Origin of the sequence: Providencia rustigianii DSM 4541 (assembly GCF_000156395.1) — a bacterium.
GTDB lineage: Bacteria > Pseudomonadota > Gammaproteobacteria > Enterobacterales > Enterobacteriaceae > Providencia > Providencia rustigianii.
In genome coordinates this window covers 291,996-349,666 of record NZ_GG703820.1, presented here as the reverse complement: position 1 = coordinate 349,666, position 57,671 = coordinate 291,996, and the positions used below count along the sequence as shown (strand labels likewise).

Annotated in this window: 52 protein-coding genes, 2 tRNA genes, 1 pseudogene and 1 other annotated feature (2 of these 56 cut by a window edge); of the genes and pseudogenes, 37 read left to right on the top strand and 18 right to left on the bottom strand. The window is 41.5% G+C overall.

The window, feature by feature from the left end; genetic code table 11:
• Together narX and PROVRUST_RS15920 are read right to left on the bottom strand one after the other, a co-directional pair.
• Window positions 1-794: the 5' end (the start) of a nitrate/nitrite two-component system sensor histidine kinase NarX gene (gene narX / locus PROVRUST_RS15925; protein WP_039855652.1), read on the bottom strand. The gene continues 985 nt to the left of window position 1, outside the view; the window shows 794 of its 1,779 coding nt (coding positions 1-794); its start codon is at window positions 792-794; its stop codon lies beyond the left edge, outside the window.
• A 66-nt stretch (window positions 795-860) separates the two neighbouring features.
• Complete coding sequence (locus PROVRUST_RS15920; RefSeq protein ID WP_006815919.1) at window positions 861-1,790, bottom strand: DUF808 domain-containing protein; 930 nt, start codon at window positions 1,788-1,790, stop codon at window positions 861-863.
• Window positions 1,791-2,000: 210 nt separating this feature from the next.
• Here PROVRUST_RS15920 and PROVRUST_RS15915 point away from each other — a divergent pair, with 210 nt between their 5' ends.
• The 5 genes from PROVRUST_RS15915 (at window position 2,001) to PROVRUST_RS15895 (ending at window position 7,502) form a co-directional block, all read left to right on the top strand.
• Window positions 2,001-2,987, top strand: coding sequence for a glycosyltransferase (locus PROVRUST_RS15915; protein WP_006815918.1), 987 nt, complete (start codon window positions 2,001-2,003; stop codon window positions 2,985-2,987).
• A gap of 233 nt (window positions 2,988-3,220) precedes the next feature.
• A complete protein-coding gene (locus PROVRUST_RS15910) occupies window positions 3,221-3,967 on the top strand; it encodes a helix-turn-helix transcriptional regulator (RefSeq protein WP_006815917.1) in 747 nt (248 codons plus the stop codon).
• A 287-nt stretch (window positions 3,968-4,254) separates the two neighbouring features.
• Window positions 4,255-5,556, top strand: coding sequence for an NAD(P)/FAD-dependent oxidoreductase (locus PROVRUST_RS15905; RefSeq protein WP_006815916.1), 1,302 nt, complete (start codon window positions 4,255-4,257; stop codon window positions 5,554-5,556).
• Between the two features lie 54 nt (window positions 5,557-5,610).
• Entirely contained in the window at window positions 5,611-5,979 is a 369-nt protein-coding gene (locus tag PROVRUST_RS15900) for a cupin domain-containing protein (RefSeq protein ID WP_006815915.1), read from the top strand.
• 29 nt (window positions 5,980-6,008) lie between these two features.
• Window positions 6,009-7,502: an aldehyde dehydrogenase family protein gene (locus tag PROVRUST_RS15895; RefSeq protein WP_006815914.1), complete on the top strand. Its 1,494-nt coding sequence runs from the start codon at window positions 6,009-6,011 to the stop codon at window positions 7,500-7,502.
• A 65-nt stretch (window positions 7,503-7,567) separates the two neighbouring features.
• Here the strand turns inward: PROVRUST_RS15895 and PROVRUST_RS15890 are convergent, their stop codons facing one another.
• The gene (locus PROVRUST_RS15890; RefSeq protein ID WP_006815913.1) at window positions 7,568-8,236 is read right to left on the bottom strand and encodes a LuxR C-terminal-related transcriptional regulator; all 669 of its coding nucleotides are present in this window, start codon (window positions 8,234-8,236) and stop codon (window positions 7,568-7,570) included.
• 396 nt (window positions 8,237-8,632) lie between these two features.
• Between PROVRUST_RS15890 and PROVRUST_RS15885 the strand changes: the two genes are divergently transcribed.
• From PROVRUST_RS15885 to PROVRUST_RS15870, 4 genes are all read left to right on the top strand, one after another.
• A complete protein-coding gene (locus PROVRUST_RS15885) occupies window positions 8,633-10,126 on the top strand; it encodes an APC family permease (RefSeq protein ID WP_039855650.1) in 1,494 nt (497 codons plus the stop codon).
• Window positions 10,101-10,715 (top strand): DUF3156 family protein, encoded by a 615-nt coding sequence (locus PROVRUST_RS15880; protein WP_112836129.1) that lies wholly within the window; start codon window positions 10,101-10,103, stop codon window positions 10,713-10,715. Before PROVRUST_RS15885 ends, PROVRUST_RS15880 begins: the two co-directional genes overlap by 26 nt.
• A 140-nt stretch (window positions 10,716-10,855) precedes the next feature.
• Window positions 10,856-12,295 carry an alkaline phosphatase gene (gene phoA / locus PROVRUST_RS15875; RefSeq protein WP_006815909.1) on the top strand — a complete coding sequence of 480 codons (1,440 nt, stop codon included), beginning with the start codon at window positions 10,856-10,858 and terminating at the stop codon, window positions 12,293-12,295.
• Between the two features lie 167 nt (window positions 12,296-12,462).
• A complete protein-coding gene (locus tag PROVRUST_RS15870; protein WP_039855648.1) occupies window positions 12,463-12,717 on the top strand; it encodes a DUF1435 family protein in 255 nt (84 codons plus the stop codon).
• A gap of 50 nt (window positions 12,718-12,767) precedes the next feature.
• Here the strand turns inward: PROVRUST_RS15870 and PROVRUST_RS15865 are convergent.
• The 3 genes from PROVRUST_RS15865 to rsmC form a co-directional block, all read right to left on the bottom strand.
• Window positions 12,768-12,853: transfer RNA gene (locus PROVRUST_RS15865), tRNA-Leu, on the bottom strand.
• A 205-nt stretch (window positions 12,854-13,058) separates the two neighbouring features.
• A tRNA-Leu gene (locus PROVRUST_RS15860) sits at window positions 13,059-13,144 on the bottom strand.
• A gap of 165 nt (window positions 13,145-13,309) precedes the next feature.
• Complete coding sequence (gene rsmC / locus PROVRUST_RS15855) at window positions 13,310-14,323, bottom strand: 16S rRNA (guanine(1207)-N(2))-methyltransferase RsmC (protein WP_006815906.1); 1,014 nt, start codon at window positions 14,321-14,323, stop codon at window positions 13,310-13,312.
• Window positions 14,324-14,458: 135 nt separating this feature from the next.
• Between rsmC and PROVRUST_RS15850 the strand changes: the two genes are divergently transcribed.
• The 16 genes from PROVRUST_RS15850 to PROVRUST_RS15780 all read left to right on the top strand — a co-directional run bounded on the left by PROVRUST_RS15850 (window position 14,459) and on the right by PROVRUST_RS15780 (window position 28,965).
• A complete protein-coding gene (locus PROVRUST_RS15850) occupies window positions 14,459-14,869 on the top strand; it encodes a DNA polymerase III subunit psi (RefSeq protein WP_006815905.1) in 411 nt (136 codons plus the stop codon).
• Window positions 14,838-15,308, top strand: coding sequence for a ribosomal protein S18-alanine N-acetyltransferase (rimI, locus tag PROVRUST_RS15845; protein WP_006815904.1), 471 nt, complete (start codon window positions 14,838-14,840; stop codon window positions 15,306-15,308). The genes PROVRUST_RS15850 and rimI overlap by 32 nt, the downstream gene beginning before the upstream one ends.
• Before the next feature lie 113 nt (window positions 15,309-15,421).
• A complete protein-coding gene (locus PROVRUST_RS15840; protein WP_006815903.1) occupies window positions 15,422-16,492 on the top strand; it encodes a tartrate dehydrogenase in 1,071 nt (356 codons plus the stop codon).
• 186 nt (window positions 16,493-16,678) lie between these two features.
• Entirely contained in the window at window positions 16,679-18,268 is a 1,590-nt protein-coding gene (gene prfC / locus PROVRUST_RS15835) for a peptide chain release factor 3 (RefSeq protein ID WP_006815902.1), read from the top strand.
• A gap of 286 nt (window positions 18,269-18,554) precedes the next feature.
• Entirely contained in the window at window positions 18,555-18,698 is a 144-nt protein-coding gene (locus tag PROVRUST_RS19390) for a Hok/Gef family protein (RefSeq protein WP_006815898.1), read from the top strand.
• 337 nt (window positions 18,699-19,035) lie between these two features.
• Window positions 19,036-19,179, top strand: coding sequence for a Hok/Gef family protein (locus tag PROVRUST_RS19385; RefSeq protein WP_006815898.1), 144 nt, complete (start codon window positions 19,036-19,038; stop codon window positions 19,177-19,179).
• A gap of 216 nt (window positions 19,180-19,395) precedes the next feature.
• Entirely contained in the window at window positions 19,396-19,809 is a 414-nt protein-coding gene (locus tag PROVRUST_RS15825; RefSeq protein ID WP_006815897.1) for a BON domain-containing protein, read from the top strand.
• 136 nt (window positions 19,810-19,945) lie between these two features.
• The gene (locus PROVRUST_RS15820; RefSeq protein ID WP_039855645.1) at window positions 19,946-21,025 is read left to right on the top strand and encodes a patatin-like phospholipase family protein; all 1,080 of its coding nucleotides are present in this window, start codon (window positions 19,946-19,948) and stop codon (window positions 21,023-21,025) included.
• Complete coding sequence (locus PROVRUST_RS15815; RefSeq protein WP_006815895.1) at window positions 21,015-21,800, top strand: TatD family hydrolase; 786 nt, start codon at window positions 21,015-21,017, stop codon at window positions 21,798-21,800. Before PROVRUST_RS15820 ends, PROVRUST_RS15815 begins: the two co-directional genes overlap by 11 nt.
• 295 nt (window positions 21,801-22,095) lie before the next feature.
• Window positions 22,096-23,391 (top strand): NupC/NupG family nucleoside CNT transporter, encoded by a 1,296-nt coding sequence (locus PROVRUST_RS15810; protein WP_006815894.1) that lies wholly within the window; start codon window positions 22,096-22,098, stop codon window positions 23,389-23,391.
• A gap of 460 nt (window positions 23,392-23,851) precedes the next feature.
• A complete protein-coding gene (gene deoC, locus PROVRUST_RS15805) occupies window positions 23,852-24,631 on the top strand; it encodes a deoxyribose-phosphate aldolase (RefSeq protein WP_006815893.1) in 780 nt (259 codons plus the stop codon).
• Window positions 24,632-24,732: 101 nt separating this feature from the next.
• Window positions 24,733-26,055, top strand: a complete 1,323-nt coding sequence (gene deoA, locus PROVRUST_RS15800) for a thymidine phosphorylase (protein ID WP_006815892.1) — start codon at window positions 24,733-24,735, stop codon at window positions 26,053-26,055.
• An 80-nt stretch (window positions 26,056-26,135) separates the two neighbouring features.
• Entirely contained in the window at window positions 26,136-27,359 is a 1,224-nt protein-coding gene (gene deoB, locus PROVRUST_RS15795; protein WP_006815891.1) for a phosphopentomutase, read from the top strand.
• An 83-nt stretch (window positions 27,360-27,442) separates the two neighbouring features.
• Complete coding sequence (gene deoD, locus PROVRUST_RS15790; protein ID WP_006815890.1) at window positions 27,443-28,159, top strand: purine-nucleoside phosphorylase; 717 nt, start codon at window positions 27,443-27,445, stop codon at window positions 28,157-28,159.
• 138 nt (window positions 28,160-28,297) lie between these two features.
• Window positions 28,298-28,603 carry a type II toxin-antitoxin system HigB family toxin gene (locus tag PROVRUST_RS15785; protein ID WP_006815889.1) on the top strand — a complete coding sequence of 102 codons (306 nt, stop codon included), beginning with the start codon at window positions 28,298-28,300 and terminating at the stop codon, window positions 28,601-28,603.
• Window positions 28,604-28,605: 2 nt separating this feature from the next.
• Complete coding sequence (locus tag PROVRUST_RS15780) at window positions 28,606-28,965, top strand: helix-turn-helix domain-containing protein (protein WP_039855678.1); 360 nt, start codon at window positions 28,606-28,608, stop codon at window positions 28,963-28,965.
• Between the two features lie 45 nt (window positions 28,966-29,010).
• Here the strand turns inward: PROVRUST_RS15780 and PROVRUST_RS15775 are convergent, their stop codons facing one another.
• Window positions 29,011-29,511, bottom strand: coding sequence for a GNAT family N-acetyltransferase (locus PROVRUST_RS15775; protein ID WP_006815887.1), 501 nt, complete (start codon window positions 29,509-29,511; stop codon window positions 29,011-29,013).
• 169 nt (window positions 29,512-29,680) lie between these two features.
• On the opposite strand from PROVRUST_RS15775, the gene PROVRUST_RS15770 reads away from it, so the two are divergent.
• Window positions 29,681-30,688, top strand: coding sequence for a hypothetical protein (locus PROVRUST_RS15770; RefSeq protein ID WP_039855642.1), 1,008 nt, complete (start codon window positions 29,681-29,683; stop codon window positions 30,686-30,688).
• Between the two features lie 79 nt (window positions 30,689-30,767).
• Here the strand turns inward: PROVRUST_RS15770 and PROVRUST_RS15765 are convergent, their stop codons facing one another.
• From PROVRUST_RS15765 to PROVRUST_RS15740, 5 genes and pseudogenes are all read right to left on the bottom strand, one after another.
• Window positions 30,768-33,557: a M16 family metallopeptidase gene (locus PROVRUST_RS15765; protein ID WP_006815885.1), complete on the bottom strand. Its 2,790-nt coding sequence runs from the start codon at window positions 33,555-33,557 to the stop codon at window positions 30,768-30,770.
• Window positions 33,547-35,253 (bottom strand): ABC transporter ATP-binding protein/permease, encoded by a 1,707-nt coding sequence (locus PROVRUST_RS15760; protein ID WP_006815884.1) that lies wholly within the window; start codon window positions 35,251-35,253, stop codon window positions 33,547-33,549. The genes PROVRUST_RS15765 and PROVRUST_RS15760 overlap by 11 nt, the downstream gene beginning before the upstream one ends.
• A gap of 47 nt (window positions 35,254-35,300) precedes the next feature.
• Window positions 35,301-38,054: pseudogene (locus tag PROVRUST_RS15755) on the bottom strand (secretin and TonB N-terminal domain-containing protein).
• A 123-nt stretch (window positions 38,055-38,177) separates the two neighbouring features.
• Window positions 38,178-39,161 carry a FecR family protein gene (locus PROVRUST_RS15745; RefSeq protein WP_006815881.1) on the bottom strand — a complete coding sequence of 328 codons (984 nt, stop codon included), beginning with the start codon at window positions 39,159-39,161 and terminating at the stop codon, window positions 38,178-38,180.
• On the bottom strand, window positions 39,161-39,697 hold the full coding sequence (locus PROVRUST_RS15740; RefSeq protein WP_006815880.1) for an RNA polymerase sigma factor: 537 nt from the start codon (window positions 39,695-39,697) through the stop codon (window positions 39,161-39,163). Before PROVRUST_RS15740 ends, PROVRUST_RS15745 begins: the two co-directional genes overlap by 1 nt.
• A gap of 165 nt (window positions 39,698-39,862) precedes the next feature.
• Here PROVRUST_RS15740 and PROVRUST_RS15735 point away from each other — a divergent pair, with 165 nt between their 5' ends.
• Window positions 39,863-40,645 (top strand): energy transducer TonB, encoded by a 783-nt coding sequence (locus tag PROVRUST_RS15735; protein WP_039855640.1) that lies wholly within the window; start codon window positions 39,863-39,865, stop codon window positions 40,643-40,645.
• Window positions 40,646-40,670: 25 nt separating this feature from the next.
• Here PROVRUST_RS15735 and PROVRUST_RS15730 read toward each other — a convergent pair whose 3' ends face one another.
• Entirely contained in the window at window positions 40,671-41,429 is a 759-nt protein-coding gene (locus PROVRUST_RS15730; RefSeq protein ID WP_006815878.1) for an AhpA/YtjB family protein, read from the bottom strand.
• A 159-nt stretch (window positions 41,430-41,588) separates the two neighbouring features.
• Here PROVRUST_RS15730 and serB point away from each other — a divergent pair, with 159 nt between their 5' ends.
• The 3 genes from serB (at window position 41,589) to nadR (ending at window position 45,813) form a co-directional block, all read left to right on the top strand.
• The gene (serB, locus tag PROVRUST_RS15725; protein ID WP_006815877.1) at window positions 41,589-42,566 is read left to right on the top strand and encodes a phosphoserine phosphatase; all 978 of its coding nucleotides are present in this window, start codon (window positions 41,589-41,591) and stop codon (window positions 42,564-42,566) included.
• A 501-nt stretch (window positions 42,567-43,067) separates the two neighbouring features.
• Window positions 43,068-44,450, top strand: coding sequence for a DNA repair protein RadA (gene radA, locus PROVRUST_RS15720; protein WP_006815876.1), 1,383 nt, complete (start codon window positions 43,068-43,070; stop codon window positions 44,448-44,450).
• A 124-nt stretch (window positions 44,451-44,574) separates the two neighbouring features.
• Entirely contained in the window at window positions 44,575-45,813 is a 1,239-nt protein-coding gene (nadR, locus tag PROVRUST_RS15715; RefSeq protein ID WP_006815875.1) for a multifunctional transcriptional regulator/nicotinamide-nucleotide adenylyltransferase/ribosylnicotinamide kinase NadR, read from the top strand.
• A 48-nt stretch (window positions 45,814-45,861) separates the two neighbouring features.
• Here the strand turns inward: nadR and ettA are convergent, their stop codons facing one another.
• The gene (ettA, locus tag PROVRUST_RS15710; protein WP_039855637.1) at window positions 45,862-47,529 is read right to left on the bottom strand and encodes an energy-dependent translational throttle protein EttA; all 1,668 of its coding nucleotides are present in this window, start codon (window positions 47,527-47,529) and stop codon (window positions 45,862-45,864) included.
• Between the two features lie 437 nt (window positions 47,530-47,966).
• On the opposite strand from ettA, the gene PROVRUST_RS15705 reads away from it, so the two are divergent.
• The 3 genes from PROVRUST_RS15705 (at window position 47,967) to trpR (ending at window position 51,150) form a co-directional block, all read left to right on the top strand.
• The gene (locus tag PROVRUST_RS15705; protein ID WP_006815873.1) at window positions 47,967-48,548 is read left to right on the top strand and encodes an NleF caspase inhibitor; all 582 of its coding nucleotides are present in this window, start codon (window positions 47,967-47,969) and stop codon (window positions 48,546-48,548) included.
• A 275-nt stretch (window positions 48,549-48,823) separates the two neighbouring features.
• The gene (gene sltY, locus PROVRUST_RS15700; RefSeq protein ID WP_006815871.1) at window positions 48,824-50,752 is read left to right on the top strand and encodes a murein transglycosylase; all 1,929 of its coding nucleotides are present in this window, start codon (window positions 48,824-48,826) and stop codon (window positions 50,750-50,752) included.
• 80 nt (window positions 50,753-50,832) lie between these two features.
• Window positions 50,833-51,150: a trp operon repressor gene (gene trpR / locus PROVRUST_RS15695; protein ID WP_039855634.1), complete on the top strand. Its 318-nt coding sequence runs from the start codon at window positions 50,833-50,835 to the stop codon at window positions 51,148-51,150.
• A gap of 73 nt (window positions 51,151-51,223) precedes the next feature.
• On the opposite strand, the gene yjjX is transcribed toward trpR, so the two are convergent.
• Window positions 51,224-51,760 carry an inosine/xanthosine triphosphatase gene (yjjX, locus tag PROVRUST_RS15690; protein WP_006815869.1) on the bottom strand — a complete coding sequence of 179 codons (537 nt, stop codon included), beginning with the start codon at window positions 51,758-51,760 and terminating at the stop codon, window positions 51,224-51,226.
• A gap of 52 nt (window positions 51,761-51,812) precedes the next feature.
• Here yjjX and gpmB point away from each other — a divergent pair, with 52 nt between their 5' ends.
• Window positions 51,813-52,460 (top strand): 2,3-diphosphoglycerate-dependent phosphoglycerate mutase GpmB, encoded by a 648-nt coding sequence (gpmB, locus tag PROVRUST_RS15685; protein ID WP_006815868.1) that lies wholly within the window; start codon window positions 51,813-51,815, stop codon window positions 52,458-52,460.
• Between the two features lie 55 nt (window positions 52,461-52,515).
• Here gpmB and robA read toward each other — a convergent pair whose 3' ends face one another.
• Window positions 52,516-53,427: an MDR efflux pump AcrAB transcriptional activator RobA gene (robA, locus tag PROVRUST_RS15680; protein ID WP_006815867.1), complete on the bottom strand. Its 912-nt coding sequence runs from the start codon at window positions 53,425-53,427 to the stop codon at window positions 52,516-52,518.
• Between the two features lie 187 nt (window positions 53,428-53,614).
• Between robA and creA the strand changes: the two genes are divergently transcribed.
• The gene (creA, locus tag PROVRUST_RS15675) at window positions 53,615-54,118 is read left to right on the top strand and encodes a protein CreA (protein WP_006815866.1); all 504 of its coding nucleotides are present in this window, start codon (window positions 53,615-53,617) and stop codon (window positions 54,116-54,118) included.
• 229 nt (window positions 54,119-54,347) lie between these two features.
• Here creA and PROVRUST_RS15670 read toward each other — a convergent pair whose 3' ends face one another.
• Window positions 54,348-55,106: a phosphoribosyltransferase gene (locus PROVRUST_RS15670; RefSeq protein WP_006815865.1), complete on the bottom strand. Its 759-nt coding sequence runs from the start codon at window positions 55,104-55,106 to the stop codon at window positions 54,348-54,350.
• Window positions 55,107-55,289: 183 nt separating this feature from the next.
• Window positions 55,290-56,006 (bottom strand): two-component system response regulator ArcA, encoded by a 717-nt coding sequence (gene arcA / locus PROVRUST_RS15665; RefSeq protein ID WP_006815864.1) that lies wholly within the window; start codon window positions 56,004-56,006, stop codon window positions 55,290-55,292.
• Window positions 56,007-57,099: 1,093 nt separating this feature from the next.
• Between arcA and thrL the strand changes: the two genes are divergently transcribed.
• Together thrL and thrA are read left to right on the top strand one after the other, a co-directional pair.
• A complete protein-coding gene (gene thrL, locus PROVRUST_RS20580; protein WP_071599563.1) occupies window positions 57,100-57,195 on the top strand; it encodes a thr operon leader peptide in 96 nt (31 codons plus the stop codon).
• Window positions 57,134-57,254: a sequence feature (Thr leader region), on the top strand. (Overlaps the previous gene by 62 nt.)
• Before the next feature lie 24 nt (window positions 57,255-57,278).
• Window positions 57,279-57,671, top strand: partial view of a bifunctional aspartate kinase/homoserine dehydrogenase I gene (gene thrA, locus PROVRUST_RS15660; RefSeq protein ID WP_006815861.1) — the beginning only. Its footprint extends 2,067 nt past the window's final position; the window shows 393 of its 2,460 coding nt (coding positions 1-393); the start codon lies at window positions 57,279-57,281; its stop codon lies beyond the right edge, outside the window.

The following is a 57,671-nucleotide window of genomic DNA, read 5'->3' as shown; positions in this document are numbered from 1 at the left end:
AGTGTATCTGAAGAGTGCAAAATTTGATTTGACTGGTACAGATAAGATAAAACACGATTTTTAGCTAATAGGTCAGCTGTTTTTTCTGCAACCCGTTCTTCAAGCTGATGATAGCTTTGTGCTAGTTCATCAGACATGTGGTTTAGTGTTTCGCCAAGGGCATTGAGCTCATCTTGTTTATTATTTTTTAATGGATAACGTTGGCTAAAATCCTTTTGACCAATCGCATTCACCATAGAAAGTAACTTCATCCAAGGGTAGTAAATTTTTCGTCTTAGATGCCATATAGTTCCTGTTAATAATAAGAAAACGAGACTGATAAAAATGAGTTGTGTCATCGCAACATAGGCAATTTTTCTCTCGGTAATATCATCAATATTATGAACGAGCTCATTGAGCATATTAACAAAAGTAATGACTTCGTAGCGGGCGTCATCTGGAGATGAAGCCTGAGTAAGTGCTGGCTTTAGGGTATTTAGCCAAAAGTCATGTATTTTATTAAATTGCGGTGTTAAGTTTTCGATTTTGACAACTTGGGTTAATTCGGGGCTTAATAAGTCGTTTTCTAGCTCATTAAGATAGCTTTGATTTTGTTGATTTAGAGGCGTCAAGGAAAGTAAGCGGTAGCTTTGCATACGTAATGAGCCAGAGGTATTAATTGCATGGGCATTGCCTTGCGCACTGATGATCATGCGATTAGATATAGTCATGCCGATAATACCTAGGATCGCAATTAATAACATCAACCCAATGACTTGATTGATAATTGAGAAACGGCGGTAAAGTGTCGGCATAATTCTTTTTCCTCTGGCGCAACGCTAATTCACGAATTATCACATAAGATTAATGCTATTTATCAACTATTTTAGCGAGGGTTTGGCTTTTTTAACGTGAGCGAAAACACTGAAGATTAGCACAATGATTAAACCAATAACCAACCCGAACACTAAGTTAAGAATAGAAGGCATTAAAAATTGCAAAATAGCACCAATTGCGGGGGTCATCGCCGACATTTCAGCGACTTTTTCTATCCATGAATGCAGGTAAGAAATTCCATGTGTGAGTATACCTCCACCGACCATAAACATTGCTGCGGTTCCAACGACGGAAAGCGTTTTCATGAGATAAGGCGTGGCATAAATTAACCCATTACCGCATTTACGTAAGAGCGCTGATGCTTTTTTCTGTAAATAAAACCCTAAGTCATCGAGTTTTACTATCCCTGCAACTAATCCATACACTCCGATAGTCATGACAATAGCAATGAGTGATAGGACTACAACTTGATTGAGAAAAGTCGTTGAGGAGACAATACCTAGAGTGATAGCGATGATTTCAGCGGATAGCACAAAATCGGTACGAATTGCGCCTTTAATTTTTTGTTTTTCAAATTCAGCAATATCTTCTGGAGATAGCTCAACTTGCTGTGTTTCCGACGGCTCTTGGCTATTTTTATGCAAAAATTTATGCGCTAGCTTTTCTGCCCCTTCAAAACAAAGATATGCACCTCCTACCATTAGAAGTGGAGTCACTGCCCAGGGAATAAATGCACTAATCAATAATGCCAGTGGTACCAAAATTAACTTATTGAGAAAAGAGCCTTTTGCAACGGACCAGACAACAGGCAACTCCCTATCGGCGCGTACCCCAGTCACTTGTTGAGCGTTTAAGGCGAGGTCATCCCCTAAAACTCCCGATGTTTTCTTTGCTGCCATTTTTGTCATGACGGATACGTCATCTAATACTGCGGCAATATCATCTAATAAGGCAAGTAAGCTACTTCCAGCCACGGGAGGATCCTTCTGTTATCGTGAGGTATAATTGATGTTTGTTAGATCAAAGAAGTAAAAATTAGTTCACAACTATTTGGGTATTTGAGTAATAATAGAGCCATATCAGTAACTTCTATCATAACTATATTGATTTAATTATAAAATTTATATGAAATGAACGAATATATTTTTTAATTATAATCTTTTTGATTAGTTTAAGGTTAATACATGTCTTCTCAACCTGTTTTGAGTATCGTTGTAGCCGTATACAACGGTGAAAAATTTTTACCTCATTTTTTTGATAGCCTGATCGCGCAGAAATTGGAAAACTGGGAACTGATCGTTGTTAACGACGGTTCTAAAGATGATAGTGAAGGCGTTATTCGTCAATATGAAGATAAATTTGAGAATATCAAAGTTCTCTTTCAGGAAAACCAAGGTGTTTCTGTTGCTCGCAATACGGGAATGGTAGAGGCTACGGGAAAATATATCACTTTCCCTGATATTGATGATGAAATTAACCCGAAAATGTATGGTCGTTTATTAGAGATCGCACTTGAGGGAGATTTAGATGTTGCAACATGTAATGGTACTTATGTGTATACCAATGGTGATGCGCCTAAAGCAATTTTTCCGCCAAATAAAGTGCCATCAACCGGCGTGATCACTGGGCCACAATGGCTACAAATGGGGTTGAGCTCCCGTAAATTTTTACATGTGACTTGGTTAAATATCTATCGTTTAGAGCTTATTAGGGAATATCACTTTTTCTTTGAGCCAAAGCTGCATCATCAGGATATTCCTTGGACTACAGAAATGTTGTTAGTGGCAAAACGGGTGCAATTTATCAATGAACAGTATTATGAATATTTGATTCATAATCAGTCAGTTTCTCACTCATTAACGGGTGATGAAAGATCTGTACGCAAGATTAATACCTATTTGAAAATCCTTGATATGTTATTGGCTATTTATCAACGCTATCCGGAACACGTTAAGCAAGCACCAGCCTGTTTATGGCAAGTAGGTAAAGAGGGGTTAGGAGTCGTACAAGCGCTATTAGCGATAAAATCCCCTGAAATTCAAAAACAAATGGTACAAATGTTCTTTGATAAAGGTTACTGGGAAATCGTCTGGAAACATGCGACAACCCTGAAATTAAAATGGCGTTTAATTCGCCGCTATTCCAAGTTAAAAGCCATTATTAAACATTAATGCATTAACAGCCTTTCGGGGCTGTTTTTCTGTATATCCTCTCTGAATTTTCTTTTCAATTTATCAAGTGATTGTTAAAAAATTTTAACAAAAACAGTATTCATTGTGATTTGATTAACATAGTAATAACAAACTAATTGAGATTCCTTTCATAATATGGTTTTTATACCACTCTATCCTGCTCGAATATGTTTGGCAGGGGCTTATTAATGAGTTAATGAATAGGGGGTATAATGGATAATTATCTAAATAAGTTACCCCATCTTATTGATTCTGTTGCTACCAACCAGTTCTATCCTAACCTCTTATCTTGGCTCTCTTCTTTTATTGCTTTTGATAACGCGATTATTTATGCCTTCGAAAAAGGGGGAGCTCCTCGTTTTCTCTCTAAAGTTGAAACGCGTAATAGCGATAATATTAATCGCTTATATCAACGTGGCGCTTATTTAATGGACCCCTTTTATCAAGAACTGCTAAAGGGGGGAAGTTCTAAGGTATTGACCTTAAAAGAGCTAGCACCAAAAGGTTTTCACCATACGGATTATTATCTGAATTTTTACCGTAAAACGGGATGGTGTGATGAGGCGGGCTTACTGTTGGAGATCTCTCGTGATAGGCAGCTGGCTATCTTTTTTGGTAATGAAGAAAAGCCTTTGTTATCAGAAGAAAGTAAGCGGGCACCATTGAAAGAAGCTTTTGATATTATTAGGAGTATCGCTAGGCTCCATAAAGATGTGGTTCCTAATTCAGTCTCTAGTGATTATCGACATACAGATTTACAAACCTGTTTTGGCCTAACGCCAAGAGAGTGTGAGGTTGTTGAGTTAATTTTGGAAGGTAAAGGTTCCCCGCAGATAGCAGATACCTTATTCATCAGTTTAGGAACCGTGAAAAATCACCGAAAAAATATCTATCAAAAACTCGGTATAGGCTCACAAGTCGAGTTATTTAACTTATTAATGACACCAATAAAGCAATAATATTGGCACTGAATAATTTTTTCAGAGAAATATTTTTAGCTTACCTCCTCATTTTTCATCTCGTTTAGTTGTGGATAACCATTTCCATTAATATAAAAATAATCAATTAAGTTATTAAAATTTAAAAAGAATATTTAAAGTTTTTTTATATCATTTATAAGTTAATACTGTACTTGCATCACAGATGTTAATTTTATGTTTTAGAATGTCCCTAAAGGGCTATGTAAATGTTAATGCCAGGTTAACATAATCAAGGTTATTGTAAGATACTAGACAGGGTATCCATTATGAATAACCAAGTAGAATCATTAACTTATTACTCAGCAACAAAAAAATATGATCTGCGTTTTCCTACATTAAAAGAAGATCTGGACGTTGATGTCGTGATTATCGGTGGTGGTTTTTCAGGCATAAATACCGCACTGGAGCTGTGTGAAAAAGGCATCACTAACATTGCTATCCTTGAAGGGCGTCATCTTGGCTATGGTGGTACAGGGCGAAATGGTGGACAAGTGATGGCTGGCATTGGTCATGACTTAGATGCAATCAAGAAGCATGTTGGTTCTGAAGGTTTAGAAACAATTTTTAAACTTAGCAATATGGGCGCAGGCATTATGCGCGACCGCATTGCTAAATATAATATTGATGCGGATTTTTGCCATGGTTATGCCTATTTAGGCAGTAATAAGCGCCAAGAAAAAACATTACGTAGCTGGCTAACAGATTTCAAAGCAGTTGCTCCGGATGAAGAAATTGAATTTTATACCGGGTCCGATTTAAAACAAATCATTGGCTCTGATGCTTATACCTGTGGAATAAAACACATGGGGGGAGGGCATGTTCATTCCCTTAACTTGCTGTTAGGTGAAGCAAAAGCAGTCAGTGAATATGGCGCAAAAATTTTTGAAAATAGCCAAGTACTGAATGTTGAATATGGCGATACCGTTACTGTTCGCACGGCAATGGGATCGGTCAAAGCGAAGAAAATGCTGTGGGCTTGTGATGGATTTTTAAATGGTCTTGAGCCAACGCTGTATCCAAAAACGATTAATACCTATGCCTATCAACTGATGACGGAAGAGCTCTCTGATGAGCTGATTGAGCGTATCAGCCCTATTCGTGGCGCATACAGTGATATTCGCCCTGTGATTGACTACTACCGTGTGACAAATGAAAACCGCTTGTTGTTTGGAAGCTCAACCTATTTTCTTGAGTATATTCCATCCGACTTAAAAGCGTGGAACCGCAAGTTAATGTTGAACGTTTTCCCATACTTGAAAGATGTGAAAATCGAGTTGGCATGGGGTGGTCCAATGGCTTGCAGTGCCAATTTATTCCCACAAATTGGCACTATTCCTGGTCATAACAATGTTTTTTATGTGCAAGGGTATTCCGGTTTTGGCGTCACTCCAAGCCAGATTGTTTGTAAAGTGCTAGCGGAAGGGATGGCAGAAGGCTCTAGTCGCTATGACCTGATGAGCTCGATTCCCCATGCCAATATCGTGGGGAAAGATAGCATGAGAAATGCAATTGTATCCCTCGCAAAATGTTGGCATCAAGTCTCTGGATATTGGCAAGGGCGCCGTTAAATTCTCTCAATTGGTTTTAGCTTTTTGATTTCATTAAATACAAGGTAAATAAATATGATCAGCCCATTACTGTTAAACAAACCACTTCCTGAGCTACTGAATATCGGTAGCGTAACTAATTTAGGATCTGTTGTCGTTGAAGGTGACCCACAGGCTAGCGTCGCTATGATCCATGGTGAACCAACGGATAATCTGACTTGCGGCATTTTTGCGTGCACCAAAGGTAAGTTCAAAATGGTTTACCCATTTGATGAGATGGCAACAGTGCATGAAGGTTCGGTGAAATTAACTGACATAAAAACTGGGGTTACAGTGGAATACCATAAAGGTGATACTTGGTTTGCAGAGAAAGGCACTGAAGTACTGTGGGAAATTAATGCTGAGCGTTTTGTGAAACATTATTTAGCTTGCGTGAATGCGTAATTAGATAAATTAACGAGGTGGAGATAACGATGAGTGAGTTAGCCCTATTACCAGAAGTTACAGAATTCCTTAAACGCCAACATGGACATTTTATCAATGGATTGCCTGTTTCTGGCAAGGGAAATACTTATTTCGACGTTGTGAATCCAGCCACCGAGCAGGTTATAGCTAAAGTCAAAGAAGGAACATTGGCCGAAGTCGATGCTGCAATGGATGCGGCTTATACTGCATTTAAAGGTTCATGGGCAAATACCACGCCAATGGAGCGAGGTAATTGCCTGAGCCGCTTAGCCGACTTATTGGAAAAGCATTTAGAAGAGTTAGCTCAGTTAGAAACCTTAAGCTCAGGAAAAACTATTCAATTATCGCGTTTTCTTGAGGTGGGCTCTGCTGCCCAGTTCTTACGTTATTTTGCTGGATGGGCAACCAAGATTAGTGGTGAAACTCTGAACGTTTCGCTACCTTCATTTCATGGTGAAAAATATTCAGCATTTACTCAACGAGAGCCCGTCGGTGTGGTTGCTGGCATTATTCCTTGGAATTTCTCGATCATGATTTCCATTTGGAAATTGGCTGCGGCATTAACCTGCGGTTGTACGATTGTACTGAAACCCAGTGAATTTACACCGCTAACAATGTTACGGGTTGCTGAATTAGCGAAGGAAGCGGGTATTCCCGATGGTGTGATTAACATTGTTAATGGTGGTGGGCGTGAAGTCGGTCCTGCATTAATTCATCATTCACTCTGCTCAAAAGTGACTTTTACTGGTTCGGTTCCTACAGGATTAGCGGTAGGACGCTCGGCTATGGAAAGCAAACTGACTCGCGTAACTCTGGAGCTGGGTGGAAAGAATGGAGCCGCATTCTTGGCAGACTTGCCTGTTGATAAGATTGTTAATGGCATCATTGAGGCTGGTTATTTAAACCAAGGCCAAATCTGTGCAGCGGCAGAACGTTTTTATATTCCATCGAAGCTGATGGATGACGTTCTTGATGCATTAAAAGTACGTTTATCAACAATGAAAATTGGTTCTCCATTAGACGAAACGACAGAAATGGGACCATTAGCCAATAAGGCACACTACGATAAAATTCTAAGCTTGTTTGAAAAAGCACGCCAAGATGGTAGTGAAATTATTTATGGTGGTCAGCCGATTGCTGGTGCGGGATATTTTGTTCCTCCAACCATCATTCGTGCAAATAGCCCAAATGATATTTTAATGCAGGAAGAAACTTTTGGTCCAGTGGGTACATTCTTAAGCTATGACGATGAAGATGAATTAATTAGCATGATGAATAGTACACCATTTGGATTAGCGGCTAGCGTATGGACGAATGACCTTGGTAAAGCCATGCGGATGGTGTCTCAAATTGAAGCTGGGACAGTTTGGGTGAATATGCATACTTTCCTTGATCCTGCGGTTCCTTTTGGAGGGATTAAATCATCCGGAATTGGACGGGAGTTTGGTAGTGCTTTCATTGAGCATTACACAGAATTGAAATCGGTAATGATACGTTATTAGCGTTCTGGTGGTTTTGTTTTTTCTGTAAAGCAACAGGTTTTCCCGGCTTTTTAGCCGGGATTTTTTTACAAAATTTTGTCTTGGCGAATAATGAAGCCGGATGATACTAACTCGGTTCGGTTACTCACATTCGCCTTAGTAAAAATATTCCTCAAATGAGTTTTTACTGTAGAAAGGGATATTCCCAGTAGCAACGCAATTCGCTTATTACTGGCGCCTTCTCGTACTAAATGAATAATTTCCTGCTCTTTAGGCGTGTATGAAACTAATGAGTCAGGAAGGACATCAAATGTCATCAATTCCGCAATGGGTAGAATCGCATTCAGTCTCACGACCTCTTGTGGTGTGAAAGGTTTATCTCTGAGCACGGAGATTCCCGCAATAATTTTATTTTTACGACGAATAAAAATTTCTGCCATATCCGCTAGTTGGTTAGGCTGCATAAAGTCATGGAAAAAAGTTTTATTTTGCTGACGCATTTCGGGCGCCATTTTGACTAATCGTAAATCCTCACCACGAAAGTGATCGGGATGTAACGGATCGTGATGAGAAAAATGCGTTAGATATTCATGATGCATATGCGGTGATATTCCATACAACACATGATTTTCAGGTTGCCAATAATCATTAACGAGATAGTAAACGGCGGCGGAAATAGGAATGATATGGGCAATCGTATTTAGGCAACAGTCGATTAATGCTTGTTGATGGTAGCTAAATAGAGGCTGTTCCATTCAATCTCCATTAATAGTTAGGTTATAAACCATCATGCTATGTATTGGTGTTAACATAAAGTAAACATATTAATAACGTGAGCTTGATTACACTATTTAAAACTTGTTTTTTCTATAAGAAATGCAGTTTTCTAATTTTTGGTATCTTTCGCTGTTTTTTTATTAATATATTAATGAGCGTCTTATTGGTTACTTATTGATATCTTAATAATTATTATTTTTTCATTAAAATAAAACAGGACTTTTCGTCGTAATAAATTCAGACTCCCCTCCCTCTAGGTATCGTCCAAAAGGACGATAGCGACATGTTTATGCTTATTTCTATAGTGAGAATACAGCCACTCTGTTTTTACAAAAATTTCACAATTATGGTTGTTGCAAAGAGAGGGAAACAAAATGAATTTATCCTCAAAATTATCCTCACATATTGAGAACGGGAAGGTGGGTTTTCCAACGACACTAGCCAGTTCCGTCGGTGTGATCATGGCAAGTCCCGTGATTTTGACTGTGACAAGCGGATTTGGCATTGGCGGAGACACTTTTGCTTTAGCGGTTTTATTAAGTTTTATTATGATGCAGGCTCAGTTAACGACTTTCTCTGAAGCTGCGGCAATCCTGCCAACTTCGGGATCTGTTTACGACTATATTTCGTGTGGGATGGGGCGATTTTGGGCTATTACTGGGGCTTTGTCTGCTTACCTGATTGTGCATGTTTTTGCTGGAACCGCGGAAACCATCCTGTCGGGAATTATGGCATTAGTCAATTTTGAAAGCCTCAATACCGTACTAGAAACTAATAACTCTTCTTGGATGGTTGGGGTGGGTTTAGTGATTGCGTTCGGGTTATTGAATGCATTTGGGATTGAAGCCTTTGGTAAGGTGGAAGTAGTGCTGACTTTTGCCATGTGGAGCACATTGGTTATTTTCAGTATTTGTGGATTACTCATGCCATTTCATGTCTCTACTGATGGCTGGTTTGGACAAGGGCTAAATATTTCAGATCCCACCTTGGTATTAAGTTTTATTGGCATGGCGATGTTCATGTTTGTGGGGTGTGAATTAGTCACTCCGATGGCTCCTGAAATTAAAAATTCGGCGAAAGTGATCCCTAGGGCAATGGCAACCGGCTTATGCGGTGTTGCATTTTGTATGTTCCTTTTCGGCGCGGCGCTGACGAATCAAGTCGAAAACGTGATTATTGATCCACAAAATGGAGTGAGCTTATTAGAAACACCTATGGCGATCCCTGCATTTGCGGGTCAAATTATGGGCGATTTCGGTAAATATTGGATTGGGATCGCATTACTGCTTGCTGGCGGGGCGACGATCAATACTTTGATGGCAGCGGTTCCTCGTATTCTGTATGGGATGGCGCTGGATGGGGCATTGCCTCGGATCTTTGCGTATTTACATCCACGTTTTAAAACCCCTGTATTTGGTATTTTAATCGCAGTCATGATCCCATGCTTACATGCCTTTGCTATTCAAGGGGATTTGGAACGTATCATTCCTCTGGTTTTGGCGGCGGTTTGCTCTTGGGGAACGGCATATTTATTAGTCACTATTTCTGTTGTTTTATTGCGAATTCGTCGCCCTGACTTACATCGAGCCTATCGTTCTCCGTTCTTCCCAATTCCGCAAATCATTTCTAGTGTGGGGATCATTTTAGCCATTGTTTACATCACCCCGCCGGGTATGAATAAAGCGGATGTATATATTCCATTTGCCATCATGTTAGGGCTCACCGCTAGCTATGCATTGGGCTGGACAGTACTGGTACAGAAAGTAAATCCGTTCAAACCTGTTCCGGTGGAGCAAGTATTATCGAATTCTTTTGCTGATGAAAGTATTGAGGAGGTAGAACTTGAGCCTTTACGTAACCTTGCCTAAATATTCATGGTGGCAGAAATTAACTCAAAAGCGTCTTCCTGCGGGTTATCAAGCAGGGCTAACGCTCAATCGGATTGAAAAGGATATTACGCCCTATCCTTGTGAGTGGCGGACGCCAGGGGAGCTACTCATTCATCTGCCTCAGGGGCTAACTGTTCAAGTGACTGAACGGGTAAAAACGTTATTTATGGCTTTCATTGTACATAGCCGTTTTGCAATATCTGGTCAATGTAATGAAACGTTAGTGGCACGTATTGATGTAAAAACAGCAGGAACCACACGAAAAAAACAGGTGCATTATACGTCTAAACAAGTGGATGGACAGATGTTCATCAACCAGTTAAATCAATATCCTGTGATCCAACAAACACTTGAGGAGCTGGATTTTACGCATTGCTCTATTGAAATCCAAGATGGCGTTTGGCGTTGTGAAATTGAGCCTTTCACTGCATCTGAAATGGTTAGCCGGCTTCCTGCGGCTCGGCGATATTTACGCTTAACACAGTTGCAGAGGCATCGTTTACTCAGTGCTTTACAGCTGATACACCAGCTAATAAATAAAAATGATTTATCAAATAACGCCCAGTAAGGGCGTTTCGCATTTATGACAATCATCTTTATATCGACATAAAACCGTCATTCAACTGTCATCTGGCTGCTCTAGCATGCTGGTCATTATTCGAAGCAAATCCATCTTATTTTATTTATTGATTGGCAAGGAAAACAGTTATGACAGGTCATTTTATGAAATCTATGTTAGCCGTTGCTGTAAGTGCGTTAATGTTAGGTACAGCGATTCCTGCGCATGCGGCAGATAAAAATGAAGCCGTTTCAGAAAGTCGTGCCGCGAAAGGGGATATCACTAAGTTTGGCGGAGCTCGTCGTTTATCCACAGAGCAAACGGATATCATGAAAGCCGCTCTGCATAATGGCCAAGCAAAAAACGTGATTTTATTTATTGGCGATGGGATGGGTGATTCTGAAATTACTGTTGCACGTAACTATGCAGAAGGTGCTGGCGGTTTCTTTAAAGGTATCGATGCATTGCCAATTACAGGTCAATATACTCACTATGCGTTAGATAAAAAGACCCAAAAACCAGATTATGTTACAGATTCTGCGGCATCGGCGACAGCATGGTCTTCAGGTGTAAAAACGTATAATGGCGCATTAGGGGTTGATGTATTTGGCAAGGACCATGACACGCTGATTGAGCTTGCTAAGCGTAGTGGTAAAGCGACGGGTAACGTGACAACCTCGGAAATTCAAGATGCGACACCAGCGGCACAATTTTCTCACGTCACAGCGCGTAAATGTTACGGTCCGGAAGAGACTAGTGAGAAATGTGCGACAAATGCTTTAGAAAATGGCGGTCGTGGTTCTATCTCTGAACAGCTATTAATTACGCGTGCTGATGTTACGCTAGGCGGTGGCGCGAAGAGCTTTAAGCAGGAAGCTAAAGCCGGTGATTACAAAGGAAAAACATTAGAACAACAGGCAACCGAACGTGGTTTTAGTATCGTTCGTGATGCGAAATCTTTAGATGCAATCAAAGAAGCCAATCAAGATAAGCCAGTATTAGGCCTGTTCCATGATGGTAACATGACCATTGCATTAGAAGGTCCAAAAGCCACGTATCATGGCAACTTGAATAACCCGCCGTTAGAGTGTAAACCAAACGCTAAACTCGACCCGAATGCACCAACATTGGCTCAGATGACGCAAAAAGCGATTGATTTGTTGCAAGTGAATCCGAATGGTTTCTTCCTACAAGTTGAAAGCGCATCTATCGATAAGCAGGATCATAAAGCGAATCCATGCGGACAAATCGGTGAGACAATTTCATTAGACCAAGCGGTTCAAGTTGGCTTAGATTTTGCGAAGAAACATGGCGATACGCTAGTCATCGTGACGGCTGACCACTCGCATTCTAGCCAAATTATTCCTGAAGGGACTAAATCATCGGGTTTAACTCAGGCACTGATCACCAAAGATGGTTCAGTGATGGTAGTGAACTACGGTAACTCTGAGGAAGAAGATTCACAAGAGCATACTGGTGCTCAATTGCGTGTTGCCGCATACGGTCCACATGCTGCCAATGTAATGGGTCTAACCGACCAAACAGATTTGTTCTTTACCATGCGCGATGCAATGGGACTGAAGCAATAAACCAACCCCGTAGTTAAAAATTCTCCGTGACAGGATGTTACGGAGAATTTTTTGTTTTTCCCTGTCATCATTTTTTCTTAGCGAAATACCCCATAAAAATCTGATTGATTTTTACAGAAACAAAGATATGATTGATAATCATTATCATTTGTGATTTCGGAGGCGTTATGGGAACTAGCGTATCAAAAGCAACTGGGTTGCGACGTATCGGCGCTGGTTTGTGGGGCGTCTTTGCGGTAGTTTTACTCAGTATTATTTATCTGTTGAGTAATATGGGTGTTGACCCTTTAAGGGTATTGATGGTCACACTGATGATTGCAACGGCAGGTATGTTATTTAATCGAGGCTCTCGACGCTTGTTGATTATTCCTGCGGTTTTATCTTTGGCTTGTTTCTTATTAGCATTTATTTTGAGAAGCTAAATTTAGAGCGGAATACATTGAAGTTTAAAGCGGGCTACGAATATTAACAGTGGTGCGAAAGGGGGGACTTGAACCCCCACGTCCATAGGACACTAACACCTGAAGCTAGCGCGTCTACCAATTCCGCCACCCTCGCAAATACTGTCAAAATTCTTTCTATTGATGCTTGTTTCTGAGTCAACGCCTAGATAATTGAAATTATGAAATAAGCGTTCTTACTCAAAAGAATTTCAATTAGATTAAGGCGACAAGCGCGGCTATTCCGTTGAACATAGACAACTATGTGATACGGATAGCGAAGAGAAGTCAACGCTTAGATAATTGAAATTATGAAGAGTAAGTGGTGCGAAAGGGGGGACTTGAACCCCCACGTCCATAGGACACTAACACCTGAAGCTAGCGCGTCTACCAATTCCGCCACCCTCGCAATACTAACTCTTTTGCATAATTGTTTATGCATCAATAGTACGGTGCGGATTTTAGGCTAATTTCTGCTGGCGTCAATAATTTTTTATCGCTCAATTTTCATTTGATGAAAAAACGGCCAGCGGATAAAGCTGACCGTTAAAATGCGATAAACAGCTAACGTAAATTAACGTTTAATGGCTTCGTAAACTTTGAATTTACCGGTTTTAGCTAACACGACATGACCACCAAATGCTTTGTCCAGTAAGTCTGGGTAAGGTAGGAATGCATTTGCGACAATTCGCAAGCGACCACCTTTTTTCAGGTACTTAGGTGCGTGTGAAATTAAGGTTTCTACTGCGTTATAACTTGTATTGATTCCATCGTGGAATGGCGGATTCGAAATGATCCAATCAAACTTGTCATTAATCTCTGAGTAGACATCACTAGGAATAATTTTTCCAGTCAGTTTATTCGCTGCGAGAGTGGCCGTTGCTGAATCTAGGGCTGCGGAACTCACATCACTGAGTGTTAAGGTCACATTCGGATTTTGTGAGCCAACAACGGCTGCAAGTACACCATTACCACAAGCCAGGTCCAGGACATTGCCATTCATAGGCTCGGTTAGGGTGGACAAGAGTAAATCGCTGCCAATATCTAACTCGCTGTTGCTGAATACGCCCGGTAGTGCATTAACAACCACATTATCGAGCTGATAATTACGCCACCAGCGACTAATGTTAAATTCGGTTGGATGCTCTAATTCACCGTGATAGAGCCCACAACGGCGTGCAGAATCAATTTTTTGTAATGTTGAGATGCCTTCCATAATCGCGTCGGCACTCTTAACGCCGCTGCGATTTTCACCAACAACAAAGATCTGGCTGCCCACAGCAAGGTGGGTACAAAGGTCATCCAGTTGGAAAGCAGCTTCTTGTTTATTCTTTGGCCAGAAATAAATTAAGGTATCGCAAGGTTGGATAAATTCAGCGGGTACCGTTGTCGCAAATACAACATTGTCACCTAAGGTGGGTTGTAAATTTTTCCAGCGATGATACTGATTAGTCAGAACACGCACACTGGCGGCTTCAAGGGTAGCGCCCAGTTCATCCTGAATGTCACCAGCCAAGATAACATGACGATCTGTAAAGTGCTCTAAATGACGTTCAATAACTTCGCTGGCGGGTGTCAGTAATGACATATCCTGTCTATCTCCTAAAATGATAATTAACCACGGTCGCTACCTTACCAGAAAAAAGATAAATAGCATTGCTCTGTTGGCGCTATTAATCCCCTTTGATAAGATGTGGTCGTAAAATAACGACGGGAAAAAGCAATGACACGACGTGACAGACTTTTAGAACAAATGGGGATTACTCAATGGATGGTGAGAAATCCGGCTGTGTTACGTGGTGAACGAGGTGTTCGTATTCCCGAGTCGACTAAGCTTATTATTATTACTGATGAGAACCTCGATTTAAACAGCCAACTGTTAAAAGATATTTTTTTCACCATGGATATCGATGAGACGGATATGGTGTGTATTAATTCTGAGCAGTTAAAGTTAATCCCAACACCAATAACAATTCCTTGTTGGGTATTAGGAAATGAAATTCATCCCGAGGGTTCAAAATTCACATTTATTTCTCCTGTTTTATCTGAACTGATAGCAAGCAGTCATGCTAAACAGGCGCTATGGAAACAGATTTATCAATATGATGAAAATTTCAACACTAAAGCAATCTGACCTCGCCACTGCCTTCTTAATTGAGAAACTAAGCCATGATTTTCCATGGACTGAACGTGTTTTTTATGGCAATCAAGGTGAGAAATATCATAATTTAAAAATTTCGGTTAATAATCAAATCATTGGATACGCGATAACCCAGTATGTTCTGGATGAGGCAACTTTATTTAATATCGCTATCCATCCTGATTTTCAAGGACATGGTTATGGTCGGCAACTCTTAGAAAAATTAATTGATGATCTGATAAAAAAAGGGATCATGACCCTGTGGCTAGAGGTTCGGGAATCGAATGCTTCCGCTATTCATTTATATGATAAATTAGGTTTTCAACAAGCAACGGTGCGCAAAGATTATTATCCAACAAAAACAGGTCGAGAAGATGCGTTGGTATTGGCACTAACATTATTTAGTGAAGATATGTTTAGCCAGAAAGCATAATAAATTATTCCGTCAAATAGATTTAAAAAAGAAACCACGATGTAGCAATTTATTGTGATTCGTGGTTTTTTGTATTGGAGCATATGAAGACACAATAATAAGAGGCGTTGCGAATGACACAGTTCAATATAGCGGTGATACCGGGCGATGGTATCGGTATGGAAGTGATCCCAGAAGGTTTACGCGTTTTAGAAGCAGCAGCGAAAAAGCATGATATAAAATTAAACTTCACCCACTTTGACTGGTCATGTGAAACCTACCATCGAACGGGGCGAATGATGCCTGAGGATGGTTTAGAACAACTCAAAAAATTTGATGCTATTTTTCTTGGTGCCGTAGGCTTTCCCGGCGTTCCTGATCACATTTCATTATGGGGTTTATTACTGCCAATTCGCCGTGCATTTAATCAATATGTTAATCTGCGTCCTGTCCGTTTATTTGACGGTATTAAATGCCCATTAGCCGATAAAAAACCGGGTGATATTGATTTCTATGTGGTACGTGAAAATGTTGAAGGGGAATACTCGGCTATTGGTGGGATTCAATATGAAGGTACTGAAGATGAAATGGTATCCCAGCAAAGTATTTTTACCCGTAAAGGCACTGACCGTATTTTAAAATATGCTTTCGAACTTGCCCGTTCTCGCGATAAAAAACATTTAAGTTCGGCAACCAAATCTAATGGCTTATTTCACTCAATGCCTTATTGGGATAGCCGTGTCGCTGAGATGGCTAAACAGTATCCGGATGTCAAAGTTGATCAATTCCATATCGATATTTTTGCGGCTAATTTAGTGAGAATGCCGGAGTTTTACGATGTGATTGTTGGTTCTAATTTATTTGGCGATATTCTTTCCGATTTAGGTCCTGCTTGCACGGGAACTATTGCGATTGCCCCATCCGCAAATATTAACCCTGAAAAACAATTCCCATCCATGTTTGAACCAGTTCATGGCTCCGCACCAGATATTGCAGGGCAAAATATTGCTAACCCTATAGGGACCATTTGGGCTGCGGCGATGATGATGCAGCATTTAGGTTGCCAAGAGATGCATGACACGATAATGACCGCAGTAGAAATGGCTATTCGTGAACGTCGTCATTTAACGCGTGATATGGGCGGAAATGCCAGTACACAGGATCTGGGACAGTCAATTGCTCAACTAGTATCACAGTTGAAATAATTTTGATAAAGGGTCTTCAAAGGAATGAAGACCTGAACATGGCAGGCTCTGATTGTTTATAACCCCAAGATCTGCGAAAATAACCGCCAATTACGATCAACAAGACGGATTTGCTGCGCTTAGAGCTACCTAGAGCCTCTTCCCGATGCCAATACAAATCTGGATATAAACGAAAAGAACGGTTAAATGACAGATCAGAATTTTCTTCATGAAGTTAGCACACGCAGAACGTTTGCTATTATTTCTCACCCCGATGCGGGTAAAACGACCATTACTGAAAAAGTATTACTGTTTGGAAACGCGATCCAACGCGCAGGAACAGTAAAAGGGCGTGGTTCGAACCAACACGCTAAATCAGACTGGATGGAAATGGAAAAGCAGCGTGGTATTTCGATCACAACTTCTGTGATGCAATTTCCTTATAACGATTGCTTGGTAAACCTCCTTGATACCCCTGGACATGAAGACTTCTCTGAAGATACTTATCGGACATTAACCGCTGTTGACTGTTGCTTGATGGTCATTGACTCAGGTAAAGGGGTCGAGGATCGTACACGCAAATTAATGGAAGTCACCCGTTTACGTGATACGCCAATTTTGACATTCATGAATAAATTAGACCGTGATATTCGTGACCCAATGGAGCTATTGGATGAAGTGGAAAATGAGCTAAAAATAGCTTGTTGCCCAATCACATGGCCAATTGGTTGCGGTAAATTATTCAAAGGGGTTTATCATTTACTGCGTGACGAAACCATTCTGTATCAAACAGGTCAAGGTCACACTATCCAAGAAGTTCGCATTGTTAAAGGGCTTAATAATCCAGAACTGGATGCCGCTGTTGGTGAAGATCTTGCTTCACAACTTCGTGAAGAATTAGAACTTGTTCAAGGAGCTTCTCATGAGTTTGACCATGATGCTTTCCTTGAGGGTGAATTGACCCCTGTTTTCTTTGGTACAGCACTCGGTAACTTTGGTGTTGACCACATGCTCGATGGTTTAGTTAAATGGGCTCCAGCACCACAAGCGCGTAAAACAGATGTACGTGAAGTAGAAGCGACAGAAGAGAAATTTACTGGGTTCGTTTTTAAAATTCAGGCAAATATGGATCCAAAACATCGCGACCGTGTTGCTTTTATGCGTATTGTTTCAGGTACCTATGAAAAAGGAATGAAACTACGCCAAGTGCGAACTAAGAAAGATGTGGTGATCTCAGATGCTCTGACCTTTATGGCGGGTGATCGTTCTCAAGTTGAGCATGCTTATGCTGGGGATATTATTGGCTTGCATAACCATGGCACTATTCAGATTGGTGATACCTTTACTCAAGGTGAAGATCTGAAATTCACGGGTATCCCTAACTTTGCTCCTGAGCTATTCCGTCGTATCCGCTTACGTGATCCGTTAAAACAGAAACAGCTATTAAAAGGTCTGGTTCAGTTATCCGAAGAGGGTGCTGTACAGGTATTCCGCCCATTAACCAACAATGATTTGATTGTAGGTGCGGTTGGTGTGCTGCAGTTTGACGTGGTAGTTTCTCGCTTGAAAAGCGAATATAACGTTGAAGCAATTTATGAAACGGTGAACGTTTCTACAGCGCGTTGGGTTGAATGTGATGATGTGAAGAAATTCGAAGAATTTAAACGCAAAAATGAACAAAACTTGGCGTTAGATGGCGGCGATAATTTATCGTATATCGCACCAACGATGGTAAATTTAAATCTAACGAGTGAACGTTATCCTGAAGTTAGATTCAGGAAGACACGGGAACACTAATTCACAACCGTTCTATTAATTCATCCCATTCAAAGTGGCTCAGTAATATGAGCCATTTTTATTCAAATCGCTAAATAGTTAATGAATTCAATCTGATAATGCCACTTCATGGCGGATTGTTAGCATATTCTTGCTATGATGGTGGTGGGTGCTTGGATCATTTTGGTTCAAGCATTTGCAAGAGCCAAAAAGACGAAAGCCCCGAGTTATGTTTTACCATTAACCCGAGGCAGTCTCACGCTCAACAACTTGATTCTGTCTCCTTTATATACAGGAGTCAAGAGGAATGACCAAGTTTACCCTGATGGGGCTGATAGCCGTGTGTATCACGGTTTTAGGGCTTTCATTATTGATGCGCGATAGGTTGTGTTCTTTTAGCGTGATCAGTGGAAATACAGCGGTTCAAGCTACTCTATCTTGCACTGAGTAGTCTGGTGGGGGAGCTTTCCCCCACATTTCTCATTTTTGTTGAGGCTGGTGATACAAGCGCCCTTTCTCATATCGAAATTATTCACTCAATGACATGAGTTATTCCCGTTAGTTAAATCACTAAATAATCAATAAATTCAATCTGATAATGATATTTCATGGCGGATTGTTAGCATATTCTTGCTATGATGGCGGTGGGTGCTTGGATCATTTTGGTTCAAGCATTTGCCAAGAGCCAAAAAGACGAAAGCCCCGAGTTATGTTTTACCATTAACCCGAGGCAGTTTCTCGTCCCAACAACTTGATTCTGTCTCCTTTATATACAGGAGTCAAGAGGAATGACCAAGTTTACCCTGATGGGGCTGATAGCCGTGTGTATCACGGTTTTAGGGCTTTCATTATTGATGCGCGATAGGCTGTGTTCTTTTAGCGTGATCAGTGGAAATACGGCGGTTCAAGCTACTCTATCTTGCACTGAGTAGTCTGGTGGGGGAACTTTCCCCCACATTTCTCATTTCTGTTGAGGCTGGTGATACAAGCACCCTTTTTAAATCATCAGATTAAGAATGTTTTTCTGCTAATATTCAAATTGCTTATGAAATAGACTGATTAACCTATTATTTGGCTTTATCTTTGTCTGTTTTTTACTTAGGCTATAACATCGTTAGTCTGATAATCATAGCAAGAGGAAGGTTCCAATGAAAAAGATCGCCATCTTACGTTCTTTGGGTGTCATTGGGTTGAGTTGGGCATTATTTGCATGTAGCTCATCATCCGATAGCGCATTGAAAAAACAAGCGTCAGAAACATGGGATAGTGCGGGTAAAACAGTTGAGATAGCGGGCAAAGATACGGGAAATGCCATCTCTAGCGGTGTGAAAAGCACCGATACCTATATCGATGATTCTGCGATTACCGCTGACATTAAAAGTAAATTACTGAGTACCAGTGGGATCCCGAGTAATAGCGTCTCGGTAAAAACCGTTAATGGTGTGGTTTACTTATCAGGCTTTATTAAATCTAGTGACACAATCAATCAAATTACACAGATTGCCGCCAGCGCAAAAGGGGTTAAATCTGTACAAAATGGCTTAGTACTTACCAATAAGTAATTTGTCTAAAAATGAGCTTTCATTAGAAAGCTCATTTTGCCATTCTTTATCCCGCTGAAAAGAGTTCAATGAAAACCAATCAACACATTATTTCGTGGGTTTGGTTGCAAATACGCCAATGGCAAAAAGGGTTAGTATGGGAAAACATGTTCCAGTCACGTTAGGCACAATTGAGCCGCTCGCATTTTTTGATGAGATCAATTCAGGTAAAACTGCCCTTATTTGTGAAGGTGGGGGACAGCGAGGGATCTTTACTGCTGGTGTTCTGGATGAATTCCTAATCGAAAACTTTAACCCTTTCGATTTGATGATTGGTACGTCTGCGGGAGCTCAAAATCTTTCTGCTTATATCTGTGGTCAGGCTGGATATGCCCGACGAGTGATCACTCGATACACCACTAACTCAGAATTTTTTAACCCATTACGATTTATTCGTGGCGGTCATTTGATTGATTTAGATTGGTTAATCTCTACGACGGCGAAAGAATTTCCACTGAACATGGATGCAGGGCTGGAATTACTCAATTCTGGCCGAGAATTCTATATGGGGGCTAGCCGTAGCGATGATTTTTCAGCTGAATTTTTGCAGCCTAATGCGGATTCATGGCTCGATATGATCCGTGCTTCCAGTGCGATTCCCGGTTTTTATCGCACGGGTGTTGAGCTTGATGGTCGTTTGTACCATGACGGGGGAATTAGTGCGGCAGTTCCAGTCGAGGAAGCTTATCATCGAGGCGCTGATACGATTGTGGTTATTCGTACTGTCCCTTCACAAATGTATTTTACCCCTGAGTGGTTAAAACGCATGACTCGTTGGTTGGAGGGGGATAGCAGCGCTTTACAACGGATGGCTGCCATGCTGAAAGTACATTTAAAAAGCTACCGTCGAACTCAAGAATTTATTGAAAATCCACCTGATGGTGTCCAAATTTTTGAAATATATCCACCAACTCCACTAAAAAGCAGTGCTTTAGGCAGCAAAATTAGTGCATTAAATCAGGACTATCATGTCGGTCGGCGTTGTGGACGCTATTTCGTGGCGACATTGGCTCAACATTTTGCGAGTAATGATGCCCATTTTAGTCGTTTTGCATCTCACAAGCGGTCATTAGAAATGGCTCATAAAGAAGACGTCCTCGCTGAAGAATTAGTGGAAAATGGCATTGAAACGTTTGGCGCTCCAGTCATGCCGGATAATCAACTTCATGATGCATAGCCCTCGTTTTATTGATACCCATTGCCATTTTGATTTTCCCCCATTCAGTGATTCATACCCTGAAAATCTCGAATTGGCTAAACAAGCTGGAATAACTGATATTATTATCCCCTCGGTGAGTGCGGATAATTTTCAGCGTGTATGGGCGCTTGCTCATCAATATTCTCAGTTACATGCTGCAATGGGGTTTCATCCACTGTATTTAAATCAATTCCAAGAGTTTCAATTTGACGAATTGGTTTCTTATTTAAAACAATCAAGTCAAAAATGTGTCGCTATTGGGGAAATAGGGTTGGATTTATACATGCAAGACCCTTTATTTGAATTGCAACAAACACTGCTTCAGAGACAATTAAAACTCGCTAAACAATTTGATCTTCCCGTCATTTTACATTCACGTAAATCCCACGATCAATTAGTCGCTATGTTACGTCGACATGAAGTGCCAGCTCGTGGAGTCGTGCATGGTTTTTCCGGTAGCTTGTCACAAGCACAAAGTTTCGTGAAATTAGGTTATTACATTGGTGTCGGAGGAACGATTACCTATGAAAGGGCGAATAAAACTCGGCAAGTAATGGCGCAATTACCCTTGAATTGTTTAGTTTTTGAAACGGATGCACCTGATATGCCAGTATCCGGTTTTCAAGGAGAACCAAATAGACCCGAACGCATTCAGTGGGTTTTTCGTGCATTATGTGAACTTCGCCACGAATCACCGGATGAAATAGCGCAACAACTTTACAACAATAGCAAAATTTTATTTAATCTAAATTAGATTTAAATTCATTAATTAATTATTTTTACTTATCTATTTTATTGTTATTCCAACTAAAAGCCATTCAGTTTTTACTTCCCTCAGCTATATCAGAAATGCTATTCCAGACTAAACTGACTCTTAATTGTGATTTTCATCACAAGATTTGAATTTATGTTACTTATTTCACTTTGTATTTGTGATGAATGTTGCGAGTTATTAATGATGACTGGTTATAATCATCGAACTAAGATTCAAGGACTCTAGCGAGTTTCTTTATACATTAACCTAGAATTAAGTGAACAGGGATACTTCCATGCAACTCATTATGAGTATTGTTGGGATGGCGGTGCTTATTGCGATAGCCGTTCTCTTCTCCAGCAATCGTCGAGCGATTAGACTTCGTACCGTTGGCGGTGCTTTTTTAATCCAGTTAGCGGTTGGGGCATTTGTCCTGTATGTACCTGCGGGTCGTAGCGTATTACAAGGCATATCTGATGCTGTTTCTAAAGTCATCGGCTATGGTCAAGATGGAATGAGCTTCATCTTTGGTGGGCTGGTTTCCGATAAGATGTTCGAGCTATTTGGTGGTGGCGGTTTTATATTTGCATTTCGTGTATTGCCTATCATTGTATTCTTTTCATCATTAATTGCGGTTCTGTATTACTTAGGCATCATGCAACTGGTCATCAAAGTTTTAGGTGGTGGTTTGCAAAAAGTACTGGGTACTTCAAGAACTGAATCACTCTCTGCAACTGCGAATATTTTCGTTGGTCAAACAGAAGCGCCTCTGGTTGTTCGTCCCTATATTGCAACCATGACCACGTCTGAATTATTTGCCATTATGTGTGGTGGTTTAGCATCAGTCGCAGGTTCTGTATTAGCGGGATATGCCCAAATGGGTGTACCGATGGAATATCTGATTGCAGCCTCCTTTATGGCGGCGCCAGGTGGTTTATTATTTGCTAAGTTAATGGTGCCAGAGACTGAAGTCGCTAAAGACAATGTTAATGCTATTGATTTAATTGCCGAAGAAGACCGCCCTACAAATATTATTGATGCGGCGGCATCCGGCGCTGCATCAGGTATGCAATTGGCCATGAACGTGGGTGCGATGCTACTGGCTTTCATTGCATTGATTGCACTGATTAACGGCATTTTAGGTGGTGTTGGCGGATGGTTTAACTATCCACAGTTATCCCTTGAATTATTATTGGGGTGGTTATTTGCTCCAATTGCTTATTTGATTGGTGTGCCATGGAGCGAAGCAACGATAGCGGGCTCTTTCATCGGACAAAAAGTGGTAGTGAACGAATTCGTTGCTTTCATGAATTTCGGTGAATATATGAAGGCGGATGCGGATGTAATCGCAGCAGGCAAACAAGTCCTGTCTGATCATACTAAAGCGATTATTTCTTTTGCCCTGTGTGGATTTGCCAACTTGTCTTCTGTTGCAATCCTGCTTGGTGGTTTAGGTGGAATGGCACCAAATCGTCGTAGTGACGTTGCCCGTTTAGGAATGAAAGCCGTTATGGCAGGTACATTATCTAACTTAATGAGCGCAACGATTGCTGGATTCTTCTTAACATTGACGGCAATGACTGCACTATAATTCCTCCATTTTGGCGCGGAAAGACGATCTGTCTTTCCGCTGTCATTTTCTTTTGCGATATTCTTTTTCTGTTTTTTATCGTGATTCTTACTTTTTCAACTATTCTTAACGTAATCCATTTAAGATGAGATAATCAGCAACGAATTATTGGCTGAGAAAGAGTAATTCAAAATCCAGACTATTGTGATAATCTTCACAATAATATATTAAATAATGTAACGTTCAGTCGATAAATGTGATTTGTAGCGCATAAAACAACCCGGTTTCATGGTCAAATAGGTACAAGTAAGTTGCCACGGAACTGATAGTTCTTAGAGTCAAGTTACTCTAGGGCACCGTGCGGTGAGAAGGATCTCAGCTGCTGTGTTTGGAAATTCCCAACTAGCATCTTTATGGAACAAGCCCGCTCGCCAACAAAGAACGTATCGTTCTGATAGAATTAACATCGTTGGAGAGTTATATGACTGATTTAAAAGCAGCTGCGCAACGCGCACTGACCCTGATGGATTTAACCACATTGAATGATGACGACACAGATGCCAAAGTGATTGCATTATGTCATCAAGCAAAAAGCCCAGCAGGTAATACCGCCGCAATTTGTATTTATCCTCGTTTTATTCCTATTGCACGTAAAACATTACGTGAGCAAGGTACTCCTGACATCCGTATCGCAACGGTCACCAACTTCCCTCATGGTAATGACGATATCGATATCGCATTGGCAGAAACCAAAGCGGCGATTGCTTATGGTGCGGATGAAGTTGATGTGGTATTCCCTTATCGTGCGCTGATGGCAGGCAATGAACAAATCGGTTATGATTTAGTGAAAGCCTGTAAAGAAGCTTGTGCAGCTTCCAATGTATTGCTGAAAGTAATCATTGAAACGGGTGAATTAAAAGACGCGGCACTGATCCGCAAAGCATCTGAAATTTCCATCAAAGCAGGTGCCGACTTTATCAAAACTTCAACAGGTAAAGTGCCTGTTAATGCCACCCTCGAAAGTGCTGAAATCATGATGCAAGTTATTCATGATATGGGCGTTGCTAAGAGCGTTGGTTTTAAACCTGCTGGTGGTGTTCGTACCGCTGAAGAAGCAGCACAATATTTAGCCTTAGCAAGCAAAATCTTAGGCGATGATTGGGCTGATGCGCGCCATTTCCGTTTTGGTGCATCAAGCCTATTAGCGAATTTATTAAATACACTGGGTTTTGACGTTAAAAAATCAACCAGCAGCTATTAATAATCGCAGTGACGAGTTATATCAGACTATTGCTCAACGAAAGTTGAGCGATAGCCATAACTCTTTAGCCTAAGAATTCAATGTGAATTAAGGAGCCTATTGTGTTTCTAGCTCAAGAAATTATCCGTAAAAAGCGTGATGGCAAGGTGTTAAGCGAAGAAGAAATCCGCTTCTTTATTAATGGCGTACGTGACAACACCGTTTCTGAAGGTCAAATTGCTGCACTGGCGATGACGATCTATTTCAATGATATGACGACCCCGGAACGTGTTGCGCTAACATTAGCGATGCGTGATTCAGGAAGCGTATTGAATTGGAAATCATTAAACCTGAATGGTCCATTAGTTGATAAGCATTCTACCGGTGGCGTAGGTGACGTGACTTCACTAATGTTAGGTCCGATGGTTGCCGCTTGCGGTGGTTATGTTCCAATGATTTCAGGGCGTGGTTTAGGCCACACAGGTGGAACATTAGATAAATTAGAAGCCATTCCAGGCTTTGATATTTTCCCTGATGATGAACGCTTCCGCGATATCATCAAAAATGTAGGTGTGGCGATTATTGGCCAAACCAACTCCTTAGCGCCTGCGGATAAACGCTTCTATGCAACTCGTGATATCACGGCAACCGTAGACTCTATCCCATTGATTACAGCATCTATCTTAGGGAAAAAATTAGCCGAAGGTTTGGATGCGTTAGTCATGGACGTAAAAGTAGGTTCTGGTGCATTTATGCCAACCTATGAAAAATCGGAGCAGCTTGCTGAGTCAATTGTTCAAGTGGCAAATGGTGCTGGCTGCAATACAACTGCGTTGTTAACCGACATGAACGAAGTGCTGGCATCCAGCGCAGGTAACGCCGTTGAAGTTCGAGAAGCTGTTCAGTTCCTCACTGGTGAATATCGTAATCCACGTCTATTCGAAGTGACTATGGCGCTGTGTGTAGAAATGCTAGTGTCTGGAAAATTGGCGGCTAACCGCGATGAAGCTCGTCAAAAATTACAAGCCGTTCTGGATAATGGTCAAGCGGCAGAAGTCTTTGGCCGTATGGTTGCAGCTCAGAATGGACCTAAAGATTTTGTTGAAAACTACAACAAATATCTGCCAACAGCAGTACTGAGCAAAGCGGTTTACGCATCTCAAGCGGGCATTATCACACAAATGGATACACGTGCGTTGGGGATGTCTGTGGTAACGTTAGGTGGTGGACGCCGCAAAGCGACAGACTCCATTGATTATAGTGTTGGTTTAAGTGAGATCGCAGCATTAGGTAGCAAAGTTGATATCCAAACCCCATTAGCGATTATTCATGCCAATAACGAAAAATCATGGGAAGAAGCGGCGAAAGAAGTCCGCGCTGCTATGGTTATTGGGGATAAAGCTCCGGAAGCAACGCCAATGGTCTATCGTCAAATTAGTGAATAAACCGATACCCGCATTTTTCATTGAAGAGTGCGGGTAGATTGACGCGATGAACAGATAAACTGTATCGCAGGAGAATAAACATGAAACGCACATTTATTATGGTATTGGATTCCTTTGGGATCGGCGCAGCGGGCGATGCCCACAAATTCGGTGATGTAGGTTCGAATACACTTGGCCATATCGCAGAAGCTTGTGCTCGCGGAGAAGCTGATAAAGGCCGTAAAGGTCCATTACACCTGCCTAACTTAACAAAATTAGGTTTAGGTAAAGCAGGGGAAGAATCGAGCGGAACATTCCCTGCGGGTCTGGATCCTAACGCGGAAATCATCGGTGCATACGGTTATGCCAGTGAACTTTCTTCTGGTAAAGATACACCGTCAGGTCACTGGGAAATCGCGGGTGTACCCGTGCTATTTGATTGGGGCTATTTCGAGAAACACGAAAACAGCTTCCCACAAGAACTACTGGATACGCTGGTAGAAAAAGCTAACTTACCGGGTTATTTAGGCAACTGCCACTCATCTGGTACTGTCATTCTTGACCAGCTGGGTGAAGAACACATGAAAACCGGCAAACCGATTTTCTACACCTCTGCTGACTCTGTATTCCAAATTGCGTGCCACGAAGAAACTTACGGTTTAGACAAACTGTATGAACTGTGCGAAATCGCGCGTGAAGAATTAACCAAAGGCGGTTACAACATCGGTCGTGTTATTGCGCGTCCATTTGTTGGTGACAAAGCGGGTAATTTTGAGCGTACGGGTAACCGTCATGACTTAGCTGTTGAGCCACCAGCACCAACAGTTTTGAAAAAATTAGTCGATGAAAAACAAGGTGAAGTGGTTTCTATCGGTAAAATTGCTGATATCTATGCACATGTTGGTATCACCAAAAAAATCAAAGCGACCGGCATCAATGCACTGTTTGATGCGACATTAGAAGAGATGAAAATTGCGGGAGACGATACTATCGTTTTCACTAACTTTGTTGATTTCGACTCTGCTTATGGTCATCGCCGTGATGTTGCTGGTTATGCTGCTGCCCTCGAATTATTCGATAGCCGCTTACCTGAAATGCTGAAACTGGTCAAAGAAGACGACATTCTAATTTTAACGGCTGACCACGGTTGCGACCCAACTTGGCCGGGCACTGACCATACTCGCGAGCACATTCCTGTTCTGGTCTATGGTCCAAAAGTAAAACCTGGTTCATTAGGCCACCGTGAAACTTTCGCAGATATTGGCCAAACCGTCGCGAAATATTTTGATTTATCACCAATGGAATACGGCAAGCCAATGTTTTAAGCTGGTGACATTGTGATTTAATAATAAGGTGGGTAACCACCTTATTTATTTTTAATAATTTTGATGATTAAAAGGGAATAATAATGGCTACTCCACATATTAATGCAGAAATGGGTGATTTTGCTGACGTCGTATTGATGCCGGGCGACCCACTGCGCGCGAAGTACATTGCAGAAACATTCCTTCAAGACGTTCGCCAAGTGAACAACGTTCGTGGCATGTTAGGTTTCACTGGGACTTATAAAGGCCGTAAGATTTCGGTGATGGGTCACGGCATGGGTATCCCTTCATGTTCAATCTACGCAAAAGAATTAATCACTGATTTCGGCGTTAAAGTCCTGATCCGTGTTGGTTCATGTGGCGCAGTCATGGATGATGTCAAACTGCGTGACGTTGTTATCGGTATGGGCGCATGCACAGACTCGAAAGTAAACCGTCAGCGTTTCAAAGACCATGACTTTGCAGCAATTGCAGATTATGACTTAGTGCATAACGCAGTTGAAGCAGCAAAAGCGAAAAATGTTAATGTTCGTGTGGGTAACTTATTCTCTGCGGATCTGTTCTATTCTCCAGATCCAGACATGTTCAAAGTGATGGAAAAATACGGCATTTTGGGTGTGGAAATGGAGGCTGCAGGTATTTACGGTGTCGCCGCTGAGTTTGGCGCACGCGCACTGACTATCTGTACTGTCTCTGATCATATCAAAACTGGCGAACAAACCACTTCAGATGAGCGTCAAACTACGTTCAACGAAATGATTGAAATCGCACTGGATTCAGTTCTGCTAGGCGATAAATAATCGTTTATTAGAGTTTAAATCTAAAGATTAAATGCCACTTTGAGTGGCATTTTTTTTGTATTTGATTACCGCTTGAAGTTAGTCCTAAAATGGGACTATAATTTGACTTCATCCCAGCGTGGGACTATAAATCTGGATATGAAAATTATATCCATAAAAACTCTGAAAGATTTTTGGGTTCGATACCCTGAAACGGAGCAGCCATTGAGAGCTTGGGTCGATGAAGCTGTAAAAGCTGCATGGAAAACACCCGCAGATATCAAAGGAATGTACCGAAACGCGAGTATTTTAAAAAATAAGCGTGTGGTTTTTAATATAAAAGGAAATAGTTACCGATTGATTGTGGCGATTGCATATCAGCGTGGATGGATATTTGTTAAGTTCGTAGGTACTCATGAACAATATGATGAAATTGATGCAGAAACGGTGGAGTTACTATCATGATTATGAAGATTAAACCCATCAGAACCGAACAAGACTATGAAGCTGCATTGAAAGCTATTTCTCCAATGTTTGATAATGAACCTGAAATAAATAGCCCCGAAGGCGATTATTTTGAAGTCATGTGTTTATTAATAGAAGAGTATGAAAAACGGCATTACCCGATTGAGGCGCCGGATCCTATTGAAGCAATTAAATTCAGAATGGAGCAGCAGGGTTTAACTGTAAAGGATTTAGAGCCTGCGATTGGTAAAGCTAATAGAGTATATGAAATTCTTAATGGAAAACGTAAGTTAACACTTCCGATGATCCGCCGCTTACATTGTCAATTTGGTATTCCATTGCGTAGTTTGGTTGGTGTTTGACCGAAAAAAAGCCACTTTTGAGTGGCATTTTTCGAGGGAATGACATCAATTTTTTTGTCTAATCCGACTCATCATGATCGCATCTACATATCTACCATCACGAAATGCATAATCACGCATGATGCCTTCCTGCGTAAATCCAAATTTATCATATAGCCCAACACCGCTGCCGTTGGCGGCAAAAACCTCACATTCAATGCGATGGATATTGAGCCAATTGTCACAGTAATCCACCATCACTTGCATTAATTGCGAGCCAATTCCTTTGCCTTGATGAGACTCACTCACGGTGATCCCAAAAGTCGCAACGTGACGGCGGCGGATTTGTGGTGGCTGGTGAATGACCAGTAACCCTACAGCATCCTCACAAATTGTCGCAACAAATTGTGTTACTAGAGGATCATTCGCGCCTAATCGAACCTCCCATGTTTTGGTCGTTGGGTAAGGAAGCTGTAAAGTGTTAGCATAGGTTGAATAGTCCGCATGCATTTGAGTTATCGCAGGTACATCTTCCAATGTCGCTCTACGTATTATTACGTCATTCATAAAATTCTCCTGGTGTTTATAACATATAGTAATCACATTAATGAAATTGACTGTCAATAGAGAAAATTTGTTTATTCAATAATACTAATGAGCAGCGATATCTGATATCCAGCTACTTTTCTTTATATATATTATTTCACTTCAGAGAAAAACGTATAAGGGAATAGTGGTGAATAATTTAATGAATATTTTTAGTAGTAGAATTACAGGAAAAACATCATTAATAGATGCTGTTGCTAAAAAAAAGAATAATGAAAAAATTACCGATAAATCATTAAGGAAAATAAGTGAAATTATCATTGGTATGAAAAATTCCTATTCAGAATACGATTTTAAAATTCAAATAGAATCTGCAAGGAGTGAATTGTTTAGTTTTAAAAATCATGGTGTCGCTAGTAAAATTGATAAAGTATTAAGTATTCCTATGTGTATATCAAATATGGGAGCGGAGGCATTGGCTAAGCCTAAGACTACTTTAGCCAATCAAAGTGAAGTAAATTACAATTTTTCGCATAAAACGGAAAAATTATATAGCTCACTAACTAGTTTGAATAAAAAAAATATTAGTCATATTCAACCTGAACATACACTTGAAGATATCGTCATAATAAAAAAAGATAATGATACAGTTTCGAATAAAACAGTTAATGAAATCATTTCAAGAGTTGATAGAGTTATTGATGGTAAAACAAAAATAGAGGCAGTGAAAATTATAGAGGATATCCAAAACATTGTAGTGGATAACCAGTTAAAAGCAAAGTCACATAATAAGATTATAAGTGGGCTTAATAATAAACTATGTGAAGTCAATCGCCGAGAAGAGGTAAAACCTCAATTAGTTACTCTTGAATCACCACAAAAAAATGTAGTCAGAAAAATCAGTGAGCCGGAAGAGTATTTTCCATCTTTAAATATCATCAAAACTATTTTATTAGCAAATCTGGAAAGTTTGCATATTTCTAGTAAAGAAATAAATAAAGTGTCAGAGCATATCAATAAATTGGAGAATATGATTATTCCTGATGAATTAACAATCAGAATACATTACGTAACGAAATTAATAAAAACTGAAGGTAATTTTTTAAGTAAAAAACAAGTAGGTAACTATTTGATAGATAAATTAAGTTTATCAGCAGAAAATATTAAGTTAGCAGCCAGAAATTTACTAATGCTATGATTTGATTCTCGAAGAAAATATAGCGAATAATTTAGCCAACCACAGGTATTTTTTCCCGTGGTTGGCTGTTTTTATCTCACTACGGGGTCATCATAAATACTTTCTGGTTTTGACCTAAATATTGCTTAGTAAGCCGGTTAATATCTTGAGTACTGAGCTTTTCAATAATTGCTTGCTCTTGAGTGATACGTTGGAACTGTTTATCATCCGCTGCCACTTGAGCTAACGCTTCAGTCCAATAACTTGAGCTGTCTGTTACCTGCGAATTTTCCGTGAGCCAGATATTTTTGGCTTCAGTTAACTCTTTCTCTGTCACACCGGATTGACGAATTTTTTCCACCGTTTTTTGGGCGATTTGTACCATCTCAGAAGCGCGCTCTGGAGAGGTAGTAAAATTCAAGCGTCCCATATAATAAGGTTGCGGTCTTTTTGCTAACATTTGAGAGAATCCAAGGGCATAGATACCGCTCGCTTTCTCACGTAGTTCCCCACGTAAACGCTGGCTAACAATCGTATCAATTAACTGCATGGCTAATTGATCTTGCTGTGACCACTGGGCTGGTGCGGCAAATTGAATGCTGACCATGCTTTTATCGCTGCTACTGATGGGATATTGCTGATTAAAGCTCTCCATCTTTGGCATGATCCCTTGGTTACGCCATACCAACTTACCATCATGAGCTGAGATAGAAGCAACCCATTGTTCTAACAAAGGTTTCAGTTCACGGGCATTCATGGCTCCGGTGATCACCAACGTCATATCTGCCGTCGACGTTAATAATTGGCGGTTAGCTTGCTGCAATTGTTGGGCGGTGAATTGCTTCCAAGCACCTTGTGGTGAAATCACTAATAGCTCGCCGTGCTGATAACTTTGCTGATTAATATGATCGAGGAAAGTGCGTTCAACAGGCGTTTTTGCCAGATTTAATTCAAATGCTTGTTTCTGTTGTTCTAACTTTGCACCACTAAATTGTGGAGCAGTTAGTTTTAAGTTAAGAAGTTTTAGTGCAGTTTCTAAATTATCGACTGGCGTTTTACCGCGATAACCGTGAGTCAGTAGCTCACTGTATGGTCGCACACTAATTTGATTTTGTTTTGCGAGCAAGGCTAGATCACGAGCACTATAGCTACCATAACCACTGGTTTCGGGGAGTTTTAACGCCCAATCGGTTAAACCTGCGGTTTGTGGGGTTTCTAAGGAGCGTCCACCGGGTAACTGTAAATTGAATTGAATATCATCTTTCAGATTTTTATCTGATTTAACAATAACCTTGATTCCATTACTTAATATCCATTGCTCTGTTTTGGCGATCAGTAAGTCAGATTCTTGTGCAATTGAGCCTTTAGTAACTGCGGGTAATTGCAAATTAATCGCCTGAGATCGTAAGGCAAAAGGACCCGGAGAGGTTTGGCGAATTTTCTGCCATTGTTCGCTAAAGGTGGCTTTATTAACACTGTTGGCATCGGTATCAGGGCCAATTAACGCTAAACGTGGAGAGGCGACTTGCAAAAGTGTTGCAACGTGACGTTGTAAATCTTGTGGCTTGATATCTTTTGTTAACTGGTAACTGTTATCTAATTGCTGGCGCTTATTCCACATTGGCATCTCATATTCGAGTGCGGTGGTCAGTTGCCCAGCCATATAGTCATTACTGTAACGTTGTTCGGAACCTGCTTGTTGGCTGAGTTTTTTCAGCATAGCTTGTTTTGCTGTGTCTAATTCTTGCTGAGTCACTGGCTCTGTGGCAAGACGCTGCAACTCCGTGAATAACACTTCAGTGGCTCCCGCATAATCATTGCCTTTTGGATGGATAATCATGAGTTGCTGGAGACGTTGATTATCCAGCATTGATCCCTGCTCATTGATACTGATAGACGGCAGAATGCCATTATCCACCATCACAGAAAAACGTTGATTTAGGATGGTTAACCATAAATTATCCATCAAATCTTCAGCTTGACCTTGGCGAGTATTTAGCGGTGCAGAGACATTTTTTTGCAGAGCAAACTGAACATAACGCGCTCCTTGCTCTTTATCAAAAATCCCTTGAACTAACATATTATTAGAATCGCTAAAGCGCTTCCACTCCGGTGAATCTTGGGAAGTTTTTTCTGGCTTCGGAAGTGCGAATAAGGTGTTAACCTCATTGCGAACTGACGAAGAATTAAAGTCCCCAATAATCAATAAGCTCATACGCTGAGGCTGGTACCACGTTTGGTAATAGTTTTTAGCTTGTTCAATGGGGGCTTGGCGAACCACATCGAGTGAACCAATCGGATTGCGTTCGGCATAGCGGCTACCGTGGTAGCGTAATTTTTCTAAGCTGTCATTGATGCGGTAGCCCATTCCTTGGCGTAAACGCCACTCTTCGATAATCACAGGGCGCTCTTTTTCAAAAGCATCTGTATCGAAGGTCATATTCGCCGCCCAATCAGCCATGACCTGCAATCCACTGGTCACTTGCGCTGGTGTTGCATTAGGTAACGATAGTTTGTACAACGTGCTGTTTAAGCTGGTGATTGCATTCACATGGCTTCCTAATTTCAGTCCCTGTTGCTCCAACTGTTTAAAGCCAGTGGTTCCCGGGAAATGTTTAGTACCTTTGAATGCCATGTGCTCAGTAAAGTGCGCTAATCCTAGCTGCTGCTCAGTTTCTTGTAACGACCCCGCGTTGACTAATAAACGCAGTTCGACACCCGGCTGGTCTCGTTGCAGCAAGTAAACTTGTAAGCCATTATCGAGTTGATAATGTTGTAAGTCTTGGCGAACAGGCAACAACTGTTGCCCATGATTTTTCGGCGACATATTGCCAGCACAGCCACCAAGCAGCAGGGCAACAGCGGCAGCTAAAGTAATTTTACGAAACATATTCAGGGGTTCCTGTCATTAAAGGGGCATCATTGCGGGACTCAGTTAAATCAACATGTTGATCAGCGAGCTGACCGACAAAGCGTTGATGACTCACTAACACAATGCTGCTTTCAGGGAGCTGGTTTTTCAGCAGTTGTAGCAGGGCTAACGCGCTGTTTTCATCTAATGCAGACGTGGTTTCATCCAATAACATCAGTTTTGGTCGGTTGAGTAACAGTCGGGCAAACATCACCCGTTGCTGCTCACCGCCCGATAAGCGGTTATTCCATTCCGTTTCTAAGGCGAGCTGATGGTGAAGCTTTTCTAATCCAACGAGGCTCAACGCATGTTGTAATTCAGCCTGTGAAAATTTACTGGCATCTTGTGGATACGCTAACAAGTTATCGAGACGACTGACGGGGAGATAGAGGCGCTGAGGTAGCCACATTACGCTGTGAGTTCGCGTGATATCGCCATGAAAGAATGGCCAATGACCGCTTAACGTTCGTAGTAAGGTCGATTTACCAATCCCTGAGCGACCGGAAACTAGCACTAATTCGCCAGTTTTGACATTGAGAGAAACGTTATCCAATAGAGGGCGATGGTCTGCGGTAAATAAGCTAACGGTCGCCTTGAGTGGTGATTGATTTTCTTCAATAGTGACTTCAGGGGTTTTATCATGTTCCAGTAAAACCACGAAATTATATAAACGGGCAACCGTTGCTTGCCATGCGGCAATTTCTTTATAGGCAAAAATAAACCAGCCTAATGAAGTGGCAACGCTGGAGAATGCTTGGCGTAATTGCATCAACCCACCGAGCATTATTTCACCTGCCAAAAATTTGGGCAGTGCCAGTAATACAGGGGCTAATGCGGTCACTTGCTGATAGCCAACGGTATAAAACGAAAGGTTACGTTCACAACGAATGAGCTGGTTCCAGTTACGGATGATTTCGCTGAAACGACCCATTAATTCTTTACGATCTTGATTCTCACCCCGCTGTCCGGCGATGGCATCACCATGCTGGCGGCAGTTAATTAAACTACTACGATAATCGGCTTCACGACGCTGTTTATCCATATGCAAACGACGTAATGGATAACCAATCAGCTGGGTTAGAGCGATCCCGAAGATAGTATAAATAATACATGCCCAGAACATATAGCCGGGAATGGTCCAAACACTGTCTGCGAAACTAAACGAGAGGCTGCCAGATAGCGTCCATAAAATGGCGGCAAAGGAGATTAGTGTTAGCATGGAGTGCAGGAACGTCACCAGCAAATTCAAGGTGGACTCAATCAGTAAGCGGATATCTTCCGCGATACGTTGGTCTGGGTTATCAGGTTCTTGGGAGGCTAATCTCAGCATATAGTGTTTACTATTACTGGATAACCAACGACTCAAAACTTGTTCGGTCATACCTTTACGCCAGCGGATAATAAGCATCTGCTTGAGGTAAGAGCCCATGACGACCACAAAAATTAGCCCACTGACTAAAATAACAAAATACTGCAATAGCCCGTAAAGTGCTTGTCCATCTAACTTTTGCAGAGCGTTATAAAAGTCACCATTCCACATGTTCATTTTGACATTGAACCAGACGGAGGAGAGTGTTAATCCCAGTGAGGCAAACAGTAATAGCCAGCACAAAAGGGCAGCACGCTGCCCCCAAAAAGGTGTTACTAAATAGAAAAATTGTTTAATAGTCTTCATCGCACTATTTCTTGGTTATGGTTTTTGACATTGCTCATTGCGGTAACTTATAAGTCGTAATTCACTTGTAGCCAGAATTGACGGCCAGGATCATAGGATTTAAGTTCGCGGTCATCGAACATAAAGCGGTCTGCAATATTCTTATTATTCAATATATTATTAACCTCAACGGAGAAACCAAAACCGTAAGCGAAGTTAGGTTTCCAGCCTAAGCGGGTATCCCATGTATATTTGCTGGCGAAGTTTTGTTTGGTGTATTTACGCAGTTGCCCATATTCAGCATCGTTGTAATACGTGTTGTCATAACGAACAGCTTGGTCACGTGACCCCCACCATTGCAGGCGGTTGTACCATGTCACATTATATTCATCCCACACACTGGTCAGTTCGAGATTCAACTTGATTGGTGAGTTAAAGCTGGTGGATGGAAGCTTTGATGAATCAATGACTTTTCCGTCGTACCACACTTTATTGAGATTAACTTTATTTGCTGGATCGTAAGCGTTATAACCCGTGTCTTTTGGGGTATTACTTTCGCTTTGTTGCCAAGTAAAGGATGCGTTCATCACATGGGAGGCTTCTGCCCATTCCCAAGGTTGGCTATTTTTAACAGATAAAGTCACTGTATCGTGGGAACTACGACCACCATTATCATACATACGGATACTACGTTTATCGGCATCTCGAGTATTATATTTTGTACGGGAACGAACTTCATCGTAGCCTTCACGATGAACATACTGTAAACGCCAAGTCGTAGATAAAACTTCTTGTTGCAGTGCGAGGGTTAACTCATCATTGTAAGGTGTTTTAAGTGAATCAATCCCTTCGTAGTCACGGGCATCGTTCCATTCGTTTTTACTTGGGTCAACATCGCACATGAAAAGGCAGTTTTGCATACCAGCGTTTTGTGCACCATACAGAGCATAGGTCAGCATTGAGCGACCATAATAACGGTTAGCTCCTGCAATCAGCTGAGTTTTTTGATCTCCAAATAAATCATAAGTTCCTGAAAGACGAGGTGCGATGTTGGTACGGTTAACAAAATCATCGCGATCTAAACGCAATCCTGGGCGTAGGGTTAGTTTGCCGTACTGAAGATTATCATCGAGGAAAATCGCGTAGTTTGTATAATCAGCTGAGTGCGTACCAGCTTGGAAACGAGTAATATTTTGGGCTGAACCAACCCATTGAAGATTATCGGCATTTCCAACAAAACGGTAACGATAATAATCTTTATCTCGTTTATAAGTTCCTTTGGTGTAAGCGATCTCTGAACCGATTGTCGGCTGGTGAGTAATTCCTAAACCATCAATGATTGGATTGAAACGCAGGGCGGCTTTTGCCGAATGCAATCTCTGTTCTGTCGTGAGATCCCCTTGACCACCACTACGTAATGATTGAGGATTTTTCCAGTCACTATAATCCAGTAACTCAACATAGTCTGTTTGGTCGTTTTTACGATCGTCTTTGAGATCTTGAGTACTTGCCGTTAACTCTAATTTACCAATGTCATATTCGTGTTTGAAAACACCGGTAAAGCCAAGACCATCATGGGTGCTGTCATAGCCAGAGTTCAGTACGGAGCTAGCAAAAAGATAGCTATCATATTTGGCATAGTTTATTGATAAGTCGACAGAATCTCGTGGGGAAAGATTCATGCTGTACTTGAGGAAAAAGTTATCTGAATCTCGGCGTTGTTTACGGGTACCTTCAGCGGAATAAATTTCTTCTAATTCCCCATTACCATTCAGTGTGACGCCTGTTCCTCCCGTCACGGTCATCGGGATTGTCGAGCTACGGCGTGATGCGGAGAATACCACCCCAGAATTTTCGGTGACACCCAGTTCAAACCAACCACCAAAATCATTTTTATCATAGCGATTCTGGAAACGAGCAGGGTTTGCGGTGTCATTCTTGCTGGTATCAATGGCTTGGGTTGAATCGTGGAACAGATTATTCCAGCCAGAGCGGGTCAAGCGATAATAGGCATGGGCGCTATTTTCACCTTGCCAGCGGCGGCTATTTACTTCAACGGTGCCCCCAGTAAAACCACCAAATTCCACAGGAATATTGTTATCGTAGACTGCCATGCTATCAATCAAGCGGCTATCAATGTAGATCCCTTGATCGCTACTGCTGAGCTTCGTTGCCGTTTCCCCTAAGCCATTATCGGCAGGGTCAAAGTCATTATTGAAACTGACGCCATCAAGGCGATAGGCATTTTGGTAGCTGCTCGAACCGTGAATAGAAATACGGGAAGGCTTGATTTCCCCTTGGTTCATGGAGTTACTATCGTTATTGGCAAATTGCACCGCAGGGTTGGTTTTCATTAAATCTGTGATGTTGCCGTCACCGGTGTTTTTTTGGCTAATTTCTTCTGCGGTGACATATTGTGGTGCCGACATCACATCCATTGATGGGTGATTTTGCACCGCGCCAGAAACTTGGGTTTCGGGCAGAACCAATGTGCCTTGGTTTAAATTCTGCGGGCGGATCACTAACATGCCATTTTCATTGACTAATTCTAACCCGCTACCAATGAGGATTTTTTGTAATGCGGTTTGCGGAGAATAAGTCCCTTATAATGCGGGGGCGCGTAAGCCGTTAAGCTGCCCCTTATCGTATAACAGTGCAACTTGCCCTTGACGGCTAATTTGCTCAATGGAACTAGCAAGCCCTTGTTCGGGTAGTGAAAACGTAAGTTCTTGAGCGATAACTGATTGGCTGACTAAGGCGCTAGCGACCGCCACTGACAGCGCAATCGGTTTAAATCGGCCGATTGTGAATTGAATTGCCATGGATATCCCTTATTCTTAAGCTGCACAAAAAGTGTGCGATAAAATGTTCAATAAAAAATGAAGCTACTTAAGAAGAGGGTGAAATGAGAATTATCCTCACCTGCAAATGAAAATATTTTTCAGTTATTTTTGTTTATTCTGAATAATCAATAGATTAGTTTTGTCTTGATAGACAACTTGTACAGGAAGCAATGAGGGAAGTGCCTGAAAAAAGGCTTCAGGACGCTGGAGATTTATTCGACCAGAGATTTTTCGAGCGGCTAATGTGCTTGGCGAAAGTTCAACATTGAAACTTGAATAGGTTTTTAATTCTGCAAGAACATCAGAAAGCGGTTTATCCACAAAAACCAGTTCACCGTAACGCCATCTCGCCACATCTTGGGGATTAACGTTACGTAACGCGATTTGGCCATCAACTTTCGGACTTACGGCACTTTGCCCAGCGAGTAAAAATACCGGTTTAGCCTCTTTTTGGCTTTGAAAGGTGACGATACCTTGGCTGACATTTACCGCGATTTGCTGCCCTTGTTTATTGACTTCGAATTCAGTTCCTACCACTTGGATCCGCCGTTGATCCGCTTGAACAATAAATGGACGATAAGGATTCGACTTTACCTTAAAGTAAGCGGTGCCTTGGTCTAAATACACTTGGCGAACTTGGGTCTCATAGGCGACGCGGATTCGAGTATTGTGATTAAGAAACAGTCGTGAGCCATCGGATAGAGTGACTTCTTTAGGGGAATCAGTGGCGGCTAATGTCATGTTATTTAATAACATGGACGGTAGGTGGCTATAGGGTAAAAAGAGTACGGCGGCAATAAAACAGGCGGCAACAAGATGACCCATTGGCTTCCAAAAAAAAGAAAGTTGGCGTTTGGGTATCGTGATATCAGTACTCGTCGGACGTGGCATTTCATCAAAATCTTGCCAAATTCCGGCGATAGATTCAAAAGCATCAGCATGAGCTTTCGAAGCTTGTAGCCAAGCTTTGAATTGCTGAGATTGCTGGTCGCTAAGCCGCTGGCTATGTACGCGAGTAAACCACAGCGCCGCGTCTTCATCGATGCGCTGTTGTTCATCCAGTTGCTGAGTTTTTGAGTCTGCCATTACTTATTATTGCCCTGATCTTCAAGGTATTTTTTACAGTGAACTAATGCCGCAGCAATATGTTTTTCAACCATACTGATAGAAATTTCCATCCGTTCAGCAATCTCACTTTGCGATAAGCCATCAAAGCGATACAGCAAAAACGCTTCTCGACGACGAGGAGGCAAGAGATCAATGGCTTCACTTAACTGCGTAATACGTTGCTGATGTTCCAATATTTCACTGGGATCTGCCGCAGTTTGCTCGAAACTATGCTCATGAGCGACATCATCAATCGAAGTCGCTGATTGATTTTGTTGCTGATTACGTCGCCAATGGTCAATTAACACATTACTGGCAATTTTGAACAGATAAGCGCGGCTCTCTTTGACGGGATCCTCCGCTTTACGGTTCAGCCATAGTGTAAACACATCCTGTGATAAATCATCCGCATCGTTACTATTACCTAGCCGATTGCGGAAAAATCGCACAAGCTGGCTATGGGTTGATTGGTACGCCCCACTAATCTTGCGGGTAAGGGATTTATCGATAGTCATTTTCTGGTGTCAAAAGTGAAAGAGTTCAAATTATTTGCTCAAATTTACTTTGTAAAATAAATCAATACCTTGTAGTTACTATTGTTATTTTATTAATAATAATGAATATCATTTTGATTTGTATTATGCCTATAATCGGCGAAAAATAAAGATGTGAGGCAAAATATGAACAGCAGTATGGGTCAGCTGGATCGCCCAATTTTTCGTCCTCTGGGCGGTTTATTTGTTAGTCTTGTTTTCCATGGAACACTCGCAATGATTTTTATTGGATGGTTCACGTCGAATCTTCCGAGAACTGGAGTTTTGCCACCTGCAATCTCTTTGCAGCTGGGGCTATATCAGCTTGAACAGCAGAATGAGCCTGAGGTGAATAACGCCCCAAAACAGCAGATGGCGACGCGTGAGGAAATTCAACCTGAAGTCGTTGAAAAAGTAGAAAAATTACCCCAAACTCCCCTCGTAGATAACGGAACGTTAACCCGAGTTACCGAGAAAAAACGTCCACCGAAAAAGCAACAAATCCAAGAGAAAAAAGTGTTGGAAGACGCGCCGGTTTCCCCTCAAGAATCAATGGTGACTTCCGTGCCGACATCCGGTAGTGCATCGAATAACAGCGCTAATTTTTCCAGCAATGCTGCGGCAGCGGTGAGCGGCCATCAAGGATGGCAAAGTGAAGTCCATCAGCGACTAGCAAAATCCAAGCGTTACCCAAGAGCGGCATTGCGTTTTCGTTCTACAGGAGTATCGCAGGTAAAAATTATCGTTGATAACCATGGCGGGCTGGTGAGTGCGAGTTTGATTAACTCATCAGGAACTAAGATTCTGGATAAAGAGGCAATGGCGACTATCCAGCGAGCAGCGCCATTCCCTGTACCACCAGAAACGTTACTTGTTGAAGGAAAAGTGGAGCTAATTGCGCCGATCGTGTTCGATACGACGTCAATCTAGAGAATAAATGGGTTGTTTTTTTCGATTAATTTTCTGGTTTATTGACGTGTTTTTTTACCACTCGTCTGGAACGATGTGCACTCGGTTCCTTACGGCGTTTTCCGTGAGGACGTTTATTCGGTGTTTTTAGTGGGGGGCTGTTTTGTTGTACGGCTCCCTTGCCATTATCACTTTCATCATTCTCTTCTGGCGTGACAATTAACGGCTGCTGCTGACCTTTCTTTTTCTTCAAACGGAATAACGTATTTGCCAAGATAAATCCGATGCACAATGCTAATAATATAAAAGTGCGCATAATATTTGTGCTGTTATCGGTTTGTTGAGTATCTGCGATGAGCAATTCAGTATCGATAGTTAGGCGTAAATAGCCTTTCGGTTCTTTTTCCCCTTGAACGGGGACGACTAGCTGATATTGAAAATTTTGCAGTGCGACATTGCTATCGATAGCCAACCTTTCTTTGACGGTTGTAGGCTCACCGACTTGAGTGACTAGCACGCCTGCGGCAGTATATAAACTCGCATCTAAAATATATTTATCTCGGGCGAGATGATTAAGATTGGCATTAATTCGTTCTAAATTAAAATCTTTGCTGCCGGGAACCATATAATCGGATAAGCTGAATGCCACTTGCTCAGCTAATACCTGAGTTAATTGCTTAAATTGTTCCACTCGATTTTGATTTTGGCTATAGCCCAAGTATGAAACCCCATGCATCAGCAAGGTTACCAGTGCAACGCAAATAACGATAATAACGGTTTTGTGTAGCCTAAACGGGAGTTTCATAAGATTAATGGTGCTCTTTGTCTGTTTGACCGCAATGGCGTGAATAGCAAAACGATAACGTGCTGGAAAATCTAAGTATAGTAATTTTATTCAGGGTATACATTACAAAAAAAAGGTTGTGCCCACAAAAGTTTGTATCCACTACAGGAGCTAATTTTCATGTCAACGAGTTTGACCTATTGTTATCTGCCCGATGAAATCCAGAAATGGCCGGGTTTACCACTTTCACTAAGTGGTGAAGAAGTGATGCCATTAGATTATCGTGCAGGGGACACAGGGTGGTTATTATATGGCCGTGGTTTAGATAAAGCCCGGATCAGTGATTTCCAGCAGCGTTTAGGGATCGCTATTGTGATCGTCTCTTCTTGGCGCATTGATGACTATCAAGTTGTCCGCATCGCCGGCAGCATTACTCCTAGAATTAAAAAACTTGCCGATGATAGTCAATTGGATGTGGTGCCATTAGGTAAAATTCCGCGTTTACGATCTCCTGGGATCTTGCTGATGGATATGGATTCTACGGCGATCCAAATCGAGTGTATTGATGAAATTGCTCGATTAGTCGGTGTGGGTGAACAAGTTTCTGAAGTGACTGAGCGGGCGATGCAAGGTGAGCTAGACTTTACAGAAAGTCTGCGTGCTCGTGTTGCACTTCTCGAAGGTGCAGATGCTGCAATCCTCGATCAAGTCCTTGAAACCTTGCCACTGATGCCCGGATTGACCAGCTTGGTTCGCAAACTCCAAGCGATGGATTGGCATATTGCGATTGCGTCCGGTGGCTTCACTTTCTTCGCGGATAATTTGCGCCAACGCTTAAAGCTGGTCGCGGCCGTGGCTAATCAACTCGAAGTGAAAAATGGCAAACTGACGGGGAAAGTTAAAGGCCCTATCGTGGATGCCAAATACAAAGCACAAACCCTCGTAAAACTGGCTGAAAAATTAGACATTCCACTGGAACAGACTGTGGCTATTGGTGATGGAGCAAACGACCTCAAAATGCTCAGAAAAGCAGGGTTGGGAATTGCGTATCATGCGAAGCCGAAAGTGTATGCGAGGGCGAAAGTGGGGATTAAGCATGCGGATCTCATGGGGGTTTTGTGTGTCCTGAGCGGGGGGCTCAAGCACGAGGAACGCTAATTTTCGTCATATTTCGGATTGTAGGGGTGTTGGCTTCTTTCGGCTATCCTAGTCACATACTTATGTATGCTCCTAGGAATATCCTCAATTGCCGCCTACCTACAACGCCGAACTATTTAGAAAATTTGTAGAAGTTAAAAACTAAAGAGTTTTCGTCATATTTCGGATTGTAGGGGTGTTGGCTTCTTTCGGCTATCCTAGTCACATACTTATGTATGCTCCTAGGAATATCCTCACTTGCCGCCTAGTCGTAACGTGAACTATTTAGAAAATTTGTAGAAGTTAAAAACTAAAGAGTTTTCGTCATATTTCGGATTGTAGGGGTGTTGGCTTCTTTCGGTTATCCTAGTCACATACTTGTGTATGCTCCTAGGAATATCCTCACTTGCCGCCTAGTCGTAACGTGAACTATTTAGAAAATTTGTAGAAGTTAAAAGTCAAAGAATTAAAGATTTAAAAATAAAGCGCTAAATATTTTTATTGGGTGATTAAGGAGTTGCTGTGGCGAAAGGTGCAAAAAGGGCATTTGTGTGTAATGAGTGTGGGGCGGATTATCCGCGCTGGCAAGGGCAGTGTAGTGCCTGTAATGCATGGAATACCATTACGGAAGTGCGCTTGGCATCGACGGCGGCGGCTCGTACAGATAGGCTGACGGGGTATGCAGGAAATGCGGCTGGCGTCAGTAAAGTCCAAAAACTGTCTGAAATTAGCCTCGAAGAACTGCCGCGTTTTACCACCGGATTTAAAGAGTTTGACCGCGTGTTGGGAGGAGGGGTAGTACCGGGAAGTGCAATTTTGATCGGGGGAAGCCCGGGGGCAGGTAAAAGTACCCTATTGCTGCAAACTATGTGCTTGCTATCCCGAGGAATGAAAACCCTGTATGTGACTGGGGAGGAATCCCTACAGCAAGTCGCGATGCGTGCTCACCGTTTAGGGTTACCGACAGATTCACTGAATATGTTGTCGGAAACCAGTATTGAACAAATCTGCCTGACTGCCGAGCAAGAACAGCCTAAATTGATGGTGATCGACTCCATTCAGGTCATGCATATGGCGGATATCCAATCCTCGCCGGGTAGCGTCGCGCAAGTGCGTGAAACCGCCGCCTATCTGACTCGCTTTGCCAAAACTCGCGGCGTGGCGATCATCATGGTCGGTCATGTCACCAAAGATGGCTCACTGGCGGGACCTAAAGTCCTTGAACACTGCATTGACTGTTCGATTATGCTCGATGGTGATGCGGATAACCGTTTTCGTACCTTACGCAGCCACAAAAACCGCTTTGGTGCCGTCAATGAGCTGGGCGTATTTGCCATGACCGAACAAGGCTTAAAAGAGGTCAGCAACCCATCCGCTATCTTTTTAAGTCGTGGAGATGAAGTGACGTCTGGTAGCTCGGTGATGGTGGTGTGGGAAGGTACGCGCCCATTACTGGTCGAAATTCAAGCCCTTGTCGACCACTCTATGATGTCCAATCCACGCCGTGTTGCCGTCGGTTTAGAACAAAACCGTTTGGCTATTTTGCTGGCGGTGCTGCATCGCCATGGCGGGCTACAAATGTCTGACCAAGATGTGTTTGTGAATGTGGTCGGTGGCGTCAAAGTGACGGAAACCAGTGCTGACCTTGCGTTGCTATTATCTTTAGTGTCGAGTTTCCGAGATCGTCCTTTACCTCGCGATTTAGTGGTGTTTGGTGAAGTTGGACTGGCAGGGGAAATCCGCCCTGTACCGAGTGGGCAAGAACGTATTTCAGAAGCGGCAAAACATGGTTTCAAACGCGCTATCGTTCCCCATGCCAATATGCCAAAAAAATTACCGGCTGATATGAAAGTGTATGGGGTGAAGAAGTTGGCGGATGCGTTAAGTATTCTCGATGAGCTCTAAATTATCGTCATGCTCCGCGCTGTTGCTTGCGCCTAGCGACAACACGGATCATTTAGATAATGATGCGATAGCGAGAGAAAAGATTCTCTGTTAAAAAGGGAATAAAAGCGAAAGGACAAATAATATGGCTGAATTTGAGTATCTAAAAAGTGCCATCAAGGGTGCTGGTTATACATTACAGCAAGTAGCTGATGCAACAGAGATGACCAAAGGGTATCTCAGCCAGTTAATTAATGACAAAATCAAAAGTCCGAGTGCTCAAAAAATTGCTGCACTTCATCGCTTCTTAGGCTTGGAGTATCCCATCCAACAAAAAACGATTGGCGTGGTATTCGGTAAATTTTATCCGTTACATACGGGGCACATTTATTTGATTCAGCGAGCTTGTAGCCAAGTTGATGAGCTGCATGTAATTTTATGTCACGACGAGCCTCGCGATAAAGAGCTATTTGTGAATAGCTCCATGTCTCAACAGCCTACCGTGAGTGACCGACTGCGCTGGTTGCTACAAACCTTTAAGTATCAAAAAAATATTCATATTCACTCATTTGATGAGCAAGGAATTGAGCCTTATCCTCACGGTTGGGAAGTGTGGAGCGAAGGAATGAAAGGCTTTATGAAAAAGCACAATATTCATCCTAGCTTTATCTATTCTGGTGAGTCAAATGATGTTCAACGTTATAAAAAACACCTTGGGATCGAAACTATCTTGATTGATCCTGAACGCACCTTTATGAATATCAGTGGAAATCAAATTCGTCAGGCGCCATTCCGTTATTGGGAATATATTCCAACCGAAGTGAAGCCTTTCTTTGTACGTAAAGTGGCAATTTTAGGTGGCGAATCTAGCGGGAAATCAACGCTAGTGAATAAGCTGGCGAATATTTTTAATACTACCAGTGCGTGGGAGTATGGGCGCGATTATGTCTTCAGCCATTTGGGTGGTGATGAGATGGCGCTGCAATATTCTGATTACGATAAAATTGCGTTAGGGCATGCCCAGTATATTGATTTTGCAGTGAAGTATGCGAACAAAGTGGCCTTCATTGATACGGATTTTGTCACCACTCAAGCATTTTGTCTGCGTTATGAGGGTAAAGAGCACCCTTTCGTGCAGGCATTGATTGACGAGTATCGTTTTGATTTGGTGATTGTGCTGGAGAATAATACGCCGTGGGTGGCGGATGGGTTACGTAGTTTAGGCAGTGATAAAGACCGCATGGAGTTTCAAACTTTATTGATTGAGATGCTGAAGAAAAACAGTATTGATTTTGTCCATGTGGAATCCTCAGACTATGACTCACGTTTCTTAGAGTGTGTTTCGTTAGTTCAGCAATTACTGATGCTAGATAACTCAATGTAATTAAAAAAACGGCACCCAAAGGTGCCGTTTTTTGATCATAAAAAGGGACTATTTAGTCATCTTTTTATACTTGATACGATGTGGTTGCAACGCATCAGCACCTAAAGTACGTTTCTTGTAATCTTCGTACTCAGAGAAGTTACCTTCGAAGAAGGTAATGTTGCCTTCATCTTGGTAATCGATGATGTGAGTCGCGATACGGTCAAGGAACCAACGGTCATGGGAAATAACCATTGCACAGCCTGGGAATTCTAACAGGGCGTTTTCCAGTGCGCGTAAAGTTTCAACATCAAGGTCATTGGTTGGTTCATCGAGGAGCAGCATGTTACCGCCAACTTGCAGCAGTTTTGCCAGATGTAAACGACCACGCTCACCACCAGATAGCTCACCGACACGTTTACCTTGGTCAATGCCTTTAAAGTTAAAGCGACCAACATAAGCACGGCTTGGGATCTCAAAGTTACCGATACGCATGATATCTTGACCATTGGAAATCTCTTCCCATACAGTTTTGCTATCATCCATCGCATCACGGAACTGATCCACGGAAGCAATCTTCACGGTATCACCCAACGTGATTGAGCCAGAATCCGGTTGTTCTTGACCTGAAATCATGCGGAATAGGGTTGATTTACCCGCACCGTTCGGACCGATGATCCCCACGATCGCCCCTTTCGGGATCGAGAAGCTCAGGTTGTCGATCAGTACACGATCCCCATAAGATTTACTCAGGTTTTCAATTTCGAGTACTTTGTCACCCAGACGTGGTCCAGGTGGAATAAACAGCTCGCTGGTTTCGTTACGTTTTTGGTATTCGACGCTGTTAAGTTCTTCAAAGCGAGCCAGACGCGCTTTACCTTTCGATTGGCGGCCTTTAGGATTTTGACGGATCCACTCAAGTTCTTTCTCGATGGATTTACGACGAGCAGCTTCAGTTGACGCTTCTTGCGCCAGACGCTCATCTTTTTGTTCCAACCAAGAAGAGTAGTTACCTTCCCAAGGAATACCTTCACCACGGTCAAGTTCGAGGATCCAGCCTGCGACGTTATCGAGGAAGTAACGGTCATGGGTAATTGCCACAACGGTGCCCTCGTAGTCATGCAGGAAGCGCTCTAACCAAGCGACGGATTCAGCATCCAAGTGGTTAGTCGGTTCATCGAGTAGCAACATGTCAGGTTTTTCTAACAGTAGGCGGCAAATTGCCACTCGGCGGCGTTCACCACCAGAGAGGTTTTCAATTTTGGCATCCCAAGCTGGTAAGCGTAATGCATCCGCGGCACGCTCAAGTTGGTTATCCAAATTATGGCCATCATGAGCGGCGATAATTGCTTCTAGCTCACCTTGCTCTTTGGCTAATTTATCAAAATCCGCATCAGGATCGGCATACAGAGCATAAACCTCATCAAGACGGTTTAATGCTTGTTTCACTTCACCTACGGCTTCTTCAACCGCTTCACGTACAGTGTGCTCAAGGTTCAGTTTTGGTTCTTGTGGCAGATAACCAATTTTAATGCCTGGCTGAGGACGTGCTTCCCCTTCAATATCCGTATCAATACCCGCCATAATGCGCAGTAAGGTGGATTTACCAGCACCGTTAAGACCTAAAACACCAATTTTAGCTCCAGGAAAGAAGCTCAGAGAGATGTTTTTTAAAATATGACGTTTCGGTGGAACAATTTTTCCCACTCGATACATGCTGTAGACGTATTGAGCCAATTTATCTTACCTTTTGTTTTATAAGAAAAAATTAAATATTTTTCATCTATGAGACATATCAGGGACATTTATCGCTAACTTTAGCATTTTAGTACTTCAACCTGGCAACTTATGTGCTCAGAGGGGGAATTCCCATAGACAGTAAAATCATTTGTGCCTAACTGTAATTGTTCTTGTACCTAAGTCAATAATTTCCCATATGAGAGTGCCATATCGATCAAAATTTTGTCTGTTGTTGCGATCAAACCATGAGATTGTTTATGACGCAAAGGATGGCGTTTCGTGCAATTTAGTAATCATTAACTCGTTTAAGATGGGAGCGATAACGGGATAAATAGCATGTTTTAAGCATGGTTTATTAGCGTTATAAAAATATGGACTCATTTACTTATCATTGTGTTTTTATACTGAAATAAATCTGCGTAAAAGGAATTAATATGTTTTCAGCTAATATTTCTCATCGTCATTCTGATTTAATTGATTTTAGCGATGTATCCACTCAAGGCAATACAAAAACCAATGGCTTTAATTCTTCAACGACAGTGAATGAATTAAATGCTTATCACTTATTGGATTCATCACAACAAAATGAAGTGGATAGTATGATTAATGCTTATTCAATATCGAATAAGGAACAACGAAATCAATTAAGTAGCAAAATAGATAAAATTGTTGATGATTTATTTGAGATTCGAAATTCGGTTTATCAGTTTATCAATGAAGGAACGGATAGTGTTCGCGGGGAATTCAAACCGGGGAAGAACGCTAATGATAGAGACCACTATATTAGAATGTTAGTGGCTTTTAATACGATAAATAATGGAATTGAAAAAGTGAGAGAAGACAAAGGGTTTGCAAAATGTGATGTCGATGTCAGTCTCCATCTCCACCACTCTTCTTCAGTATATGGAGACCTGCAATCATTGAATAAATTATTGAGTGAAAATAGCATGAGAGCTGATTCAACGGCTCATCTTCCGAACCTAACGTATAATAAAGGCGAACTTCAATTTGGCTAAATAGCAATCTAGGTATTATTTCTAGAACGGGAATACAGATAAATATCCCTATAATTCACGCCAACACATTTTGTTGGCGTGATGATGTTGGTTTTTCTAGCGCCTTCAACCGCCCCGCCCCCCCGCACTAATGAGTGTAAAAGTATTGTAAACTCGATAAATTCAAGAAATCTCCACTGTCACTGGCTGAAAACTTTAGGTAGCATTAATATTATTGATACATGTAATTGATGCTTTGGGTATGTTTGAGGTTTATCTCTAACAGGATTTAAGCGATGGAGCGGGTAAATATGAAAGGTTGGTTAGTGGCAGTTCCAGTGACGATGCTGTTAGTATCCACAACAGTTTGGGCGGATTCTTTACAGGCACAACGTGAACGTTATCAAGCGATTAAGCTCGCTTGGGATGCCAATAAAATGGATGAAGTGGAACGATTGTTACCAACCTTACAGGATTATCCACTCTATCCCTATTTGGTTTACCGTGAGCTGTCCCAAGATTTGGATATTATCTCCCCAAGACAAGCTCAAGAATTCATTAATACCTATCCGACGTTACCTGCCGCAAAAACACTCAAAAACCGTTTTGTGAATGAGTTAGCACGTCGCCAAGAGTGGAAATCATTACTGGAATTTAGCCCTGAAGCTCCTCAACCAGCAGAAGCGCAATGTAATTTCTATTTTGCAAATTGGGCAACGGGAAATAAGCAAGTTGCGTGGCAAGGTGCTGAAAAATTATGGCTCAATGGCCATTCGATGCCAGCTTCCTGCGACAAATTATTTAATGAGTGGGAAAGGGAAGGCTACCTATCGACCGATATGATTTTGGCGCGCATTCATTTAGCGATCAAAGAAGGAAATACGTCAACCGCAACTTACCTTGCTAAGCGTCTTCCGAACAGCTATAAAACGGTCGCAGATGCGTTGGTTAAATTGCAAAATGATCCGGCATCGGTAGTGGCATTCGCCAAAAACCTCACACCAACAGATTTTACTCGCCAAGCGACGATAGCGGGTTTTAGTCGCTTTGCACGTCAATCACCGGATGAAGCGCGTGCCGCTTTAGCGGGAATTAGTTCTGCCCAGAAAATGAATATGGCAGAAACCCAGCAACTCAAAGATAGCGTAGCATGGCAATACATGGGGGATGTAACCCCTGAGCAGGCAATGTGGCGTGATGAAACTATCCGTGAAACGAATTCAGCAACCTTAAAAGAGCGCCGCGTGCGCTTGGCCTTGGGGCAAGGTGACAAAGCGGGCGTCGCAACGTGGTTGAAGCAACTTCCTAATGAAGTGAAAAATAAGGAAGAGTGGCAATATTGGCAGGCGATGACATTAATTGATCAAGGTAAAACCGCAGAAGGGGAAACACTACTGCGCCAGTTAACGTCAAAACGTGGTTTTTATCCAATGGTTGCGGCTCAGCAGCTGAAAATGGATTATCCCGTGTATGTGAATAAAGCCGTACAACCGGATGAAAGTATTCATAATATGCCGCAAATTCAGCGTGTACGTGAATTGATGTATTGGGAAATGGATAATCTTGCGCGTTCCGAATGGATTAATTTAGTCTCTTCGATGTCTGCTAATCAGCAGGAGCAGTTAGCGCGCTATGCCTTTAACAATAAATGGGCAGATCTCAGCGTTCAAGCCACGATCACGGCGAAGTTGTGGGATCATCTGGAAGAGCGATTCCCTCTTGCATGGGAAAAGCAATTTAATACTTATACTCGTGATAAAAGCATCCAGAAAAGTTATGCAATGGCAATTGCTCGTCAAGAAAGTGCATGGAACCCTCAAGCACAATCACCTGTGGGTGCAACGGGCTTAATGCAGTTGATGCCAGCAACAGCAAAACATACTGCGAAAAAGCAAGGTATTAGCAACTATGTGAATACCAGCCAACTGACTAACCCAGTCATGAATATTGAACTCGGAACTGCCTACTTAGATGATGTTTATCAACAGTTTGGTAATAACCGTATTTTAGCCAGTGCGGCTTATAATGCGGGGCCATCACGAGTGAATCGTTGGTTAGGTAACAGTGCAGGGCGTATTGATGCAATTGCATTCGTAGAAAGTATTCCATTCTCCGAGACCCGTGGCTATGTGAAAAATGTGCTGTCTTATGATTTGTTTTATAAGCATTTCTTAGGGGAGAAAGGGAATGTGTTATCTGCTTCTGAATGGAATATGAAATACTGATTCTTATTTTATTTTTAACTATGACGGATAGCGTTCTGTGCTATTATTTGTACTAGTTTAATAGTATGGAAGGTAAGGCGATGACTGTAGAATATACCTCTGATCCGGCATTAACCGCCGATGAGAATGCAGATTGGCAACGTTTTGTGGAACTGCTACAAATGGCATTTGAACAAAATATACAGCATTCAATTCTTCAGCTATTACTCACTCCGGATGAACGGACAGCGCTAGGAACTCGAGTGAGGATAGTGCAAGAGTTGATGCGAGGTGAAATGAGCCAACGAGAGTTAAAAAATGAGTTAGGTGTTGGGATCGCAACCATTACTCGTGGGTCGAATAGTTTGAAATCAGCACCGATTCCGGTCAAAGAGTGGCTAGAGTCGAAATTACTTTAGTCTTATTTAACCAAAAAGCAGGGCTCCCAATGATTGAGAGCCCTGCATGCATTTTAAATTGTTTCGGGTATAATTAATCGTCTATCTGGTTTAGCTCTTTATAAATTTCGTGCTTAATAGGAACTAAGGCAAGTATTAAGGCTTGTTGATAAACACTGGTGCGCGTCAGAACGCCATTGGTGAAAAAGCCAATAGCGCCACCTTGTTGCTTGATATTATCAATACCGGTTAAGAATGCCATTTCGTCGCCAAGCTCACGCCCTTCACGGATCCCCGCAAGAATTTTTTCTGGGATCATGATACTGGCAGAACGAGATTCTCCACGAATTTGGCTGTGTTCGATAACAATCCAAGCGAATGTCATATCATCTTCGACGCCAGCTTCAATACCGACCCAAAAGTCAGCTTCTGGGCGAACTTGTCTCGATGCCATCACTCGTTGTCTTGCACCTGTACGGGTTTCATTATTACCGATAGGTTGCTGTGGAACGCTGCTATCGACATTAATATCTTCAATTTGATAACTGCCTGGTCCAAAAACAGCATCGAAAGCAAGATGAATTGCTTTAATTTTGGCAGGATTAGTCGTTGCAGCTATAACTTGGTACATTAATTATTTTCCTTTGAACACATACTTTGCACAGTAATAACGGAACACATCTATGTTACAGGTTTATCTTGTTCGCCATGGCGAAACTGAATGGAACGTTGCTCGTCGCATACAGGGTCAATCAGATAGCCCTCTGACGGCTCTTGGTCGTAAACAGGCGGAACAAGTCGCCAATCGGGTCAAATCAGAAGGTATTACCCATATTATCACTAGTGATATGGGACGCACACGCGAAACTGCACAAATTATTGCGGATGTTTGCGGTTGTGAAATTATCACAGAACCGCGTTTACGTGAACTAAATATGGGCGTATTAGAACAGAGAGAGATTGATTCACTCACCGAGCAGGAAGAGCAATGGCGTCAGAGCTTGATCAATGGCGCTGATGGCGGACGTATTCCTAATGGTGAATCAATGGATGAATTGTTTACGCGCATGTTTGCAGCATTGAATCGTTGCCTTGAATTACCTGAAGATAGCCGCCCATTGCTGGTTAGCCACGGTTTAGCGCTAAGTACTTTATTAAGTCGTATCTTAGGGGTTCCTGCTAATTCACCGCGTCGTTTACGATTGCGTAATTGCTCCCTTTCTCGAGTGGATTACCAAAATAGCCCATGGTTAGCCAATGGCTGGATCGTAGAAACGGCGGGAGAGGTAACCCATTTAACGCAGCCTGCCTTAGATGAGCAGCAGGGTTAATGGTATAAAAAAGGCGTTTTCATAGAAAACGCCTCAATCACCAAAAAGACCTATTTTATTGTGCGTACTGTGTGCTATCTATTTTGATAGGTACATAATAGCTGAATGCATCAATATGGGTTTTCGGATCACTATTGCTCACATCATCAATCTCAACATCTTTAATTTTGTAATGCTCAATATCATAGCCAGGGCGACGAGTTAGGTTTAGCTTCGGCAGATAGATACCATAAATCTGATACAAAAATTCTTGTAATCTTTCTCTATTTGCTTCACCACTGAAATTGAACTTCACATATTCCCCTGCGGGAATGGTGATATGGCTGTATTGCGTATTATTGAAACTTGCATCTTCAGGTTTGACCGCTGTGGTATAAAACACGGTCTGCTCATCTTCTTTTTCAGCATTGTGAATAGCGTGATGTAAGCCAAAGACTTCAGATGCTACGCTGGTGGTATGTTCTAGGTAATAGCGCCAGAATGATTGACGCATTTGCGAACAGGCTGTTGACCACTCCTCTAAGGCGTAGGAACAGCTTTGTTCTAAACCAACCAATGATTGTTCCGGTATCTGCACAAATTCATAATTCAGAGGATGGTGATCATTCAACAAAATAGGTGGACAGATACCTGCGGCACACCACTCTTCAGTGCGGCGATAAAATGCCGGAGTTAGGTTAAATTGTTTTTTAAATGCACGAGTGAATGTCTGTTGTGAATCAAATCGGTACTGTAATGCAATATCAAGGATGGGACGGCTGGTTAGGCGCAGTGCTACAGCCGCTCGGGACAGGCGTCTTGCGCGAATATAAGCACCGATAGCTTGATCGGTTACATCCTTGAACATTCTCTGTAAATGCCACTTTGAATACCCCGCTTTAGCGGCAACATTATCTAATGATAATGGTTTATCAAGGTTATCATCTATCCAGCGAAGAAGATCGCGAATAATATTAGTTTGATCCATGGATATCCCCAAGCAATACGACTCACAGGACTGATATGAGTTATCAATGATTCGCTATTCTATAACAAGTTATCTTTTTCGTTTATAGTAAATGCGGTGTATTTAAGATTTAGTTACAAAACAGAGTGATCATCATTTTTATTATATTAAGATGCTGTAGTTAATTAAGCTGAAAAGGGAATACAGAATGCGTTTTTCTAGATTAAAAAATTACGCCTTAGGCGATGCCATAAAAAAACTCGTTATCGCATCATTACTATCGACATTCTCTTTTGCCACGGTGGCTGAAGAAATTGGCTCTGTGGATACGGTATTTAAAGTATTCGGTCCAGATCATAAAATCGTCGTCGAAGCTTTTGATGACCCCGATGTAGATAATGTAACGTGCTATTTAAGTCGTTCTAAAACAGGTGGAATTAAAGGCGGTTTAGGCTTAGCCGAAGATACGTCGGACGCCGCAATTTCTTGCCAGCAAGTAGGCCCCATCGAATTGACTGATCGTGTAAAACGTAACCCACAGAAAGGGCAGGTCGTTTTCCAAAAGAGAACTTCATTAGTCTTCAAAAAGCTGCAAGTGGTGCGTTTCTATGATCCAAAACGCAATGCGTTAATCTACTTGACGTATTCGGATAAAATGATTGATGGCTCACCAAAAAATGCATTGAGTGCAGTGCCAGTTATGCCTTGGTAGCAATATAAATGCAAAAGGCACTTTTTACAGTGCCTTTTGATTGTGCAATGTGAAACGACATTTTTACAACCTGTTAGTTGCCTTATCCGCTCTCTAAGGATGTGATTTCTGACCCTTACGGTCTGGCTACACACGCGCAGCGCGGGCGACGTTCGATAATTTATAGAGCAGGGTCGCTCATACCAGCTCTTATGGGTATCCTATCGATTATGACTATTAGAGGCAATTATTATTTTTTACTTGAGCCAAATAAGGTGAGAGCCTCAATATTAACGATTGGATATCGTTGTTTTAGTAACTTAAATGCAGCCATCAATGAGGTACCTGTTGTTACCATGTCATCAACAAGTAAAATATTGCAGGGGACAGATATATTGCTGGGTATATTTCCCCAAGTTAGCGGGTTAATATATTTTCTTAACTTGACCCGAGTAATTGATTTTATTTCAAAAGGTGTTTTGGGTGAGTTAAATGAAATAAATCGTTTAGTATCCTCATGTAAGGCGGAGCGTTCGGACGATCTTATGGGCAAATTATAAAGGCTATCAAGTGTATGTTGTGCGCTATTTTTTATTATTATGTCGTGATGATACTCACCAATTCCTGAATGTTTGATTACTTTTTTAGCAAATAAAGCTGTTAAATTACTAGATGATGGTAATGGAATAAGCCAATCCCATACAAAACCAGCGGCGAGAAATTTTGGCAATATTTGTCGATAGCTTTGATTCAAATCTATTATTGAACGTCGTGTAGCTCTGACCTGGTGTAGGCCTTTTAAGGCGTAAAGCATGGGGTTATTATCCCCAATAGGTTTTCTGACATGTTTGTTTCTTCTACTTTTTGTTCTTGCAAAAATAGAGGTAACTTTTAAGTTATTATCCAATAGAGTTGTTGTAGGGTTTCCAATTGCAGTAGTAATGCAAAAATGATTATGAGAGTGATCTACCTCAACTAGCTTATTTCTTTCATCGACAACGAACCCCATATTATCCCCTCAATGTCTAAGCTAAGCTTATTTTGGATATTTAAGGGAATATATCGCTAGGTGATTCTAAAAAATATAACTGAATCAATAAAAAAGGGTACTTTAAGATAATGTTTTATAAAAAAACCGTAGTCATGAATGACTACGGTTTCATTAAATCAAGATACTGATATTAAGTGACGATTATTCGTCTAAATCACCACAAAAACGGTAACCTTCACCGTGGATGGTTGCGATGATTTCTGGGGTATCCGGTGTTGATTCAAAATGCTTACGGATACGACGGATAGTCACATCGACCGTTCTATCGTGTGGTTTTAATTCACGGCCGGTCATTTTCTTCAGTAAGTCAGCGCGAGTCTGAATTTTGCCTGGGTTTTCACAGAAGTGTAGCATTGCACGGAACTCACTACGTGGTAATTTGTAGTGCTCGCCAGCAGGGCTAACTAATGAACGGCTATTGATATCTAATTCCCAGCCATTAAATTTATAACTCTCAACGAGGCGACGTTCTTCTGTGCCACCGACTAAATTCATTGTACGAGACAATAAATTGCGTGCACGGATAGTCAGTTCACGTGGGTTGAATGGCTTGGTGATATAGTCATCAGCACCAATTTCAAGACCAAGAATTTTATCGACTTCATTGTCACGACCAGTTAAAAACATCAATGCGATACTTTCTTGCTCACGTAATTCACGAGCTAGCAGTAAACCGTTTTTACCTGGTAAGTTGATGTCCATGATAACTAAATTGATGTCATGCTCAGAGAGAACGTTATTCATCTCTTCGCCATCAGTGGCTTCATGGACCACATAACCTTCCGCTTCAAAAATACTTTTCAGCGTATTACGTGTGACAATTTCGTCTTCAACGATCAAAATGTGTGGGGTCTGCATATTTGCTACCTAAAGTATTAAAATAAAAATACTGAACTCACAAGCCGTTTCCAGTTAGGTGGTTGTTGGTATGATTATCTGGAAAATCACGTTCATGAGTATAAATTTGTCTTTACATTTATCAGTGATTTAAAGCTGCCTATCCGTTAAGCATAAGATAGTAAAACCTACCAAAATTAAAGCACTTTCCCAATATTGGGCTGTTAACAGCAATATAACAGCTAATACTGCATTTACCACCTAAAAAACTAACTTTTGTTGATACATATCAAAATCAATTGTAGCACGTTAACAAAGATTGTTAGGTAGAGAATTATACCAAATTTAGATTACTCTGAGGTATCGAATTGAGATAAAAAATAATAGTTTTAAAAATAGATAATGTTTTTATTTCATGAGTATATGGATGAGAGCCCGCATAGTTATGGGGTGCTCACTGCTGAAATTTAACTTAAAGTGGTTGAAGGAACGTTTTTTTACTGTAATTTTTTTTCTAAAAATAAGGAAGAGTAAAATCAATTTTATTAATCTAAAATCGCGTAAAAATAGCAATTCTGGTTTTTTATAACTCAAACTAGGGAATTACACCTATTCACTTTGAATTATTCCCTTTTATTTTACAAAAAATTAACAAATTAATTAAGAAATATCTGAATTCTATTTTCTTCTTTATAATAAATTTTATGGCTATTGAGTCATCAATTAATGGAATTGATTTGTGACTTGGTAAGGTGATTTTATGGTTGGCATCAATATTGATGAAAAATAATTCAAGATAAACATGGATTTTCAAAACCGTGTTTATCTCAATATTTTGATTACCTCTGAGCTAGCAATGACAGATATCAATAATTAGAATTTGATTGTTTATTGAACAATAAATGCATCCGCTATTGAAATAATATTTAAATCTGACAACTCAATGGTAATTGGTTTTTATTTCTGGATTATGGAGCTTTTGTCTGTTTTTATACAGGAATATTCCCTAAAGCTAGGTGATCTTTAATCTAGCGAAAGGGCGGAATTATGCGAGTTAGAGCAAATAAATTTGACATTTTTCAACAATTACTTTAACCGTATAGGGAGAAACTAAATGTTCCCAATGAGACAGACAGAATTTATGCGTAACATCAGCCTGACTACGATTATTACCACCACCACCGTAACCACAGGAAACGGGGCGGGCTGACGCATCCAAAAAATAAAAATGAAAAAGCCCGCATCCAAAAAGATGTGGGCTTTTTTTTGGTGTTAATTCAGGAGAGAAATACCATGCGTGTGCTTAAATTTGGCGGTACTTCGGTTGCAAATGACGAACGAGTACTGAACGTTGCTGACATCGCTGAAAGCAAATTAGCTGATGGGCAAGTGACTCTGGTGCTATCTGCACCAGCAAAAATCACTAACCATCTCGTTGCAATGATTGAAAAAACAGTCGCGGGTCAGGATGTCATCACGCATGTGAATGATGCAGAAATGATTTTTGCTAATCTGTTAAAGGGCTTGAAAGATAAGCTACCCGGCTTCGAATATGACAAGTTAAAAAAACTAACTGAACACGAATTCGCGCAAATTAAACAAGTACTGCATGGTATTACTCTTCTTGGACAATGTCCTGACAGCATTAACGCCGCAATTATCTGTCGTGGTGAAAAACTCTCTATT

Excerpts from the sequence above, each read along its gene's own strand:
- PROVRUST_RS15765 (WP_006815885.1), bottom strand. The coding sequence starts at position 33,557 with ATGTTTCGTAAAATTACTTTAGCTGCCGCTGTTGCCCTGCTGCTTGGT.
- PROVRUST_RS15885 (WP_039855650.1), top strand. The coding sequence starts at position 8,633 with ATGAATTTATCCTCAAAATTATCCTCACATATTGAGAACGGGAAGGTG.
- PROVRUST_RS15730 (WP_006815878.1), bottom strand. The coding sequence starts at position 41,429 with ATGAAACTCCCGTTTAGGCTACACAAAACCGTTATTATCGTTATTTGC.
- PROVRUST_RS19385 (WP_006815898.1), top strand. The coding sequence starts at position 19,036 with ATGACCAAGTTTACCCTGATGGGGCTGATAGCCGTGTGTATCACGGTT.
- PROVRUST_RS15705 (WP_006815873.1), top strand. The coding sequence starts at position 47,967 with ATGTTTTCAGCTAATATTTCTCATCGTCATTCTGATTTAATTGATTTT.
- prfC (WP_006815902.1), top strand. The coding sequence starts at position 16,679 with ATGACAGATCAGAATTTTCTTCATGAAGTTAGCACACGCAGAACGTTT.
- serB (WP_006815877.1), top strand. The coding sequence starts at position 41,589 with ATGTCAACGAGTTTGACCTATTGTTATCTGCCCGATGAAATCCAGAAA.
- arcA (WP_006815864.1), bottom strand. The coding sequence starts at position 56,006 with ATGCAGACCCCACACATTTTGATCGTTGAAGACGAAATTGTCACACGT.
- PROVRUST_RS15915 (WP_006815918.1), top strand. The coding sequence starts at position 2,001 with ATGTCTTCTCAACCTGTTTTGAGTATCGTTGTAGCCGTATACAACGGT.
- PROVRUST_RS15760 (WP_006815884.1), bottom strand. The coding sequence starts at position 35,253 with ATGAAGACTATTAAACAATTTTTCTATTTAGTAACACCTTTTTGGGGG.
- PROVRUST_RS15670 (WP_006815865.1), bottom strand. The coding sequence starts at position 55,106 with ATGGGGTTCGTTGTCGATGAAAGAAATAAGCTAGTTGAGGTAGATCAC.
- deoD (WP_006815890.1), top strand. The coding sequence starts at position 27,443 with ATGGCTACTCCACATATTAATGCAGAAATGGGTGATTTTGCTGACGTC.
- PROVRUST_RS15870 (WP_039855648.1), top strand. The coding sequence starts at position 12,463 with ATGGGAACTAGCGTATCAAAAGCAACTGGGTTGCGACGTATCGGCGCT.
- PROVRUST_RS15820 (WP_039855645.1), top strand. The coding sequence starts at position 19,946 with ATGGGAAAACATGTTCCAGTCACGTTAGGCACAATTGAGCCGCTCGCA.
- creA (WP_006815866.1), top strand. The coding sequence starts at position 53,615 with ATGCGTTTTTCTAGATTAAAAAATTACGCCTTAGGCGATGCCATAAAA.
- PROVRUST_RS15900 (WP_006815915.1), top strand. The coding sequence starts at position 5,611 with ATGATCAGCCCATTACTGTTAAACAAACCACTTCCTGAGCTACTGAAT.
- deoB (WP_006815891.1), top strand. The coding sequence starts at position 26,136 with ATGAAACGCACATTTATTATGGTATTGGATTCCTTTGGGATCGGCGCA.
- rsmC (WP_006815906.1), bottom strand. The coding sequence starts at position 14,323 with ATGTCATTACTGACACCCGCCAGCGAAGTTATTGAACGTCATTTAGAG.
- yjjX (WP_006815869.1), bottom strand. The coding sequence starts at position 51,760 with ATGTACCAAGTTATAGCTGCAACGACTAATCCTGCCAAAATTAAAGCA.
- PROVRUST_RS15905 (WP_006815916.1), top strand. The coding sequence starts at position 4,255 with ATGAATAACCAAGTAGAATCATTAACTTATTACTCAGCAACAAAAAAA.
- nadR (WP_006815875.1), top strand. The coding sequence starts at position 44,575 with ATGGCTGAATTTGAGTATCTAAAAAGTGCCATCAAGGGTGCTGGTTAT.
- PROVRUST_RS15810 (WP_006815894.1), top strand. The coding sequence starts at position 22,096 with ATGCAACTCATTATGAGTATTGTTGGGATGGCGGTGCTTATTGCGATA.
- PROVRUST_RS15825 (WP_006815897.1), top strand. The coding sequence starts at position 19,396 with ATGAAAAAGATCGCCATCTTACGTTCTTTGGGTGTCATTGGGTTGAGT.
- sltY (WP_006815871.1), top strand. The coding sequence starts at position 48,824 with ATGGAGCGGGTAAATATGAAAGGTTGGTTAGTGGCAGTTCCAGTGACG.
- rimI (WP_006815904.1), top strand. The coding sequence starts at position 14,838 with ATGATGAAAATTTCAACACTAAAGCAATCTGACCTCGCCACTGCCTTC.
- PROVRUST_RS15840 (WP_006815903.1), top strand. The coding sequence starts at position 15,422 with ATGACACAGTTCAATATAGCGGTGATACCGGGCGATGGTATCGGTATG.
- PROVRUST_RS19390 (WP_006815898.1), top strand. The coding sequence starts at position 18,555 with ATGACCAAGTTTACCCTGATGGGGCTGATAGCCGTGTGTATCACGGTT.
- PROVRUST_RS15785 (WP_006815889.1), top strand. The coding sequence starts at position 28,298 with ATGAAAATTATATCCATAAAAACTCTGAAAGATTTTTGGGTTCGATAC.
- PROVRUST_RS15850 (WP_006815905.1), top strand. The coding sequence starts at position 14,459 with ATGACACGACGTGACAGACTTTTAGAACAAATGGGGATTACTCAATGG.
- PROVRUST_RS15815 (WP_006815895.1), top strand. The coding sequence starts at position 21,015 with ATGATGCATAGCCCTCGTTTTATTGATACCCATTGCCATTTTGATTTT.
- gpmB (WP_006815868.1), top strand. The coding sequence starts at position 51,813 with ATGTTACAGGTTTATCTTGTTCGCCATGGCGAAACTGAATGGAACGTT.
- deoC (WP_006815893.1), top strand. The coding sequence starts at position 23,852 with ATGACTGATTTAAAAGCAGCTGCGCAACGCGCACTGACCCTGATGGAT.
- PROVRUST_RS15780 (WP_039855678.1), top strand. The coding sequence starts at position 28,606 with ATGAAGATTAAACCCATCAGAACCGAACAAGACTATGAAGCTGCATTG.
- phoA (WP_006815909.1), top strand. The coding sequence starts at position 10,856 with ATGACAGGTCATTTTATGAAATCTATGTTAGCCGTTGCTGTAAGTGCG.
- PROVRUST_RS15775 (WP_006815887.1), bottom strand. The coding sequence starts at position 29,511 with ATGAATGACGTAATAATACGTAGAGCGACATTGGAAGATGTACCTGCG.
- PROVRUST_RS15740 (WP_006815880.1), bottom strand. The coding sequence starts at position 39,697 with ATGACTATCGATAAATCCCTTACCCGCAAGATTAGTGGGGCGTACCAA.
- PROVRUST_RS15895 (WP_006815914.1), top strand. The coding sequence starts at position 6,009 with ATGAGTGAGTTAGCCCTATTACCAGAAGTTACAGAATTCCTTAAACGC.
- thrL (WP_071599563.1), top strand. The coding sequence starts at position 57,100 with ATGTTCCCAATGAGACAGACAGAATTTATGCGTAACATCAGCCTGACT.
- trpR (WP_039855634.1), top strand. The coding sequence starts at position 50,833 with ATGACTGTAGAATATACCTCTGATCCGGCATTAACCGCCGATGAGAAT.
- PROVRUST_RS15745 (WP_006815881.1), bottom strand. The coding sequence starts at position 39,161 with ATGGCAGACTCAAAAACTCAGCAACTGGATGAACAACAGCGCATCGAT.
- PROVRUST_RS15890 (WP_006815913.1), bottom strand. The coding sequence starts at position 8,236 with ATGGAACAGCCTCTATTTAGCTACCATCAACAAGCATTAATCGACTGT.
- PROVRUST_RS15735 (WP_039855640.1), top strand. The coding sequence starts at position 39,863 with ATGAACAGCAGTATGGGTCAGCTGGATCGCCCAATTTTTCGTCCTCTG.
- robA (WP_006815867.1), bottom strand. The coding sequence starts at position 53,427 with ATGGATCAAACTAATATTATTCGCGATCTTCTTCGCTGGATAGATGAT.
- PROVRUST_RS15910 (WP_006815917.1), top strand. The coding sequence starts at position 3,221 with ATGGATAATTATCTAAATAAGTTACCCCATCTTATTGATTCTGTTGCT.